Genomic DNA, 56196 nt, shown 5'->3' with positions numbered 1-56196 from the left:
GCGGACTCAGGTTGATATAGGGACATTCAATCAGTCTACGATGAGAAACTTAAGCCGAGAGGAAGAGGCTTATGGGAATTCCAGGGGGCAAGACGCGGTCGCACCTCAGAATGCAAATGCTGCGTCATACGAGATCAAGAGACCCGTCTTTGAATGGCTGCGTGATCGGAGTCAGTGCGTTGTTCTCGGTGAGCCGGGCTATGGGAAGAGTGCGCTGCTCAGGTACTTGGCCTTGTCCATCTTGAAGCCAGAAAAGCTCCGATTCGACGTTCTGAACTCTGGGTATTTTGCATGCCTACCGATATGGATATCGTTCTCCCGCCTTTCGGCCTCCATTGGGCGCGAATCGGGTATTAGTATTGACGCATTCTTTCGAGAGTGGCTTTGCCAGTACAGTTTCGGCGATGTATACCCAATCTTCAAGCGAGCAGTGAGGGCAGGGCAGGTTCTCCTGCTTGTTGATGGTCTGGATGAGTCCACGGAGGAGCACTCGGGGCGTGAGGCTCTTGATCGTGTTGTAACCTTCTTGGAGGCCAGTGGTGCGTCAATCATTTGTACTGGCCGACCCCAAAGCTACGGAACCCTCGGCATCCCGCCTTCTTGGGCAAAAGCTACGCTTGCATCCTTGAGCGAAAAGAAGATAGAGGAGTTGGCGGCTCGTTGGTTTGAGTTTCTGGAGTCAGAGCCCGAAGCGCCGTTGCAAGCGACCTATGAGATCGGTGATTTCGGGCGGCGTCGGGCGCAAGCATTCCTGCGCGAGGCAAGCAGTAGTCCTAGGACTCTGGAGTTAGCCCGAAATCCGCTGCTTTGCATGTCGTTGATTCAGCTATTTAGGTTCTCCCACCAGCTTCCTGAGGCTCGAGTAGAGGCGTACAGGCAGATTGTGGAGCTGTTGCTATCAAAGCATCCTGCCGCGCGCGCGCAAGCGAGTGGAACTGCCGCGCCCATCAGTTCTCTAGGGTTGAAGTCCGCAGATCTTAGAGAGATGCTTATTCGGCTGGCTAGGGAGATGCAATCACAACCGACGCGATCACTCTCGAAAGAGCGTTGCGAGGAAGTGTGCACAGCCTTTCTGATGGACGATATGCATGGGTTGGGCGAGCCTGCGGCGAAGGCGAGAAGAGTCGCAGCGGAGGCAGTCAATCAGTTGAATGGTCAGTATGGAGTACTTGTTGAACGATCTCCCGAAGAGTTTAGTCTCCTTCATTTGAGTATTCAGGAGTACTTGACCGCTGAGTCGGTCGCGCGACAGTCACACGATGATCAAATTGAATGGATGGCTGGCATCTGGGCCAGTCCTGCATGGCGAGAAACTCTAATTGCATGGTTCGGCATTCTGGGTGCGCGCGGAGAAATGGTGCTCTCTAGCCGTGCATCACAACGATTAGAAGATCTAGGTGCCAAGAATGAATGGCTTCGTACACAATCTATCGAGCTCCGCATGGAGATCGCCACTTCGGATTCGGGGCTACCGATAAGCGAAGCACGTCGAATCGTCGAGCTTGCCGTCAACGAAGTGGAGAGTTCTCCCATTGTCGAGCTGCGCGTGTCATTGGCGAGGAACATTGCAATCGGCGCGTTGGGAACGCGCGTGCGTTCGGAGTGTCGTTCTGCCATCAGGCGTTGGCTGCCTGGTCAGCTAAGTTATAAGCGGAGAGTGCTCATTGCGTCCTTTAAGGATTGGGCGCCATCCACCGATCTGTGGTCCACTCTAGTTCGTTCCCTTAGAGATGAAGATGTCATGTGTCGACGAGCCGCCGCCGAAACTATTGCGCACGTGTTCGTTGATAATGATGAGGCGTTGGCCAATTTGGAGCGAATGGCGATTTTTGATGTTCGGCCTGAGGTCAGGGCTGCTGCGATTTATGGATTGACCGCTAGAGCGGAATGGCAGGCGCTAGCTATTGCATGTGCAAGCGCCAACAGAAGTACAGCCAATGCTGAGCTTTTTCTAGGAACGGTGCGCACTCGTGTCAAGCAAGGGCTACAAACTGCTGAAGACATTGATCGAGTTTGGATGCTGCTGGATGGTGGCTTCCTGGAATATCAAGAGCAACGTGATGCGATTGGATTGCTGTGCGAAGGCTGGCCGAGCAATCAGAATCTTCGCGGACTTCTGTTGGACCGATTGCGTAAAGCTCAATCGGGATTTGACGTAGAGGTGCCACTTCAATATCTGGTCCGCTGTTGCCCGGGTGATGTTGAGGTGGCGGAGGTGGTTGCGTCATTGGTCAGGCAGTTTGGGCGAATGCTAACGCTTGGCGATCATCGCGTGTGGGAGGATCTGTCTGCTGGATTTCGTGGGAATGCTAATCTTGCCTCGGCAATTAGAGATTCATTGAATGCGGACCGGGCGAAGTACAAAGTGCCCCTATGGGACCCTCGGATAGCCCATGCAATGGTCACAATTGGTGATGAGGAAGCGAAGCTTGAGCTCTTGGAGTCATATGAATTGGCGGACATCCGTGGGCGATACTGGATTGCGTTTGCTCTTCAGCGCGGGTGGGGGGGCGATAGTGTGGTGCGAGAAAGACTTCAGCACTGGGCAGATGGAAGTATCGAGATGGCCGCGCCCTTGGGGTCATTGGGGCGAGTCCTTATTTCTGAATCTAGTAAACGAGTTCATTGGCTTCGTAAAATTGCGCGTGCTTCCGCTGTGACGAGAGAGGTTGGAGCCATCATGGCTCTCCTCGAGGAATGCCCAGATGAAAATACCAAGGAATTGGTGAGGGATCTGTTGGATAGTCCTGGAATATGGTATTACCACAGGATGGAGATCCAGGCGCGCTTTGCAGGCATATATCCGGATGATCCAAGGAGCCTAGAGATAGTTGAGGATGCACTATCCAACATCGACGGTCCAAATTTCGGAGCAATTGCTCGGGTTTTTGAACACGATGCGTGCCTTCGAACGCGATTTCTTGACGCGGCGATACCGGCGCCAGCTGACGTGAGGATGGCTGTTGCTACCATTTTCCGTGAGCGAGCCATCGAACTTGATGCCGTGGTTGAGTTGACCCCATTGCCGTTGGCGGAAGAGGATAGTGCGGTTAGAGCCAGCTGTTTGATGGCGCGCGCGCGCGCTGCAAAGGGGGATTCTGTACTCGCCGAGCAGTTGGAGCAGTTCCTTGGGCCCGAGTTCAACTCCGTGGGTACCTATATGGATATGCGACGGCGGACAGCGTTGGCGGCCCTTCTGGAGCTCGGGGCGTACTCGCGAGTTGTTGCCCGCTTTGCGGACGATGGCGGGCGCAATTGGACTCACGGGCTTATCGACTGGCTGTCGTATGATCTGGTTTCACCGGGTGCTCTGATCGAGCACTGGGAGGCACTGAAGCCGCTCCTCTTAGAGAGCAATGTCCAGGAGCAGGAGCTTCCTGTGTCAGAGTTCGTGCGGTCTGGTTACGATGCACTTTTCGAGAAAACTCCGGCTCTGGAGCTTCTACTTGGGAGCTATTTCGAAAACCAAGTGCCGGACGTAGCCGGAGCGACCTATTTTGAAGCTTTCGCGCGGCATCGCCCCAGGAGTGGGTCGTTGCGGCGGCTATTGATTAAATCTATTAGAAGGGGATATTTCGGTGACGCTGCGTGCGCAGCTGCGCGCATTCTTGCTGCGCAGTTTTATGGGCCTGAGGATATTTGGGGAGAGCTTTCTGCCATTGGGGAGCCGAGAGACGCGTTCGGTCAGTTGGCTGACGGTGTGCTTGGGCATTTGGCGCTGGCCTGGCCGCAAGGGGTCGCAGCAACTTGGGCGCGACTGTTGAGCTCAGCCGAAATTGCTGAGCTTGGGGTAAGGGATAGGCTCCTTTTTGCGATTGTGAGGGATAGTCCAATCGAAGCAGAAGATGTAGTTCATGAGATTATGTCGGATCCGATGGGATCGTGGAAATATAGAGCCGAAGATGTAAATGTGCTACATATTTGGGCTAAGTGGGATGGATCAAAGCAGTCGCTTGATCGCATGGTAAATTCGGAAAATACGTCATATTCACTTACGGCTATTTCGCTGATGTCGATTGCCCGGCGTGATATCGAGGCGCATATTGGAGCCTTGATTGATCGTTTTAATCTACAGTTTTCAGTGTCTTGTGTGCCCCCAGAGGATGGCCTCAATGCGGGGTTAGGGCGGCAGGGTCCTTGGGCAGCTTCGGTCTACTCAACACTTAAGGCGTGGGCGGGCGCCTCTGGAAGAGTGGCAGTGGCTGGGCCAGCCTTAAAGTGAGTATGGATAACGTGGCAAGAGCAGTCATTGCGGTTGGCTAACTACTCAGGCCGAACCTCCCGACAAGCCCACTCAACCAACCCCCGGCAAGCCAGAAATAGCCCGTCAACAACCCCTTCATCCAGATGCCGCTCCGGGTCCGCTGCCACCCGGCAGCGGTCTGCCGCGTGTAGCAGCTCCAGCACGGTCAGCGCGCCAACCATCGCGCGCTCGCTTCTGGCCAGACTCACGCGGCGGCCGGGTGATACATCGGTTTCTGGCCAAGGGTGCCCATCGGCTCCCTCGCAGCCGCGCATGCGCTTGAGAATGCCGAGCAGGTAGTTGAGGTCGGGCAGGGAAGCGTCGTCGTTGATGGATTCAACAACGGTGTAGACAGAGAGGATGTCGGATTCGTTCATGGCGTCGGTTTCCTTGCTGTGCTTAACAGCGCCACTGCGCGAGCGGGTGGCGGACGGTGCGGGTTGCAAACCGGGACGCAGAGAAGTGACCGGCGGGCCCGAAGGCCCCCACGCACCGCCCGCCATATAGGCCGACGGATTGCCAGCCGGCACCGCCTCAAGGACGGTGCCGACGGGCAAGCGTTTTCACTCTACGTCTCGGGTTTGCACGCCCGGCCACCCGTTGTCGGTGGCGCGCCATGGTGTTTACACCGCTGCTGCGAACGCCAATAGAAAATGGCGAACAGGAAGCAGAATTCGAGAGCGAGGAACTATTGTGGCACGCACCATTTGTGCAACACGCGACACCGCCAGACGTATTCGCGCAGCTGCTCTGCTGATTGCGATTCGGAGTGACGCAATCGCCTGCACCACAAGCGAATAGCGCGACGGCCTTCTTTGCAACAGTTCTTAGTTCGCCTCAGCAGGCAACGGCGCCCAATCAGCCGCACGCCCCGAAAAGCGGTTCAAACACGACACCGTTAACACCCCCGGCCTCAACCAACGCCAGCCTCAGCCGCATTCCCCACCAGCAACTCAATCATCGCCCGCGCCGCCGCCGACTGCCGCCGATGCGGCGCATAGATCACCGAGAACGGCCTCGACCGCCCGCGCAACTGCGGCAGCACTTCCACCAGCTGCCCACGCTGCAACCGCTCGCGCACGATGAACGCATAGCTCTGGCAGATGCCGATGCCCTGTTCGGCCAGCGACACCACGCCCAGCACATCGTCGGAGGTTTCGATGGACGAACGCGGCAGCCAGTCCACGTCGCGCCCACCGTCGCGGAAGATCCACGGCGCGAGCCGCCCGGTGCGCGGCATCACAAACGGCAGGCACAGGTGCTGCTGCAGGTCGTCCAGCGTCTGCGGCGTACCCCGGCGCTGCAGATAGTCCGGCGCGGCCACCAGCAACAGCGGCGCATCCTCCAGCTTCCGCCCCACCAGCCCGCTGTCCGGCAGCTGGCCCAGGCGGATGGCCAGGTCGAAGCCTTCAGCCACCAGGTCCACGTTGCGGTTGGTGATGTTCAGTTCCACCTGCACCTGCGGGTACTGCTGCGCAAAGCGCGCCAGCACGGGCGGCAGCCGGTAGTGGCCATAGGTGGTGGGCACGCTCAGGCGCACGCGGCCGGCCAGCGCACCGTTCTGGGCCAGTACGTCGCGCTCGGCGTCGTGCAGCAGGCCGAAGGCGGTGCGCACTTGTTCCAGATAGAGCCGTCCGGCGTCGGTCAGGCCCACGCGGCGGGTGGTCCGCTGCAGCAGCTGCCGGCCCAGCCGCGCTTCCAGGCGGGTGACCGCGCGGCTCAGCACCGAGGGCGTGGTGGACAGCGCCACCGCGCCGGCCGTGAACGAGCCGTGCTCGACCACTGCCAGCAACACCTCCACATCGCCCAGGTAGTCGAACTTGCGGCTCATTTGGCTCTCCGGGGAACAGATGTTTTGCGACGAGGCCAATTTATCGCCGCTGCGGCGATGAATAAAGTGGCGGCCATTCCCCGATAGGAGCTACCCCATGAACCTGATGACCCGGCTTGCCGCAGCGCTGGCCCTGACCCTGGCCGCCAGCGGCGCGCACGCCGCCAACGTGCTGGTGGTCCTGTCCGACGAGAACCACCTGGACCTGAAGGACGGCAAGGTGCTGTCCACCGGCTTCTATCTCAATGAGCTGATGCAGCCGGTCAAGCTGCTGCTGGATGAAGGCCACGAGGTGACCTTCGCCACGCCGCAGGGGCGGGCGCCGACGGTGGATGCGTCCTCGGTGACGCAGGCGTACTTCGGCAACGACGCCGCGCAGCTGGCGCTGCACAAGGGCCTGATGGAGAAGCTGGCGCTGACCTCGCCGACGGCCTCGCCCGTGGTCAGCCTGGCGCGCGTGGAGCAGCAGGGCTACGCGCGTTTCGATGCGGTCTACATTCCCGGTGGCCACGCGCCGATGCAGGACCTGCTGAAGAGCCCGGCGCTCGGCCGGCTGCTGGCCGACTTCCACCAGCGCAACAAGACCACCGCGCTGGTCTGCCACGGGCCGATCGCGCTGCTGTCCACGCTGCCGGATGCGGGTGGGTTCGTAGCGAAGCTGGAAGCGGGTGCGACGCCAGCCACGCCGAAGTGGATCTACAGCGGCTACCAGATGACGGTGATCAGCAACCAGGAAGAAGCGCAGGCCAAGCCGCTGCTGGGCGGCGGTGAGATGAAATTCTACCCGCAGACGGCGTTGCAGCGGGCGGGTGCGACGTTCAGCAGCAACACCACGCCGTGGACGGGGCATGTGGTGGTGGACCGCGAGCTGATTACCGGGCAGAACCCGGCTTCGGCGATGCAGGTGGGGCAGCGGTTGGTGGAGCGGTTGAAGTAGGGCGGCCACTTCAGGGCAATTACAGTTCCGGTGCTTCCGGCGCGTTGTACGAGAATCACCGCTGGGGTCGATCATCAGGTGGAGGCGCTCAGGCGTCCACCGCCTCGGCCTTTTCAACGGCCGCCAGACACTGCAGTCGAGTCCTGAAGTACGCGGCAACTTGCGGATCTGTCGCGTAGACGTAGCACCCCTTCATCCCGCGGCTCATCAAGGTGCGGTAAGTGTTCTTGATGATCGTGTCGGCCAGTTCGGCAGCATGGGCGGGGTGGGATCTGGATAGCTTTACATACCCCTTCATCGTCTTGTCGTGCCTGTCCCGCGCACGAGGGACGGTCCTCAGGGCACCGTCTTCCATGACCAGATCCGGCCCGATGATCACGCCGATGTAATCGACTTCCAGACCCTGGCAGGTATGGATGCAGCCCACCTGATCAATCGAGTTGGGGGAGACAATCCAAAGGCTTCCGTCCTGACCAAGGTTCCACTGCCGTCGGTAGCTGCCAATGACAATGTCCATGTCCTTGCTGTTTTTCTTGCTGTTCCATGGCCAGCAATAGCCAGCTACGACGCGCGCGCGGTTATCGGCGTTCTTGGCATCGATAGCCGCGTGCAATGCAACCGGATCATCGAATACCTGGAAGTCGTAGCTGTCTTCGTCCAGGGTTGTGTTTGCGGTCGGGCGGACCTGCAGCACGTCGTCCAACCATGCGAGATAGCCGTCCGACCCCGCACAGCGGAATTGCGAGGACAGGGCGTACTCCTCCACCGTCGCTCCGCGGGCGACTGCGAAATCCCGAATGGCCTCTTTGGTGCCGATATCTTTCAGCGTGACCCGTTGGTCTTCATCAATGAAAAACACGCTGCACAGGGCAGCGTTGATCAGCTCCATTATCTGGTTCTTACCCTCGTTCCCGTAGAACCCGCCTTGCTCGGTGAGCCGATGGGCCTCGTCGACGATCAGTAGATCGAATTCGTTCTCGGGGGTATTGATGTACGCTCCGGACCCACCGAAGAAATGGTGGAGGCGATCACTTTCGTTCGACTTGCTGAGGGCGCTTTTGTAGACCTCACGTGGCGCGGCATTCTTCGAGACGTACTTAACGTTCAAACCATCGCGCACCGCGGCCAGAAGATTCACCGCAACGACGGACTTGCCCGTACCCGGGCCACCCTCGATGATGACAACTCGAGGCTTTCGTTCCGCATGCGCCTGGGCGAACGCCGCCTTGGCGGCTTCGAACACGTGCTTCTGTTCGTCGAGCAAGGTGAACTTACTATTTCCCGAGAGCAATCGATGCAGTTCGTCTGCGAGTGCTTTGGACGGGCGGATAGTGGCGCCGTCCAGTTTGGCCAGCACCGGGATGCCATCGCCCTTGCTGGTGTGCTGGCTGATGAAGGCGCGCAGCCCCTCAAGGTCGCCCGCGCCCTTGAGGAAGAGCGGGGCGCGTTGGATGTAATGCCGGTAATGGGGTGAGTTGATCACACCGTCCGACTGATAATTGTGCAGATAGGTGCAGGGATGAACCTGGAGCGTTCCCACATGGACCGCTTCGTTGAAACCCTCAAGGAACGCAGCGTAGGACCACGCCTGATAGCTGGGATGGACTCGAAGGTCTCCGGGCCGCAGCTCGATCATTGCGTCGCGATTGGACTGCTTGATGACTGACCATTGTTTGAGCTCGACGATGATGACGTGCGCGGAGCCGTCTTCGGCGTGGCCAGTCAGGAGAACGTCGATACGCTTCCGCGACTGAGGCAGGACGAACTCAACCGCCACGCCGATGTCACCAGGAATGGATGGGTGGTTCAGCGCACGTGCGACGTATCTCAGTGATTCGCGCCAAGAGCGGATTTCGGACTCGCCCACATGGCCCTTGGTGGCCGCCTTGTAGCTGGCAAGGATGACTTCCTCGATTTCCTCATCGTTGCAGTGGCGAAGGAAGGCATCCTTGTCTGCCTGATAGACGATCATGGCTGAGACAGCTTGTTGTACTTGGTGCTGACGCCCCGCGAGAGATCGATCGGGTACTTGGCAGCGTTCGTGGCCAGCTTGCTGCTGACAGCTTCATTAAGGTCGATGCCAAGCACATCCGACAGCCGGATGAGGTACAGGGCTACGTCGGCGATCTCTTCACGAACCGCCTTGGCTGTGGCCTCCGAGGATGCGGCGTTGAAGGAATCGGCTTCAGTCATCCACTGGAAGACCTCGTTCAGCTCTCCAACTTCGCCCGAGAGCGCCATGACGAGGTTCTTTGGGGAATGGAACTGTGCCCAATCTCGGGCTTCGGCGAACTCCCTGAGCGCTTGGGCAGCGCCCCGAACCTCGACAAGAGGATGTTCCATGGCATGGCCTTATACGACAACATTTGGCCAATTCTACTCATTGGGGAGGGGCGTTAGCGACATCCTGTCCGTCGCAGGCGATGGGGGCGCTCCGGGGGAGCGCGGTGTCTGTGCGGTCCTTTTCGGGCGCCGCGCCCGGCCGGCCGAGTGCCCGTTAGTCGTTACACTGCGGCCAACGCCTCATGGAAGCTCGCCCATGTTCAGTGGAAAGGTCGCGGTAGTCACCGGCTCCACCAGCGGTATCGGTCTTGGCATCGCCACCGCGTTGGCGCGGCAGGGGGCCGACATCGTGCTCAATGGCTTCGGGGACGTGCAGGAAGTCGAACGCATCCGCTCCAGCCTGGCGGCTGAGTGCGGGGTGCGGGTGGCACATGACGGCGCAGATCTGTCACGCGGTGAGGCGGTGCGGGAGATGATCGGCCGTGCCGTCGCAACGATGGGCCGCATCGACATCCTGGTGAACAACGCTGGCATCCAGCACACGGCGTCGATCGAGGAATTCCCGGTCGAGAAGTGGGACGCGATCCTGGCGCTGAATCTATCCGCGGTGTTCCATGCAACGGCAGCCGCCTTGCCGTATATGCAGCAGCAGGGATCGGGCCGCATCATCAACATTGCGTCGGTACACGGGCTGGTGGGCTCGGTGAACAAGTCCGCCTATGTCGCGGCCAAGCACGGCGTAGTCGGGTTTACCAAGGTAACGGCGCTGGAGAACGCGGGCATCGGCATCACCGCCAACGCCATCTGCCCAGGCTGGGTGCGCACGGCGCTGGTGGAGCAGCAGATCACCGCGTTGGCGGAGCGGGAAGGGACCGATCAGGAGGCCGCCGCGCGTGAGCTGCTGGCCGAGAAGCAGCCATCGCTGCAGTTCGTGACGCCGGAGCTGCTGGGCGACATGGTGGTGTTCCTGGCCTCGGATGCCGCGGCTCAGATCACGGGCACGGCGCTTCCGATGGATGGCGGTTGGACCGCGCGCTAGGCAGTCCCTTCGTCATCATGACCCCTATCGGAACTGAGGGTAGTCCCTGACCAGCCGCGCTTCGACGGCCCGGGCAAGGGTGAAATCATCATCAGATTCCATCTCCCGAAGCACCTTCCACGGCTCATCGATCAGCGGATGATCAACCTGGAACTCTGGAAGCTGGTGTCTGCGCCTCAACGCCTGGACGGCAAGCAGTTCAGCAGGGAACACACGATCAATCGTTGCATCGAACTCGTAGCGGGTGTGATCCGTGTTTTCCTTGCTGCGTGAGACATGGAAGTCAGCGGCAACCTGCATGACCGCCTGGAACTTCAGCTCATCCTGCGTTGCCCAGGCATCGAGCACGGATCGGTACTCAGGAACGAGCGGACTAAGTGGCGCAAAGTCTGTCGGTACTTCAAACCCGGTCGAGAACAGGGCAAGCGCGAAGACGTCCGAAGTCGAGTTCTTGATCTTCCGCATTGCGGGTCGTGTATTGATTCGCTGATCCTTCTCCGCCATCTCGATATAGCGTTGGGCACAGATGGCAGCTTCATCCCACCACGACAGCATGCAAGGGCCAAGCGCTTTCATGCTGTCTGAAAACTCCCTGGGCCAGTTGCCAAGGTCCTGGCGCATGTCCGAGTACATGGCCATCCAGCGGAAGTGCAGAGCGCGCAGGCGAACGGCGCGTTGGATCGACTGTGCCAGTGTCTGGAAGTCGGATCGGAAGAACGCATCGCAGCTCCGGACATCGTAGAAGAGCGCGAGGTCTGCCAGCGGGTTAGCCGCTTTGGGGGCCAGTTCGCCCGGCGCGTCCAGGTAGGCCTGCAGCGCGGTCTCGGCATGCTGGGCTTTGCCCTTTGCTTGGGCATGCTCCAGCCATTCCTGGCATTCCTGGGCCAAGGCGTTGAGCGATGGATGGGCAATCAGCTTCATGTGTTCTTTGTCCACCATGAATGCATTGCGCAGGATCAGTCATCGCTGGGGGCAATGTCGAACGTTACGGTGCGGCCACAGGTCGGCGTGTCCAGGCGATCCACGGCAATGTACACATACAACGTCAGCTGCGATTCGACCGGTTTGTAGAACAAGATCCGGTCATCGTCACCGAAGGTGGGTACATACATCTTGAACCGATCGGCCAGCAGCGGTGCCTTCAGTTCATCAACGCTCAAACACAGGGTGGGCGGGTCGAGCGACAACCGCACAGTGTTCGCTTCGGGAACGAAGCTGGACCTCGATACTGTCCACGTGTAGGTGCCTGTGTCGAACGTGCCCGTCGTGCCGCGTCGCTGCCCTTCGGCGTCGTGCGGAAGCGCAATGCCGAGCACACGCTGCATCCGGTCGGGCTCGATATCGGCGTAGCGGCGCAAGGCGCGTGCCAGTGAATGCACCTGTTCGATAAGCCTGGTCGCACTGAGCGCAGGCCCGGGTTTCAGCGGGGGATCATCTTTTAACGTTAAAACGCGCCCGTGGGCATCGGGAATCAGGCTGTCAACGATCGCCGCCGCCTTGTCCTGCTCGCGCTGGACATCCGCGTTGGTGATGGGCGGGATGGGTTCCGGCCATGGGGGCTGTGGTGCCTGCGCACCTGCCGGGGCGGTCAGGGCCAGCATGCCTGCCAGTAGCCACGGAATGGGGGCCTGTATATCGCGATAGCTGTCCATGGCTCGCTCACGTAACGCCGAATGTCCGCAGTCTAGCCCGAGGCATGGCCGAGTGGGGTACGGGGCCTGGCGGAATGCACGCTGGCCACATGCTTGCGGCCGAACGGTGATATACCTGTCGCGCTCGATCTGGAATGACTGCAGGGAGATGACTGAAATGGATACTCGCGTTCCCTCGATGTACGACGCCGACCAGCGCGACCACCACGCCGAAGCCGTGGTGGAGGACTTTTTCGCCACGCACCGCGCCCCGGCCCTGGTGCTGCAGCGCTTCTACCCGCCGGCGGCCTTTCCCAAGGTGCGCAGCCGGCTGGGCGGTCTGCCGCAGTTGCCGGATGGGCTGCAGTGGCCCGTTGGCGGGAGCTACGGCACGCAGGCGCCCATGCACTTTCTGGCGCAGATCGATTGCGCCGAACTGCCCCGCGTGGACCCGGACATGCCTGCACAGGGCATGCTGTTCTTCTTCGCCATGAACGACGAAGAGCAGATCTGGGACACCGACGAACCGCAGCAGCGAGTGCGCGTGTTGTACGCGCCCGAGGTGGCGGCCGACCAGCCGGTGCGAGCGCTGCCGGAAGGCATGCGCCCGATTCTGGATGAGGGCCCGTCGGAGTACGCGCACCGCACTCCGGCGTGGCTGCTGCCTGAAGAGGAGGGCCCACGCGTACACGTGCAATGGCCCTTGGTGGCGCGGCGCATGGATACCTGGCCGGACTATCTTGAGCTTCCGCCCGGCGAGGAAGACAGGGCGTACTACGATGTTTACGCCTCGCGATTGAGTGAGGTGCGTCTGGGGGCTGCCGTGGCGGCCACCGGCCTGTTTCCGCGTGCGGATGCGGCCCTGCACTGGGAGCAGACGGGTTCGCCGTCCTGGAGCTTTCCGACGCAGTGGCTGCGCTACCAGACGGATTTCCCGCAGGTGGGCATCATCGTTGACCGCCTTGCGCGGGTGATCGGCAACGAACGGCGCGCAGGCAAGCGGGGGCAGGCCGACTACGCCGACGTGCGTGCGTGGGTGGAGAAGGCGGCTGCCATCGGCTGGGACGACGTGCCCGATGATGCGACGCGCGAGGCGTTCCGTGAGTGGATCATCGGCCAGATCAGTGACGACTTCGAGGGCCTGACCATGACCGACCTGCGCATGGGGCTGGCGTTTACCAAGGGATGGCTGGCTGCGGTCGCGTACGCGGCAGGCTCACCGGCAGCGGCTGCACGCATTCCGGCGCAGATGTACCGCGATCTGGCGGACGAGCATCTGCCGTTCGCTGAGAGCATGCGCACGCTGCCGGACGGGCGCAGGCGCTGCGCCGAGACCCGGGTGCACCAGATGCTGGGGCACGTGCCGCGCTTGCACGATGTGGTGCCAGACGTGGCAGGCGAGGGCGGCGAGGTCTGTCTGCTGCAGTTGGCATGCGACCCGGCGATTTATCTGGAGTTCGGCGACTGCGGGCAGGCGACGTTCTGGTTGAGCCGTGAGGATCTGCGCAACCGCCGGTTCGACCGTGTGGTGGGCGTGGTGGAGTCGCACTGACCCTCCTCTACACCACTGGCAGCAACCCCAGCTCGTACATCTGCAGTTCCAGGGTGTTCGCCGTTCGCACGTGTTTCCTGTCGGCCAGATTGAATGCCCCGTCCACCGACACCACGATCGATCCCCCCGGCGCGGGCAGGATCAGGGCCGCCCGCGGCAGCTCCGCCGCGCTGACGGCTTTGCGCACATAGGCCATCCAGCCCAGGCACTGGCGGCCTGGGTAGCTTGCGCAGGCATCGTGGTAGTTCTGGAATCGGCCGTTCAACGCGTCGTAGACGTCGGCAACCGCGTAGCGGGTGCCCAGCCCGCTGTGCAGCACGGCCAGCAGGATGTTGGCGATCCACTGCGTGGGGTTGGGCTGCACGTCGGCGGGCCGGTGTACGGCCACGGTGAGGTAGCCGAAGGCCGGGCTGTAGTCGATGGTGATCAATCCAGGACGGCGCTCGACGGTTTCCTGGTTCAACAGCGATACGCCGAAGGTGCGTGTACCGACCAGTTCGGCGCGCACCCGCAGCCGGTGCAGCACCGCGTGCGTGTGCTGCAGCCGCAGCGGCATCTGGCCGGGGGTATTCACCGCGCAGTACCAGGTATTGCGGCCGGGAAAACGTTGCAGCATCTGCAGCAGGTGCAGGTACGCAGTGTGGTAATCGGTGAGCTGGCGTGTGGCGATCTGGAAGCGAAGAACAACGCTGATCATCCGCGCGGCCGGATGTCCTGGCAGACCAGTTCGGCCAAGCTGCGGCATGCCAGCAGCAGGCCATCGACCACGCCTTCGCCCAGGTGGCGATCGGGCGTGGCCATGGCGCGGCAGCGCTCTGCAGCGTGCAGCAGTTCGGCCACGGTGACCAGAGCGGCGGCGGCGCGGTCAATACGGCCCAGGGCCATGCGGCGGCCAAGGGGCAGGTGGGTTTCGGGCCAGGGTTGGCCGTCGGCGCCTTCGCCCGTGCGGATGCGGTCGAGGCAACCGAGCAGGGTGCTGAGGTCGGGCGAGGGGTTTTCGTCGTCGTTGATGGAATCAGCGGGGGCGCTGAAGGGCAGGGCGTTCGGTGCGGTCATGGCGTCGGCTTCCGTGGCAGAGGCACAGCAGCGCCACCCGCGCTGGGCGGGGTGGCGGACGGTACGTGGCTGCAAACCGGGACAGACAGTTGCCATAGACCGGCGGGTCCGAAGACCCCCCACGCACCGCCCGCCATAGACGGCCGACGGATTGCCCGCCGGCACCGGTTAAGGACGGTGCCGACGGGCAAGCGTAAACAACTTCTGTCTCGGGTTTGCATGCCCGGCCACCCGTTGTCGGTGGCACGCCATGTTGTTTACGCGTGCTTATTCGATGCAATGAGAAAAATCCGAAGATCTTGAGCGCATCGGCTGCGCAGGCGCGAGTGTCGCACGCTCCATCATCGTCGGGCGCAACAGCGCAGGGCGGTGTCGAGAACTTCGAGTGGTTGTACGCGACATGGAGTGACGTACATGCCGCGAAACACATCAACGGCTGTGACGCTTCACGCTTGCTATGTGTTGTATGAAGCGGCCCTGCTGAGTGCGGTGACGGCGCGAGATAGGCGTTGACGTGACCTTTGGAGCTCTGTAAGCGCGCCAGATACGTCAGCTGCGCGGCAGGCATCACGCTCAGCCATTTCGCTCCCCGGGCATAGCCCGGCGCTACTTTGCCTGGTCGTACTCGGCCTGGGCGCGCTCCATCTGCGGCCCGTAGTGCAAGGCCCAGTCGTACAGCGCGGTAAACGGCTGCTGCAGCAAACGCCCCAACGGCTGATCGTGTATTCCACACCCACGGGCGTGGTTGGCAGCACATCCCGTTGAATCAAACGTTCCGTTCCAGGCGCTTCAGCGCATCGGCCAGCGCCTTGTGGGTGATGCCGTCCAGCCGGCGCATGATCTCGTTGAATCGTGACGGACGCGACCACAGCACGGTGAGGATGAGGATCGACCACGTGCTGGCGATCTGTTCCAGGATCGGCCGCGAACGGTGCACGTCGATCAGCGCTTCGCCGCCGAGGGCGCCACCGTGAACGCCACCCGCCGCTCGGCCGGGCAGGCCATGCCGCAGCCTTCGTCAGACACGGACACGGGGCCTGCCCACCCGGCGCGTGCCGATGCGGGGACGTCGGATGGCGCCGAGCTGGCGGTGGATGGTGGGATGGCGCACGTATGAGCCTGCGCGGCGCCTGGCTGTGCTAGGGCCCGTAGAGCGTTTCGGGGTCTATACCGGCCAGGGCCAGCACGCGGTCGCGCCGCACCTGCTGTACCCACGTGGCAGACAGCTGGGCCTTGGTGAGCGTGCCGCTGGTACCGCAGGCGGGGCAGGTCAACTCGATACCCGATTCAACGTGTCGAAGGCCGCCTGGTTCCGAATAGCGCGCTTCGTCTCCGCACTGCAGGCACTTGCAGTGCAGTGCCTCCAGGCGGTCAATCGTGCCACTGAGGCGCAGCAAGGGATGGATCCTGACGATCCGGAACGCGGAGGACGGGGTCATGTGTCGTGCCGGTAAGGGGCTAGACACGGGGGCGAAGAATTCGCGCCGCAGAGGAGCCAGATGCCTACAACCATACAGCATGAATCGTTAAGCATGCTCACGCGATCGTCTCTTCCCCGGGCCTTGCGGCTGGAGGCGCTGGAACACATCGTTTGTTAAACACTTGATTAAAGTTGGCTGCTGGCCCGCCGTTATTGGGTCTGTCCACCAAGCCGGGGACGCTGCGGGTGAGTAGGCACGTGAACCATCTCAGAAATCTCAAGGTCGGCGCCAAGCTCTCGCTTGGGTTCGGCATCCTGCTGGCGCTGATCCTGTGTTCGTCGGCACTGGCCATTTATCAGTCCACGCAGATCGGCAAGCAGATGGCGGTCATGCGCACCAACAACCAGAAGATGTCGCTGCTGTATGCGATGCGACTGGCCAACAGCACCAACCAGCTGAACATGCGCGATCTGCTACTGGCCAGTGGCGAAGACCTGGTCGCAGCCAATGCGCAGATCGAGCAGACGCGCAAGGCGTACCAAGCCTCCTGGGAGCAGCTTGATGCCATTCCCCACGATGCCGAAGGCACCCGGGCCAAGCAGGCGATCCTGGCCACCCAGGGCGCTGCCCGCCAGATGAATGACCAGATCCGGGCGCTGGCGGCTGCGGGCGACCGTGCCGCTGCGACGGCCTTGCTGTATGGCCCGGCCGAGCCGTTGCTGGACGCCCGCGCCAAAGCGATTGCTGCCGCTGTGGCGCTGCAGGTGCGTCGCAACGCCGCCGGTTCTGCGCAGGTGGAAGCGGCGGTAACCCATTCGCGGCGTGCGCTGACCGTCTTCATGCTGGTGGCGCTGGTGTCCGGCGCAGTGCTGGCCTGGCTGATCACGCGCAGTCTGGTCATGCCCATTCGCAGGGCAATGGGGGTGGCCAGTGCCATTGCGGCGGGCCGCTTCAATGAGCCGGTGGGGCCTGCTGGCAATGACGAGACGGGTGCGCTGCTGAAGAGCATGGACCAGATGGCATCGCGCCTGCGCAGCTACGCGGCCGCGCAGCAGGAAATGGCACAGCGCCATGAGCAGGGCGATCTGGACCACCGCATCGACGCCGCGCAGATGCCGGGCGATTTTGGCCGGATGGCAGAGGGCACCAATGCCTTGGTCAGCAGCAGCAATGCGGTGACCGAGCAGATCATCGACGTGGTGGGCCGCTATGCCGTGGGTGACCTGGCGCGCGACATGCAGCCACTGCCAGGGCAGAAGGCGCGCTTCACCCAGGCCGTGGCGCAGACCAAGCAGAACCTGGCCGCCATCAATCGTGAAATCCATGGGCTGGCGTCCGCGGCGGCACAGGGCGATTTCAGCCTGCGCGGTGATGAGAGCGCCTTCGACTTCGAGTTCAAGGTGATGATCCAGCGCCTGAACAGCATGATGCAGACCAGCGATGACAATCTTCGCCAGCTGTCGCAGCTGCTGCAGCATGTTGCGGCGGGGGATCTGACCCACCGGATGGACGGCCAGTTCGAAGGTGTCTTTGCGACGATGCGCGATGATGCCAATGCGACCGTGGCACAGCTGACGGCGATCATCGGCAGCATCCAGACCGCAGCGGCCAGCATCAATACCGCTGCGTCGGAGATTGCCAGTGGCAACAACGATCTGTCCCGGCGCACCGAGCAGCAGGCCGCGAATCTGGAGGAAACCGCTGCGTCCATGGAGGAACTGACCTCCACCGTGAGGCAGAACGCCGAGCATGCCGGCAAGGCCAATACGCTGTCCATGACTGCAGCCGGTGTGGCGTCCGATGGAGGCGAGGTGGTGCGCCAGGTGGTGGCCACCATGACCGACATCGAGTCGTCGTCCAAGCGCATCGCCGACATCATCACCGTCATCGACGGTATCGCGTTCCAGACCAACATTCTGGCGTTGAATGCTGCGGTTGAAGCGGCGCGGGCCGGTGAGCAGGGCAGGGGGTTTGCTGTGGTGGCCAGCGAGGTGCGCAGCCTGGCGCAGCGGGCTGCTGGTGCCGCCAAGGAAATCAAGGAGCTGATCGAGGCGTCCGTTGCCAAGGTGGAAACCGGTGCCGGGCTGGTTGCCAGGGCGGGCGTGACGATGGACGACATCGTCGCTTCGGTGGGCAGCGTGACCCACATCATGGCCGAGATATCCTCTGCGTCGGCCGAGCAGTCGGCAGGCATCGAGCAGGTCAGCCAGACCGTTGTGCAGCTTGATGAAGCCACCCAGCAGAATGCGGCATTGGTGGAGGAAGCCACAGCGGCGGCGCGTGCCATGGAGGACCAGGCGCTGGTGCTTTCCCAGGCTGTGGCGCGGTTCCGGATTGCTGCGGGGGCCGGCGCCCCGTCGGTGCCGGCCGACGCCCACCGCCGGCCCATCGATCGGCCGCGCCCGACTGCTGCGGTGGTGGCCTTGAAACCCGCGGGTGCCGACCGCCCGCGCAGCCTCTCGCAGCCGCCCGTCGAGGCCGGTTGGCGCGAGTTTTGAGGGGCTGAAACGGCACGTCGTACACACGCCATGACTGTATCCTGTCAGCGCTGGAGATCATCTCCAGCGCTACTGTCCGGATGCAGCAGAGATGAGACGAAGTGACCCCAGGAGCGAGCGTGCAGATACCGTGGAAACACGGGAGAAATTGTTGCGCTCAGCGGTGCGGGTGTTCGCACGACACGGCTTCGAAGGAACCGGTATCCGCGTGGTCAGCGCGGATGCCGGTGTCAACGTGGCGCTGGTCGGCTACCACTTTGGCAACAAGGAAGGTATCTACCGGGAGGTGGTGATGCAGGTATGCACGCTGGTGCAGGAGCGGCTGGGCGCGGCAATGGCCGTTGCGCGGAACGCGATGGGCGTGGTTGACGGCGAGGCTGCGGCGGAAGCGGCCTGCCGTTTGCTGGACCCGTTGATTGACATGGTGCTTGAGCCCGGCACCACCGATCTTGCCCGCATCATGCTGCACGAACAGCTTGACCCCGGTCCGGGTTTCGACACGTTCCATCAGGAATTGACCGTGCCATTCGTGGCGCTGCTTGGGGAGTTGGTTGCACGGGCGCGGCGGGTGCCGCCCAGTGACGAGCAGCGGATGTCCGCCCTGGCCATCATGGGCATGCTGCTGATCTTCAAATCCGCGCAGTCGAGCAGTGAGCTGATGTTCGGCAGCGACCCGTGGACGGGCGCATGTCGGCAGACTCTGCGCAGCACCATCACCAGCGCGATCGGCGCCGTGCCTTGAGCGCAGCCGCTGCTACGCAGGTTGATGTCTTCCGGGCAGGCCACAGGCCTTTGCTTCATCCGTTTTTCGCATCATCAACTGCCGTGGGAGGGGTTCTGGATGTCCGACAGGACGGCGCATGAACAGCATGGGTGGTTGGGGTTCCAAGGCGCGGCGCGGCGCGACAAGGTGGCCTCAATCCTGTCACTGGCGGGTGTGGCCTGCATCTGTCTGGGTGTGTTCTGGACGGCGTGCTACACCTATTTCAAGCGTGCCGAGCTGGCGGCAGTGTTCATTCCACTTGTGGCAGTTGGCATTCTGGCGCTGCGCCGCAGCCGACGCAGTGATGGAACGTCTCTTCTGATCGTAGCCCATGGTGTTTTCCTGGCCATCTGTGCCATTGCGTTGATCGATCCGCCTATCGCCAAGGTGCCCCGCTCGGTACATCTGTTCCTGCTTCCCTTGGCCGCGGGTGCCGCAGTCACGTTCGAGCAGCGCGAACGGTATGGCTCCCTGGTTTTTCCGATGATCTGCCTGGCGGTATTTGCAGCATTCGCCGTTGGGGTGCTTGATTCGCTGGCGCCTGGCCTGTCGCCCCCGCTGGAGGTGCGCAGTTGGGGCGCGTGGGCGAACACCCTGCTGGCCGTGTCATTGCTGGCGGCCATCTTTGGCATCTACCGCTTGGACGTTGGAAAGCGGCTGCGACGGGAACGGGAACTTGGGCGGGCGGTCCGCAACGGCGAGATTGCGGTGCACTACCAGCCACAGGTGCGTGGCCGCGGTGAACCTGTGGCCGTGGAGGCGCTGGTACGGTGGCACCATCCTTCCGGCAGAGTGCTTTCGCCGGTGGAGTTCATACCTATCGCCGAAGAAAGTGGCCTTATTCGTGATGTGGGGCTGGACGTGCTGCGACAGGCCTGCGAATTGCTGCAGCGCTGGTCCGGCGCGGCGTCCACCCGCACACTGCGCGTGGCCGTGAACATCAGCCCGGTGCAGCTGCAGGACCGCGGATTTGCTGAGGCTGCGGCAGCGCTTATCCAGACCGCACGCGTTGACCCTTCACTGCTTGAATTTGAGGTGACTGAGTCCGCGCTGTCGCATGATACAGGGGGGATGATCCACAACATGGAAGTGCTTGAAGCACTGGGCGTGACGTGGGCGCTGGACGATTTTGGAACGGGGTATTCCTCGCTTTCCACGCTGCGCACGCTGCCAGTGCGCAAGCTGAAGATCGATCGCCAGTTCGTTGAAGCGGCCACCCACCAGGAAAGCGCGCGGCACCTGCTGGGCAAGATCATCGAAATTTCCCAGGTGATGGGAATGAGCGCACTGGCAGAGGGCGTGGAGACACCCGCCCAACACGCGCTGCTGCTTGGGCTGGGCTGTGAACTGTTCCAAGGGTATCTGTTCGGGCGGCCGATGCCGGCAGAGGCGCTGTCGGGATGGATGGCGCGGCACACGCCCAACGAAATTGCAGCAAAGTGCTAACAATCGCCTAACAACCGGCTAATCAAGCCTTAATCGGCGGCCATCACGATCCTGTCCATGGACACGATCCCACTGCCGATTCCCTTGGCCCCGCATCCGGGCAGGTTTGCCGAAGCGGCCCTCATCACCCCCGACCATCCCCAGCGCGGTGAAGTGGAGGCCTTCATTGCCGCCACCTACCGCCAGCGCTTCGGTGCCGACGTGCGCAGCTTCATGCCGCAGCTGCTGGCCTATCGTGATACGCGCGGGCAGCTGGTGGCTGCGGTGGGCCTGCGCAACGCCGCCAGCGATGCCCTGTTCGTGGAGCACTATCTGGATGATCCGGTGGAGGAGGTGCTCGGGCAGCGGTTGCACAGTGCACCAGGCCGCGAGCAGATTGCGGAGGTCGGCCACTTTGCCGCCTCAACCCCCGGGGTGGCACGCGAGCTGATCGTGCAACTGGCCTGGGTGCTCAACGCCGCCCAGGTGGACTGGGTGCTGTTCGTGGCCACCCAGCAGTTGCGCAATGCCTTCGTGCGCCTGCACCTGGCGCCCATGGATCTGGTGGCCGCGCGCGCTGAGCGCATGGGCAGCGGTGCGGCAGACTGGGGGCGCTACTATGAGACGCAGCCGAGGCTGATGTGCGGCAACATCCGCGAAGGCATTGCCTTTCTTGGCGGCCAGGCCTGTGCGGTAGCCCCGACCGATGCCGCCTGCGCAGCGGGGGCGTCGGCATGAGCGCGGCCGCCCAGGCGTTTCTGCATCTGCTGCAGGGGCACCGGCAACCTGTGCTTGCCAGCCAGGAAACGGTAACTGCTTCGGCCCTGCAGTCGCGCGTGCTGGAGCTTGCACAGTGGCTGCAACGGTCCGGGGTGGGCTGTGTTGCCAGCCGGCTGGACAACGGGCCGGACTGGATGGTGCTGGACCTTGCACTGCGCGTCGCCGACGTAGCCCACGTTCCGTTGCCGACGTTCTTTTCCCAGGAGCAGGTGCAGCACGCCCTGCACAGCAGCGCGGCGCAGTTGCTGGTGACCGCCGGCGATGCGTCGCCGGCGCACGGCGAAGCGGACGCAGGCGACCTGCCCGGCCTGCGTGCACATGCGGCGTGGCTGCGTGCCCCCGCCAGCGTGGCTCTGCCGGCGGGCACGGCGTGCGTGACCTACACCTCCGGCAGCACCGGCCACCCGCGCGGCGTATGCCTTTCGGCGGAAACGTTGCTGACGGTGGCCGGCTCGCTGGCCGATGCCGCCGCGGAGATCGCGCCGAAGCGGCACCTGTGCCTGATGCCGTTGTCCACGCTGCTGGAAAACGTGGCTGGCCTGTATGCGGCGGTCTTGTCGGGTGCGGAGATCGCGCTGCCCTCGCTTCAGGAAATCGGCTATACCGGTGCTTCGGGGTTGGATGTGCCTACCTTGCTGCGCTGCCTGCACCGCTACCAGCCCGAGAGCATCATTCTGGTGCCGCAGCTGCTGCTGGCGCTGGTGATGGCCGCCGAGCAGGGGGCCGCGCTGCCCGCCTCGCTGCGATACCTCGCAGTTGGCGGGGGCCGTGTCGCGCCGCAACTGCTGGCGCGGGCGCGGCAGCTCAACCTGCCGGTGTTCGAGGGCTATGGGCTGACCGAATGCGGTTCGGTGGTGTGCCTGAACCGCCCCGGGGCACAGCGCGATGGCTCCGTTGGCCAGCCCCTGCCGCACGCACAGGTGCAGATTGTGGACGGCGAGATCGTTGTGGACGGCGTGCGGGCACTGGCTTACCTGGGCGGCGAACCGCTGCCCCCAGGCCCCATCCACACGGGCGATCTGGGCCACATCGATGCGGACGGCTACGTACACGTCACCGGCCGCCGCAAGAACGTGTTCATTACGGCCTTCGGCCGCAATGTCTCGCCCGAGTGGGTGGAAAGCGAGCTGCTTTCACATCCGGCCATCGCACAGGCGCTGGTATGGGGCGAGGCCCGTGCGGACAACGTGGCGGTGCTGGTGCCGCGGTTCCCGCAGCAGGGCACCCCGGCCCTGGAAGCGGCCTTGGCCGCCATCAACGCGGGGCTGCCCGATTACGCGCGGATTGCCCGCTACGTGCTGGCAACGCCCTTCACCGTGCAGGCGGGATTGCTGACGGCCAACGGCAGGCCGCGACGCGAGGCCATCCTCGCCCACTACCAGACCGGGATCGATGCCGCCTACGGCCATCCCGCTTTCAGTTCCACTGGAGACCACGCATGAGCTTCCACGACCATCTTCTGGCCGAAACCACACGCGAGCGGCAGACGCTGCTGCAGATTCCGATCATCGGCGATGCACTGGCCGGCCGGATCGATCGCGGCGATTACCTGGCGTTCCTGCAGCAGGCCTACCACCACGTGCGGCACACCGTGCCGCTGCTGATGGCCTGTGGGGCGCGCCTGCCGGCACGGCTGGAATGGCTGCGCACGGCCATTGGCGAGTACATCGAAGAGGAGATGGGCCACCAGGAATGGGTGCTGGACGATATTGCCGGGGCGGGCGGCGACCGCGCAGCAGCGGCGGCGTCCGAGCCGGCGCTGGCCACCGAGCTGATGGTCAGCTATGCCTATGACACCATCCAGCGCGGCAATCCGGTCGGCTTCTTCGGCATGGTGCTGGTGCTGGAGGGCACCAGCGTGGCGCTGGCCACCCAGGCCGCCAACAGCCTGCAGGCCACCCTGGATCTGCCTCGCAATGCCTTCAGCTATCTGCTTTCGCATGGCGATCTGGATATCGAGCATGTGGGCTTCTTCAAGTCGTTGATGGACAAGCTGGACGATCCGGCCGACCAGGCGGCGGTCATCCACGCGGCACGTCGCTTCTACGTTCTATATGGCGATATCTTCCGCACGCTGCGCAGCGGTGGCGCGCGACTGGCGGAGGCCGCGTGATGGAACTGCGCGGACGGACGGTGATATTGACCGGGGCGAGCGGTGGCATCGGTCGCCTGCTGTGCGCAGGGCTGGTGGGCGAGGGCGCGACGGTGGTGGCCGTCGGCCGCGATGGGCCGCGCCTGCAGGCGCTGGCCTCGACGCTGCCGCAAGGCAAGGTGGTGACCGTGGCCGCCGATATCGGTACGGCCGAGGGCCGCAGCACGGTGCTCGCCCGGGCCGAGGCCCTGCCGACAGCGCCTTCGATGCTGGTGGTGGGCCATGCGAGCGCTGCCTTCGGGCTGTTTGCTGGGCAATCGGCGCAGTTGCTTGAGCAGCTGATGCAGGCCAACCTGGTGGGATCGATGCTGCTGATCCATGCGCTGCTGCCGTTGCTGGAGCGCCAGCCCAAGGCCAGCGTGGCGGTGCTCGGCTCGACCTTCGGCAGCCTGGCCTTCCCGGGCTTCGCTGCCTACAGCGCCAGCAAGTTCGGTCTGCGTGGCCTGGTGGAGGCGCTGGGCCGCGAGTACGCCGGCAGCACGGTCACGTTCCAGTACCTCTCGCCGCGCGCGACGCGCACGGATTTCAACAGTGCGGCCGTGGACGCCATGAACGCCGAACTTGGCGTGACCCACGACCCGGCCGAGCGCGTGGCGGCAGCGCTGCTGGCGGCGCTGCGCTCGGGAAACCCGCGGCTGCAGCTGGGCTGGCCGGAGCGACTGTTTGCACGCTTGAACGGGCTGCTGCCGGAGCTGGTGGACCGCAGCCTGCGCAGGCAGCTGCCGATCGTCAGGCGCCATGCCAGTACCTCGTCCGCGATCACGCACCCCTCCCCACTTCATCCCGACAAGGACACTTCCCATGAAGCGCACGCAGGCTAAGACCATGTTCTATCTCATCCTCATCGCCGCCGCCGTGCTGGTCGGGGTGGCCGTGGCAGCAGAGCCGTCGGCAACGGTGGCGCAGGTACGCGACCGTTGGGCCCAGATCAACTACCAGACGCCCAAGGCACAGCGCGAGGCCGCGTTTGCTGCCTTGTCAAAACAGGCCGCGCAGGCACGCCAGGCTGCGCCCCGGGATGCAGGTGCATTGATCTGGGAAGGCATCGTGCTGTCCAGCCTGGCGGGCGAGAAGGGCGGGATGGGCGCGCTCAGCCTGGTGAAACAGGCACGTGCCGACTTCGAGGCGGCGCTGAAGCTGGATCCACAGGCACTGGATGGCGCGGCGTACACCAGCCTGGGCGCGCTGTACTACCAGGTGCCCGGTTGGCCGCTGGGCTTTGGTGATGACGACCAGGCACGAAGGATGCTGAAGAAGGGCCTGGATATCGACCCGAACGGCATTGATGCGAACTACTTCTACGGCGACTTCCTTCGCGACCAGAAGGAGTGGGTGCCGGCGCAGGCGGCGCTGCAGAAGGCGGTGACGGCACCGGCACGACCCGGGCGGGAAGTGGCCGACGCTGGCCGTCGCCGCGAGGCCGAGGCCAAGTTGAAGGATGTCATGGGCCATCTTGCAAAGTAGGACAGGCAACCTGACACTGCCGCCATGCGCATTCTCCTTGTTGAAGATGACCGCTCCTTGGGCGAGGGAATCCGGACGGCCCTGCGTCGCGGAGCCTTCGCGGTGGACTGGGTAGAGGACGGCACGGCGGCTCTGCTGGCGGCCGAGGATGGCGATTTCGACCTTGTCGTGCTGGACCTGGGGCTGCCGCGGGTGGATGGCATTGAAGTGATCCGCCGCCTGCGCGCGGCGGCCAACCCGGTGCCGATCCTGGTGCTGAGCGCCCGCGAGCGGGCCACCGACCGTACCCTGGGCCTGGATGTCGGCGCGGATGATTACCTGGGCAAACCGTTCGACACCGCCGAGCTTCTGGCGCGCGTGCGCGCCCTGGTCAGGCGCAGCAGCGGCAGGGCTCAACCTACGCTGGATGCCGGCAACCTGCATCTGGATCCGGCCACGCTGGAGGCGCGCTGGAAGGGCCGTATGCTGGACCTGACCCGGCGGGAATTTTCATTGCTGCGGCTGCTGATGGAACAGAACGGGCGACCGATGGCACGGGAAACCATCCAGAAACACCTGTACGGCTGGGATGAAGACGTGGCCAGCAACGCGGTGGATGTGCACGTGCACCAGCTGCGGCGCAAGGTCGACCCCGGCATCGTCCGTACGGTGCGCGGCATCGGCTACGCACTGGGCCAGGCACCGGATGCTGACGCATGACCTCCATGCGCCGGACACTGCTGATCACGCTGCTGGGCACGTTGTCCGTGCTGATGGCCGTGGCTGGGTTCTTCAGCTATCGCGCCGGCCTGCAGGAAGCCGGGGAGATGTTCGATGCCCGGCTGGTGCAGTCGACCCGGGTGCTGGTGGGGCTGGTGGATGAGCCGCTGGGTGACCTCAGCGCGTTTCCTGGCGACCCGATCGTGCTGCGTGGCTGGCACGGCCGCGCCGAAGGCGTGGGCGAAGCGCTGGCGTTCACCGATGGCCACGCTTATGAGAGCAAGCTGGCCTTCCAGGTATGGGATCGGCAATCAAGGTTGCTGCTGCGGTCGGACAGCGCCCCGGTCACGCCGATGGCTGCACTGGTGGCCGGCTACGCGAGCCCTGTGATCGATGGCGAGCAGTGGCGCACCTTTACGCTGCGCACCGCCGAGGGGCGCTGGTTCCAGTCGGGCGAGCGCTCGGACATCCGCGAAGAACTGGCCGAGGACATTGCCGGTGGCACGCTGTTGCCACTGCTGCTGGCGCTGCCACTGATGGCGCTGGTGATCTGGTGGGGCGTGAGCCACGTGACACGGTCGCTGCAACGGGTCTCGGACCAGATTGGCGAGCGCGATCCGGAGCGGATGTCGCCGCTGGAGCTGGGCAACGTGCCCCGTGAGGTGCACGGGCTGGTGCAGGCAGTGAATGGCCTGTTGCAGCGGCTGCACGCAGCGCTGGCGCGCGAGCGGCGCTTCGTGGCTGACGCCGCGCATGAACTGCGCACTCCCATCAGCGCGCTGAAAGTGCACGCGGACAACGCGCGGCTGGCCGCCGACGCGTCCGCCCGGTTCAAGGCGCAGGACCTGCTGCAGGATTCGGTGGGGCGCTTGGAGCGACTGGTGGCGCAGCTGCTGATGCTCAGCCGGACCGAGGCGACCACGCGGTCTCCTATCGCGCGGCTGAGTCTGGACGCGCTGGTGGCCACTGAAGTCGATGCCCTGCGCGCGCTGCTGGATCTGCATTCATTGCGACTGTCGCTCACCCTGTCGCCGGTGGAGGTGAGGGGGGATGAGGCCGGGCTGGGTGCGCTGGTGCGCAATCTGCTCGAGAATGCCATCCGCTATACGCCCAGCGGTGGCCAGATCCTGGTAGAGGTGGGCCAAGAAAATCGCGCCGCCTGGTTCAGCGTGGACGACAGTGGCCCGGGTATTGCCGAGGAAGAGCGCGACCGTGTATTCGATCGCTTCTACCGCATTCTTGGCAGCGGTGTGGAAGGCAGCGGCCTGGGCCTGGCCATTGTCCGTGGCGTGGCCGAGGCACATGGGGCGGTGGTCACGCTGCAGCGCTCTGCACGGTTGGGAGGACTGCGGGCTGTGGTGGCATGGCCGCCGCATGCGCCGGACGCAGCGGGCTCGCTGTAGAACTGGGCCCATGCTCGGCTGCCTTGCGAGCTGCCAGCCGTGGGCTGGCACTACCGGGGCGGGGCGCGCGGGCTGTAAGCTGGCCGCACCCCTTGCGGCGCTCCTGATCCCATGGACCTGATCCGTCTGCTTAGATCGCTTGAGGAATTTCTTTACGAGCTGGTGGGCTGGCTGGTGTTCTACCCGCGCACGCTGTGGCGGGTACTGGTGCGACCGGGCGAGGTGGCGCGTTACACGCGGGGCGAGTTTGCCAAGGACCCGGAGCACCGCTTTGCCGATGCCATCAGCCCGGTGCTGATGCTGATCCTGTCGGTGGTGCTGGCGCACGCGCTGGAGATGGCCATGCGTGAGACGCCGCTGTCGGTATCCGGGCCGTTGGGCAAGCTGCTGTTTTCCAGCGAACAGGGACTGCTGCTGTCGCGCTCGGCGGTGTTCTGCATTTTTGCGCTGGGCGCGGCGCTGAGTACGCTGTGGCGGCAACGCCTGCCGATCAACCGCGACACCTTGCGGGAGCCGTTTTCCATACAAGCGTTCATTGCCTGTCCGTTCGTACTGTTGCTGGCGGTTTCGCATGCGGTGGGCGGAGAGGCGATGGGCTGGGGCGCGGCAACCAGCCTGGCCGCGGTGGCCTGGTACCTGTGGGCGCGAACGCGCACGTTCGTGGCGTTGAATGGCGTGGGGTATCTGCCAGCGGTGGGGTTCGTGCTGGCATCGTTCCTGCTGACTTCAGCCCTGGTGGTTGCGCTGCTGTTTGCGGTTGTGTTGTAGCCAACGTCCGCCAGGCCCTGCCTGGCGGTGCGATCAGGCGGCAATCAACAACAGCGGGTCGATCAGCGGTATCTCGCCGCTGTCGGCCATGGCAATGCTCTGGCTGCAGAAGACATACCCCAGAGTATGGTGCGCCCGCACCCGCTCGCGCGGAGCACTTTCGATCTCGCCAACCTCGTCCACGGCCAGGGCCAGCACCTCTGTGTTTGCCTGCACCAGCAGCATTGCCGGGCAGGCGGACTGGAACGCACGCAGCCCGCTGAGCCGGCGCAGGTCGACCACCTTCAGTTCTTCTTCGCGCACGGTGAGCATGGGAAGGCCTTCACCACCCACGGTGTTGAACGTTTCCGGGCCACGGATTTCGACCGTCGCCTGCACGTCCACGGCAAACCAGTGCTCGCCGGCCCGTACGGTCAAGAATTCAAAAAAGGTAGGCGACAACGGGGCCGGTTGATCGGCCGAAGGGGAATGCGGCTGCAAGGGAATTCCAGTGGAAGGGGCGCTGCTGTTGCGCAGCAATGATGCCGCGCCGGGATGCTCGGATGTGTGCGCGGCAGATGAAGGCCGGTGCGTCCATTCAGCCTCTGCTGGGCGTCTGCTCCGTAGATCAGGAGGGGTTTTCGCGCCGTTGGCTGCGGCGGCGGTACAGCACGGTGCGGTTGCGGCCGCCGTGCTTGGCCCGGTACAGCGCCTTGTCGGCCTGGCGGATGACCAGGTCTGCATCGGCTTGGGTTTCCGGGTAATGGCTGACGCCGGCCGAAATGGTGATGTGCCCGACCGTGGGGAAGGCGTGTGTTTCGATCACGCTGCGCAGGCGTTCGGCCACCTGCAATGCGGTTTCTGCACTGACCTCGGGCAGCAGGGCAAGGAACTCCTCACCGCCCAGGCGGCACAGCACGTCTTGCGGGCGTGCGTTGGCCCGCATGCACTGGGCGATGCCGGCCAGCACCTGGTCGCCCGTTTCGTGGCCGTGCTGGTCGTTGACGCCCTTGAAGTGGTCCACGTCCAGGGTGATGACCCCGAACGGCACGCCCGAGGCATTCAGTGCGCTGAGCGCGCGTTCGAGCCCACGCCGGTTGAACAGCTGGGTGAGGGGATCGGTGAGGGCCGCCTTGTCCAGCAGCCCGATACGCTCGTTGAGGTTGCGGAAGCTGACCAGCACGGCCTGCTTGAGCTGGGCGGCTTCGTGGTACCAGGAATTGATCGCCTTGACCTGGGTGATGGCGGCGCCGACATCGCGCTCCTGGGCGTGCCGGGCCAGTTCCTGCAACGGCGAGGCGATGCGCCGTGAGCACAGCCAGATCAGCAGCAGGGTGAGCAGGCCCAGCGGCGCGGCATTGCGCAGCACCGTGGTGGTCAAGCTGCCCATGGGGGCCACGGCAGCTTCGGCAGGGCGCTGGGCGACGATGCCCCAGCCGGCCGCGGGCACGGGCGCGAAGCCGGCCAGCATCTGCACGCCGTGGCGGTTGCGCGAGTGCAAGGCGCCGGCGCGGCCCTGGCCGAGTGCATCCACGGCGGCATTGCGGGTGGCGGGCTGGCCGACGCGGTCGGGTTCGGGGTGGTAGAGCACGGTGCCATCGCGACTGACCACATACAGGTACGAACCATCGTCGTAGGGATGGGTGCCGAGCAGGCTGTGCAGCACGTTGGGGTCGCGCAGGTGGATGGAGGCGGTGATGTAGCCGGCGTAGTCGCCGTCGGCATTGAACACGGGGTGGGACAGGGTGACGACCAGGTTACCGGTGTGGGCAACAAACGGATCGCTGACCATCGGCACCCGCTGCTGCAGCGCCTGCCGGTTGGCGGCGCTGGTGAGGGCCTTGCCCTGCAGCTCTGGCAGCGCCGGTGATGCGCCCACCACTACGCCCTGGGCATTGACCGAGATGACGCTGTTGAAGGCATCGGTCTGCAGCTTGACCCGTTCCACTTCGTCGTCGTGCGCGGCGGGCTGGGCGGCGTTGCGGCTGAGGCGTTCGGCGCCCAGCGCCAGCTGCTGCTGCGCGTTCAGCACGAAGTGCTGGGTGGACTGCGCCAGCGAGTGCGCGTACACCCGGTTGGCTTCCAGGCTCTTTTCAAGCAGCTGCTGGCGCTGCACCTGGTAGCTGGCCCAGACCGCATTGCCCAGCATCACCAGCGCCGAGAGCGCGGCAAGCGCGAGGATCAGCCGTTGCAGGTTCACCCGCTGGATCGATGCGTTCACCCTGCGCCCCAGGCAGTTGGTAGATGCGCAGGGTACTGCCGGGGGCGCATGCTGGCTGTGCAGACGGTTTTGATCTGTATCACACCCGACTGTGCGGGTGGGCGTGCAGAAATCTATGTCGTCGTAGATGGGATACCAAGCCGCTGCGCAGCTCGGGATTGGGGTGCGTCGTCATCCAGCAGTTGAGGGACCAAGCACTGGATCAAGGCCCACTTACAGAGATCTTGGGCCCCTGCTCATGCTGCTGGGCATGTTGTTGTGTCGGCTCAAGCGCCTTTTCACGTGACTGGGTCTGTTGGGCAGCCTCCGCCAGTTGAAGGTTCTGCTGCGCTGGCTCCTGAGCCGCCTGGCGGCCGTCCACGTGGGCATGGAAGAATGGCCCCTTCTCTCCAAACGGGGCATAGACCGCAAACACGTTGTGGGCTCCGTCCTTTCCAAGACCGCCGGTAACTTGGTCTACCCGCTGTACCAGTGGATGTTCGGTCTGCTGTCTGTAGAGCGCAGCACTTACATTGCGACTCTCCTCATTGGTCCAGTTCCCAGTTCCCGTCACCCAGTCCTGGATACGTGCATAGGTTGAATGGTCGTGGTGACTGGGGTTGTCAGCAAGCAACTCAGGCATCGACTCAATGGAGGCTGTCTTTTGGTCAGGTCTGTGTTGCAGCGGCCCCAACTGACGGACCTCCACCTCCCGTTGCTGCCCGTTGGAAGTATCAACAAATCCGAATGCCTTGCCCTCGCCGCCCAGGTTCACTCCGGCCGTCTCCAGACTTGCAACGTCGGTGCCCATTTCCGCCAAGTCGTACCCCAATCTTGGCAACACTTGGGTCGTGGCGGCAGAGCGTTCCTTCAACAGGGATGCGCCAGCACCGATCGCATAGGCCGCGTAGTAGTCGGCATAGTTGGATTTACCTTGAACCCCCAAGCTGCTGTCGCTGTTATCAAAGTGGCAGACTGCGACGGCTTCCACCGCTGGACTGGCAATGCTGTTCCCCGTGCGCTGCATGCCTCGAGCGTCGATATGGATACCTGGCTCAAGCCTCCCATCCTTCACGCAGGCCGTCGTTGGCTCGAGGCGGCCTAGCAACTCCGGCTCGCTCCACTTGCCTGTGACGGTCACCACGCGGCTGGCTACCGCGTTCATGCTCACCAGCTCCGCCAGCGCCTCGTTCCGACGTGAATCGACCATGTATTGCTTGGCATGCGCAGTGACATCGACCATCGGCTCGCCGTATCGAATGCCCTCTTTGAGGGCGCTTTCCATGTTGTAGACGAATTTGTTCAGCGACTGCTTTGCCGAAACAGACATCAGCGCGTGCCCTGTCTCGTGGCCCAACGTACCCGCCAGCATGTCCAAGCGATCCGACGCGCTGCGTGGTGCAAACAACGTTGAGCTGATACTGAGGGTGCCGGTGTTGTCGTCGTAGTGCCCGCTTTCATTCGGCTGGTTGGATACCTCAATGCGTCGCAACGATTTCCATTCGATGGCTTGGATCATGACCGAAGCCAGAAAGGGCGATGTATCGATCGCTTGACCTATGTCCTGCACTGCGCCCTTCGGTAGACCGGGTTGCTGCGCCAAGTCTTGGAGTAGGCGTTCAATATCGCGCCGGTCAGCCATCGCTCGGCTCCATCTCCATCCTGACACGTGAAACGCACTGTGGATCAGTATGGCTTTCAGTGTTCAGGATGATGTGCAGATCAAGTCCCTCGCTGACTGATCGAGAAAAGTACACCATAGGCTTAAAACCAACTGCATTGGTGGAGATAGCGAACCCTGCTGCGACCAACGGGTCATGCAATGACTTGAACAAAATCTCACAAGCGTCTGAAGGCCGAACCGTCAGCTCGACGCTGTGGCCAGGATGACGCTCGTAGCGCTTCCAAGCGGCTAACTCGTAGCGGGCATGACCGATCGGACCCTGGACGCCTGTACGCTCAGTTCGACTGTCGGGCGCCATTCCGAGCGAAGTCAACTGAGCCACACGAAGTGGAACCATGTCCTCTCGAGACTCGAACGTCTTCGCCATACGGACAATGGCTTCTACCAACGTCTCCGCCTTCACCTCAGGACCTTGCGGCAACGGCGCATAACCGTCCGAGTCCACGGTAGGCAGAGGACCCTGCGAACCGGCTTCGTCAACCGCCGCGTCGACCGCTGCGGCGGCTCGGTCCTGCGAGGAGCGCACCTCCGCCGCGTTGGGCGTTTGTCCATTCATGGTTTCCTCCTGAGTTGCTGCGTCCGTTGTCGGGCCCCGGGCACACGCCTGAGCAGCCAGCAAGACCGTAATCAGCACAATGCTGCGAGTAAGCGAATGCAACCTAAGCCTCCATGTCCATTCAATGTCCCGGCCGTACTAGTCGATCATAGGCCAGCATTGGGCTAGAGGTGTCAATGCAGCGGACATGGCACGAACGCGGCGGCTGGACCGTTGCTGCCGTCCTCGCTGATGGCGCTGTTGGTCCTCATAGGACTCTTTCTATACAGGAAAAGCAGCTTCATGCCGCTTCCGAGCCCGGCCGGCAAATCCGCGCATGGTCAGGAGGCGTAGGGCTAGGGGACCAGGGATTGCTAGATGCTCGGGCCGTTTCGAGCCAAAAGCGTCATCGCCAGCCCCTGCAGCCCCCCCCTGATTTCCGTTTAGCACGCTCCCAGCGGCCGCACCTCCCACGTTCCGCCCCTGCTCTCCAACTAGCGAAAGATCACGGGCGTTGACCTGTTGTTGAAGTTGTTCTCGGCCACGCCCTATATCGCCTTGGCGGTGGCATTGCTGATACTGGTGGGCATGTTCGTCTACGTGATTCAACGCTGAAGCAGACAGTGCGACACAGGAGATCGCCATGAAGGATGAGCAGCACAGCACAGGGTTGCATGCCTGGATGACCGCGAAGCCAGGGCGCCGCCCGTTGGTCGCGGCCGTGCTGTTCGTGGTCGGCATGACCGTGTTCTTCGCCGCCTGGTTCGGCCTGGCCCTGCTGTTCGGCGACCGGCAGGACGGTGGCGCGCCGGCACTGAACACGGTGCTGGTGGGGTTCTGCGCGGTGGTGCTGCTACCGGTGCTGCATCGGGGCATGCTGCGGGGCTTCTGGCATCACGCGCGCGAGGGTGAGCCGGGCGCACGCCCGGTTCATTTCAACTGGGCGCCAACGTGGCATCGCCGTACGCCGATGTGCGTTGGCCATGGTCGCTACGGCTGCGCCATGCCGCGCTTTACGTGCTGGGCATGGCACTTGTCTTGTTTGTGTTCCTGCCGTTGGACAACCAGCGCGCCTTCGGTAGCCGGGTCAGCCGCTTCAGCGTGAGCCCCGCGTTTGCCGGCCAACTGAACGTGCTGCTGTTCGCGTGGTTGCCGCTGCTGGTATTGATGGCGTTGTGCATGCTGCTGCTCTACCGTCAGGTTCGCCGGCGCGATGCCGGTCGGTTGGATGAAGCGGGTGAGCGACTGCTCAACGCCGAGATGAGCTGGCTGTTCGCCTTTGCCGGGGCGCTGGCCGCCACGATGCTGGTGTGCCGCGTGGCGGGGGCCGTGGTGGGCCTGGCCGACAAGGCCGATGCGTTCCCACGGCAGTTGTCCGGCGGGCAGCAGCAGCGCATTGCGATTGCGCGCGCGCTGGCGCTGCAGCCGAAGGTGCTGCTGTTCGATGAACCGACATCGGCACTGGACCCCGAACTGGTATCGGAAGTGCTGAGCGTGATCGAGGAACTGGCGCGCTCGGGCACGACCCTGGTGATCGTGACCCATGAACTGGCCTTCGCCCGCCGCGTGGCCGACCACGTGGTGATGATGGACCAGGGCCGGGTGATCGAGCAGGGCACGCCCGAGGCGCTGTTCGAGCGCCCGCGCCAGCAACGCACCGCCGATTTCCTGGCCAAGACCCTGTAACTCTTTCGAGCGACCCTATGAGCCCTGCATCACACCGTCGTCCTTCGCGCAGCACGCTGCTGGTTGTGGGTGTGCTGGTGATCGGCATTGCCGGCATTGTCTATTCGCGCGTGCGGCAGGCACCGGCGCCCGTGGCGGCTGCCAGCGTTACCTTGGCCGGTGCCGACGCACCGGTGCTGCGTGGCACGCCTGATCCGAAGGCACAGGCACTGCTGCCGCCCGGCGGCTGGCCGGATTCGGCGGCGATTTCCGCGACCACGCGCAAAGGCAGCGGGTTGGCCGATGCGATTACGCAGGCGTTGAACACGCAGATTGAAAGCGGGACCTATGCGCAGGCACTGCAGCGCTGGAACCTGGCGGAGGAAGCCGTGCCGCAGTCGCAGACCAACCCGCCGGGCTTGCCGGGGTTCTGATGCAGGCGTGCCAACCAACGGTTGGCACCTACCGGAAAGCGAGCGGTTTGTGCTCCGGTAGCGTCGAGCTTGCTCGACGAAGCGTGCCAACCAAGGTTGGCACCTACCAGCGCGAGAGTGCCAACCAAGGTTGGCACCTACCGGGGTGGGGTTATCGGGGGGATTCCCACCAGCGGGTGCCGGGCGTGGGGGCCTGCATGTCCAGGGCTTCGCCCATGATCGGGGTGGCGACCGGCACGTTGTGGGCGGCGGCCAGGGCGGTGATGCGTTCGAACGGTTGCTGCCAGTCGTGCAGGGCCAGGTCGAAGGTGCCGTTGTGGATCGGCAGCAGCCACTTGCCACGCAGGTCCAGGTGCGCCTGCAGGGTCTGTTCGGGCTGCATGTGCACGAAGGCCCAGCGCTCGTCGTAGGCGCCGGTCTCGATCATGGTCAGATCGAACGGGCCGTACTTTTCACCAATGGCCTTGAATCCATCGAAATAGCCGGTATCGCCGCTGAAGAAAATGCGGAAGTCTTCATCCTGGATGACCCACGACGCCCACAGGCTGCGGTCGCTGTCGCCCAGACCGCGACCGGAAAAGTGCTGGCCCGGCGTGGCGGTCAGGCGCAGGCCGCCGGCGGTGGTGCTCTGCCACCAGTCCAGTTGTTCGACCTTGTCGGCAGCGATGCCCCAGGCAATCAACTGGTCGCCCACGCCCAGCGGCGCAATGAAACGCGTGGTCTTGCCGGCCAGCGCCAGCACGGCGGCATGGTCCAGGTGGTCGTAGTGGTTGTGCGACAGGATGACGCCGGCGATGGGCGGCAGTTCGTTGATGCTGATCGGCGGTGCGTGGAAGCGGGCCGGGCCCATCCACTGCACCGGCGAGGCACGTTCGGAGAACACCGGATCGGTCAGCCAGTACTGCCCGCGCAGCTTCAGCAGCAGGGTGGAATGGCCCAGCCGGAACAGGCTGCGATCGGGCGCGGCGTCCAGCGTGGCGCGGTCCAGCGGCCGCACCGGAATGGGCTGCGTGGGCACGGTGCCCCTGGGCTTGTTGAACAGGAAGGTCCACCAGATCTCCAGGCCATCGCGCAGGCCCATGGCCGGCTTCGGCAGGACATTGCGGAACCTGCCGTCGCGGTACTGCGGCGAGTCGGGGAAGTCGGGCAGGGACCAGGATTTGCAGAACGTGTAGGCGGTCACGGCAAGGGTTCCAAGCAGGAGGACAAGGAGCAGGCGCTTCATCGGGGACGTCCGCTGGGTACACTGCACAGTGTAGTTTCCGATTTCAGGAAAGTACACTGACCGGTGTAAAATGTCGGCATCCGTTCAGAAATCTGGTAATGCCATGTCCCGCGCCCCGCAACGCCTGACCGAGCGCAAACGCGAAGCCATCGTGCGCGCGGCGGTGGAAGAGTTCCGCGCGGCCGGCTACGAGGCCACCAGCATGGACCGCATCGCGGCGGCGGCCGGCGTTTCCAAGCGCACGGTCTACAACCATTTCCCCAGCAAGGAAGAACTGTTCGCGCTGATCCTGGAAGAGCTGTGGCAAAGCAGCGTGGCCAGCGTGGACGTGCCGTACCAGGCCGATGCCCCGTTGCAGGCACAGTTGCTGCAGTTGCTGGCGAAGAAGCTGGAGCTGCTGGGCGATCCCAACTTCATTGATCTGGCGCGAGTGGCGATGGCCGAAATCATCCATTCGCCCGAACGTGCGCAAGCCATCGTCTGCCGCATGGGCGAAAAAGAGGGCGGGGTAAGTGCGTGGATCCGCGCGGCCGTAGCCGATGGGCGCCTGCGCGAGGTCGATCCGGAATTCGCCGACCAGCAGTTGCAGGGCCTGGTGAAGGGTTTTGCGTTCTGGCCGCAGGTGACGTTGGGGCAGCCGCCGCTGGCGCCGGCCGAGCGTGCGCGGGTGGCCGAATCGGCGGTGGCGATGTTCCTGGGGCACTACGCGAAGTGACATGGCGCTGCGCTGCTTTGTCGCAGCTGGCCGAAGGTGTGACCGGTTTGCCTGCGCGCTGTAAAGCGTGTCTGCGATAGTGGACGTGCCCTCCACGCACTCTGGTTTTCATGTCACTTGCAACGGCGCCGCAGATCGGGGAAGTCCTGCAGCAGTCCTATGGCATCACGCCCACGGCGGTGGTGTCGCGCGCGGTGGGCGCCGATGCCCATGCGGCGGTGTACCGCATTGATGCGCGCAACGGACAGTGGTGGCTCAAATGCCGCCGCTACCAGGTAAACCCCGCGGTGTGGGACAGCCTGCACTGGTTGCGTGGCACGCTGGGCATCGGGGAGATCGTGGCGCCGTGGCCAACCTTGGCCGGTGCCGCGTCGGCGCAACGCTGGGGCCTGCAGTTCACGCTGTTCCCCTACATTGAAGGGCAATCGGGTTTCGAGGCGCCGCTGAGTGCGACGCAGTGGCAGCAGCTGGGCCACGTGTTGCGGCGTCTGCACGAGGCGCGACTGCCCGAGGCGATGGCGCGCGCGCTGCCGCAGGCGGCATTCGATAGCGAAGCGCTGCTGACAGTGGGGCAGTGGCTGCAGCAGCCCGGTGCGCTTGCGACCGCCAGCGACCGTTGGGGTGAGGCCTTCCGTGCGGTGTGGCAGCAGCAGCACGGGCGTATCGCGCAGCTGCATGCACGTGCCGAGGAACTGCAGCAGGGCCTGCAGGACCAGGTTGCGGAGCTGCGGGTCTGCCATACCGATCTGCATGCCGGCAACCTGCTGATGGATACCGCAGGCGAGCTGCATCTGATCGACTGGGATGGACTGGCACTGGCCCCGCGCGAGCGCGACCTGATGTTCGTGGGTGGGGCGGTGGGCGGGCGCTGGGGGCGTGAGCGCCCGCCGGGTTTCGTCGAAGGCTATGGGGAAGACCTGGGCGATGCGCGATGGATTGCCTGGTACCGGCACGTGCGCGTGTTGCAGGATCTGATTGAGTTCCAGCAGATGCTGCTGGGCGCGGAAGCGCAGCAACGTGCGGTGCAGCAGCGGCGACAGGCGCTGCATTTCCTGGGGGAACAGTTTGCGCCGGGAAATGTGGTGGATGCGGCCGAAAGGGCGTACCGGGTGGCGTGCACGGCGGCGTAGCGTCGAGCTTGCTCGACTGCCGTGTTTTGTAGAGTCGAGCCATGCTCGACTGCTTTTGGAAATGCAGTCGAGCAAGCTCGACTCTACGAAGAGCAAGGGCAGTCGAGCAAGCTCGACTCTACAAGGGCGTTTCGGGCGTGCGGGCGCGACGGGCCAGTACGGCTTCGCGGTGGGCGATGTAGGCGTTGGCGGCCAGGATGATGCCGGCGCCGATCAGGGTCCAGCGGTCGATGGTTTCGCCAAACAACAGCCAGCCACACGCGGTCACCAGGGGCAGCTGCAGGAAACTGATCGGGGTGAGTGCGGAGACTTCGCCCAGGCGTAGTGCGCGGGTCCACAGCAGCTGGCCCACGGTGCCCATCACGCCGGTGGCCGCCAGCCACACCCAGGCCATGCCGCTGGGCGCCACCCACACAAACAGCGCCGGGACCAGCGACAGTGGCACCCAGAACACATAGGTGTACAGCACCACCGTATCGGCACTGTCCACGCGGGTGAGCTGCTTGATCTGGATCGCCACCAGCGAGCTGAGCAGGGCGGCGGCCACGGCCACCAGGCTGCCTGCAGAAAAACCGGCGGTGCCGGGGCGCACGATCACCAGCACGCCGATGAAGCCGATCACCACCGCTGCCCAACGGCGCACGCGCACGATCTCGCCCAGCCACAGCACCGCAGCGATGGTGACGAACAGCGGCGTGGAATAGGACAGCGACACCGCCTGCGCCAGCGGCAGATGGCCCAGCGCCCAGAACGCGCACAGCATCGAGGCTAGGCCGATGGCACTGCGCAGGAGGTAGCGCGGCAGCTGTTGGGTCTTCAGCGGCGCACGGCCCGGGCGCAGCAGCATCGGCAGCAGCGCCAGCAGGCCGAAGGCATTACGGAAGAACGCCACTTCCTGGGTGGGCACGTAGCGGGTGGCGTAGCGGATGGCTACGGCCATCAGCCCGAACGCCAGGGTGCTGCCCAGCATCAGCAGCGCCGCCCGCAACGGGGCGGCGCCCGGACCCTGCACGGCGGGGTTCACCACTGTGCGCCGAGCAGGCGCGGTTCCGGTTCAATGGGCACGCCGAACTTTTCCAGCACCGAGGCGGAAATGCGCCGGGCCAAGGCCAGCAGATCGGCGCCGCTGGCGTTGCCATGGTTCACCAGCACCAGCGCGTGGCTGGCGGCCACGCCGGCATCGCCTTCGCGGAAGCCCTTCCAGCCGCAGGCGTCGATCATCCACGCCGCCGACACCTTGCGCTGTTCCTCGCGCTCGGCCGGGAACACCGGAAGGTCGGGGAAGTGCTGCAGCAGCACCTCGGTCTGTTCCAGCGGCAGCACCGGGTTTTTGAAGAAGCTGCCGGCATTGCCCAGCACGTCGGGGTCGGGCAGCTTGCGGCGGCGGATCGCGATGACGGCGTTGGCCACGTCCACCGCGCTGGGCAGTTCCACGCCTTGGGCCTGCAGTTCCTCGCGGATACCGGCGTAATCCATGCGCAGGTCGTGCAGCAGCGGCAGCTTCAGTTCGATGGCGGTGATCAGGTAGCGATCGGCCTGCTGCTTGAACACGCTGTCGCGGTAGCCGAAGCCACACTGTTCGTTGTCCAGCCGCACCCAGGCCTGTTCCTGGCAGTCCCAGGCTTCGACGGCCTGGATGAACTCGCCCACCTGCGCGCCGTAGGCACCAATGTTCTGGATAGGCGCGGCACCGGCGGTGCCGGGAATCAGCGCCAGGTTTTCCAGCCCGGACAGGCCATTCTGCAGCGACCACATCACCAGACCGTGCCAGGGCACACCCGCACCGGCGCGGATGACCGCGTGGTCGGCGCGGTGTTCCAGGAAGCTGATATCGCGGTTGCCGAACACCAGTACGGTGCCGGGCAGATCGTCGGCGATCAGCACGTTGCTGCCACTGCCCAGCACCAGCAGCGGGCCGGCGGCAACGCTGGGCAGGGCCAGCACGTCGGGCAGCAGGGCCGGGTCATGCAGTTCCAGCAGCTGCGCTGCGGTGGCCTGCACGTGGAAGGTGTTCAGCGCCTGCAGCGGCGCGTTCTCGGTCAGGGTCCAGCGCAAGGGGGCGGTACTCACAGCGGGGCCACCGCGCCACGGCTGGGCGCCTCGCGGCGGCGACGGATCGCCTCCACGCAGTCGGCCACCAGCGCCGGGCCCTTGTAGATCAGGCCGCTGTAGCACTGCACCAGCGAGGCGCCGGCGGCCATCTTGGCCACCGCATCGGCGCCGGACAGGATGCCGCCTACACCGACCAGCGGAATGGATTCGGGCAGGCGCGCGCGCAGGCGGCGCAGCACCAGGGTGGACTGGTCCAGCACCGGCGCACCGGACAGGCCACCGGCCTCGCTGGCCAGTGGATCGCCGGCCACGCGGCTGCGGTCGATGGTGGTGTTGGTGGCGATCACACCGTCCACCTGCAGTTCGCCCAGCACACGGGCGGCGGCATCGATATCGCGCTCGCTCAGGTCCGGTGCCACCTTCACCAGCATCGGCACGCGGCGGCCATGCTGCGCGGCCAGCGTTTCCTGGCGGTCGCGCAGCTGTGCCACCAGCTGGCGCAGCGCGGTTTCTTCCTGCAGCTCGCGCAACCCGGCGGTGTTGGGCGAAGAGATGTTCACCGTGATGTAGTCGGCCAGCGCGTACACCTTGTCCAGGCAGGTGATGTAATCCGCGGCCGCCTGTTCGTTGGGGGTGTCCTTGTTCTTGCCGATGTTGATGCCCAGCAGGCCGCGGCGGTCGCGCGCGCGTTCCACGTTGCGCACCAGCGCATCCACGCCGGCGTTGTTGAAGCCCATGCGGTTGATGATGGCCTGGTGGGCCGGCAAGCGGAACAGGCGCGGCTTGGGATTGCCGTCCTGCGGGCGCGGGGTGATGGTGCCGATTTCCACGAAGCCAAAACCCAGCGCGAACAGCGCATCGATGTGCTCGCCATTCTTGTCCAGCCCGGCGGCCAGGCCGACCGGATTGGGGAAGGTCAGCCCGAACACCGTGCTGGGCATCGGCGCGATGCGTGCGGCCAGCAGCGGCGTGGTGCCGGTGCGGTAGGCCAGGTCCAGGGCGGACAGGCCGAGGCCGTGGGCGCGCTCGGCGTCGAGCGAGAACAGGAAGGGGCGGGCAAGCGAATACATGCGGTGGTTTCAGTCCAGCGTGCCGAGGAAGGCTCGGGTTTGATATTCAAAGGCGACCTGGCCGTTCACTGCGTGGGCGGCGAACAGGTCCTGCAGGGCGGCCAGCATGGCGTCGTGGCGAGGGTGCCCGGCCTGCGGCGCATACGAGGACGACAGCAGCCGACCGCGCAGGGCGTCCAGATCCAGGTGCTGCACGTTGGGCAGCTGCACCCAGCCGCGCAGGCCGGGGCCGAACCAGGCCTGCATGGTGGCATCGTCCTGGTAGCGCTCGGCCACGGCGGTGTAGTCGGTGCCGAAGTCCAACAGCAGTTGCTCGTAGCCGACCAGGAACGGGCTGGCGTCGAGCAGGCGCGAGTTCCAGTACACCAGGGCCAGGCCGCCGGGACGGAGGATGCGCTGCCACTCGGCGCGCACGGCCACGGTGTCGAACCAGTGGAAGGCCTGTGCGGCCGACACCAGGTCCACGCTGGCATCGGCCAGGCCCGTGACCTCGGCGCGGCCATCTACGGCGCGGAACTGCGGATACTGCGGCGCCAGCCACTGCTGCGCGGCGGCGCGCATGGCGGCATTCGGTTCCACGGCCACCAGCGGATGGCCCGCGGCCAGGAACTGGCGGCTGGAGATGCCGGTGCCGGCGCCGATGTCGGCCACCAGGGCGGCGGTGGGCACGGCCATCGGGCCATGCAGCCAGTCCACCAGGGCGGCGGGGTAATCGGGCCGGTAGCGCACGTAGTCGGCCACGCGGCTGCTGAAGCGTTCGGTGCTGTCGGACGCGGTCATGGCGGTCAGTTCGCCATGGTGGCCAGCCAGGCCAGGCCGCCGAAGAAGGCAACGAAGGCAAGGATGCCCAGCAGCACCATGCCCACGTTCACCCACCCCAGGATGAGCCCGGTCAGGGCCAGACCATCGCCTTCAAGATCGGTGGGGCGGCGGCGGATTTCGGCGCGGGCCATGTGCCCGGTAATGATGGCCAGGATGCTGGCCACGAACGGCAGCACGGTCCAGCCTGCAATGCCCAGCACCAGGCTGAACACGGCCACAGTGCTGGTCTGTCGGGGTGCCACGCTCATCGGGGTCCTCCTTGGCAGTGCGCACATGATAGTGCCTGCGGGCGGCCAAGCCCAAGGGCGCGGCAGGTTGGCGCTTTGAACGGGCGCTACAGGTAAGGGCAGTTGGAGGAGTACAGCATGGCCGCACAGACCAGCGTCATCAGCAGGTTGCGCAGGAATGCGAGCACCTGCCAGAGCACCCACGCATGCAGCAGGGGCACGACCGTGCTGAGGAGCAGGCTGGGCAGGACCAGGTTGTCCTTCCGCAGCGCATAGCCGCGACGGTACCGCTGGATCAGCGCCAGCACGCCCAGCACCAGGCCGACCAGGCTGCCGAGGAAGGGCAGGGGAAACACGCCCAGGATGGTCGCCGTCATGCTGGCGACGGCCAGTTCGCTGCGCGGGGGAAGGGGAATGGGCGGGGGGGGCATGGCAGTCCGTTGCTCGTGGTGGATGGCACCACCCTAGCGCATTGCGGGCGGTCCGGCCCGGGTCAGCCCATCAACACCTGGCCGCCATCGACATTGAGGACGTGGCCGGTGATCCAGCGCGCCAGTGGCGAGCACAGGAACAGCGCGGCGTTGGCGATCTCCTGCGGCTGGCCGAAGCGCCCGAACGGTATCTTCGCCAGGGTGCCGTGGTACAGCGCTGGGTCTTCGACGCGGCGGCGATCCCACAGGCCGTCGGCAAACTCGATCGACCCCGGGGCGATGGCATTCACGCGAATGCGGTGCGGTGCCAGCGCCAGGGCCTGCGAGGTGGTGTAGTGCGAAAGCGCGGCCTTGGCCGCCGCATACGGTGCGCCACCCGGGCGCGGCTGCTGCGCGGCAATGGAAGACAGGTTCAGGATGCAGGCATCGTCGGAGGCACGCAGCCACGGCTGCGCCAGCCGCGACGCACGCACCGCAGCCATCAGGTCGATCTGCAGGCTGGCGGCCCAGCCGTCTTCGTCGTCGGCCATGCCGTATCCGGTGGCGTTGTTCACCAGCACGTCGATGCCGCCCAGTGCGTCGGCGGCCGTGTGCAGCCAGGCGTCGATCTGCGCCAGGTCGGCCAGATCCACCGACGCGGTATGCAGTGGCGTGCCCTGGGCGTGGGCATCGGCCTGCAGCGCATCCAGGCCGGCCTGGCCACGCGCGCAGACCGCCACCTGTGCACCGGCGCCGGCAAAGGCCAGCGCCAGTTCACGGCCGATGCCCTTGCTGCCGCCGGCAATCAGTACCCGGCGGCCGCTGAAGTCGAGGGTCGGAGCCCCTGCGGGGATCCGACCCTGGGCCATGGCCGAATCGTCTGCCATCACAGATCGAACTTGATGCCCTGGGCCAGCGGCAGCGAGTCCGAGTAGTTGATGGTGTTGGTCTGGCGGCGCATGTAGACCTTCCACGCATCCGAACCGGATTCGCGACCACCGCCGGTGTCCTTCTCGCCACCGAAGGCGCCGCCGATTTCCGCACCGGACGTGCCGATGTTGATGTTGGCGATGCCGCAGTCGCTGCCGGCGGCCGACAGGAACTTCTCGGCGGTCTTCAGGTTCTGGGTGAAGATGGAGGACGACAGGCCCTGCGGCACGCCGTTCTGCATGTCGATGGCTTCATCGATGCTGTCGTACGGCATGACATAGAGGATGGGCGCGAAGGTTTCGTGCTGCACCACCGCGTCGCTGTTCTTCAGGCCCGACACGATGGCCGGCAGCACGAAGTTGCCGGCACGGTCGATGCGGGTGCCACCGGTTTCGATGGTGCCGCCGGCGGCCTTGGCCTGGGCAATGGCATCCAGGAACTGCTGCACGGCGCCTTCGCTGTTCAGCGGGCCCATCAGGTTGGCGGCATCGGTCGGGTCGCCGATCTTGCCTTCCACCTGCTTGTAGGCCTTCACCAGCGTGGCCAGCACATCGGCGTAGATCGAGCGGTGCACGATCAGGCGGCGGGTGGTGGTGCAGCGCTGGCCGGCGGTACCGACGGCACCGAACACGATGCCCGGCACGGCCAGCTTCAGATCGGCGGTTTCGTCGAGGATGATGGCGTTGTTGCCGCCCAGTTCCAGCAGGCAGCGGCCGAGGCGGCGGGCCACCTTTTCATTCACGGTGCGGCCGACCTGGGTGGAGCCGGTGAAGCTGATCAGCGGCACGCGGCGGTCGTCCACCAGGGTTTCGGACAGGGCGGTGCCGGCGTCGTTGACCAGGAAGAAGATGTCCGGGAAACCGGCTTCGCGCAGCGCTTCGTTGCAGATGCGCATGGAGGCGATGGCGGTCAGCGGGGTCTTGTTGGACGGCTTCCAGATGCAGATATCGCCGCAGATCGCGGCCAGGAAGGCATTCCAGCTCCACACCGCCACCGGGAAGTTGAAGGCCGAGATGATGCCGACCAGGCCCAGCGGGTGGTACTGCTCGTACATGCGGTGGCCGGGGCGCTCGGAATGCATGGTGTAGCCGTACAGCATGCGGCTCTGGCCCACGGCGAAATCGGCGATGTCGATCATCTCCTGCACTTCGCCGTCGCCTTCGGGCTTGCTCTTGCCCATTTCCAGCGCAACCAGCGAACCCAGGGCGTCCTTGTGCTTGCGCAGCGCTTCGCCGCACAGGCGCACGGCCTCGCCACGGCGCGGGGCCGGGGTGGTGCGCCAGACCTTGAAGGCTTCCTGCGCACGGGCGATGACGATTTCGTACTCGGATTCGGTGGTGGCGCGTACCTGCGCGATGGCCTCGCCGGTGGTCGGGTTCACCGGGGTGATCAGCTCACCGCCATTGGCGTTGGACCATTCCCCGTTGCCCAGGTAGGTGCCGGCGTTGATCGCGTCCAGGCCAAGGGATTTGAGCAGCTCGGAAGACATGCAGACTCCTGTATTTCGTTACGTTGTTGGCGCCGCCGCGGGCAGGTGGGGGATGCAGCGGACTGAACCGCCGATGGTAGCAGAGGCGCCCGGATGCCCATGGTGCGGCGCGCCAGCGGGCTGGGGGCGGGGCAGGGGAAACATGAATGCTTGGAGGGCAGGGGCCTTGCCTGTAAACTTGGCGGCTGCATGGCCCCGTAGCTCAGCTGGATAGAGCGTCCCCCTCCTAAGGGGAAGGTCGCCCGTTCGAATCGGGCCGGGGTCACCAGATTCGAAGCACCTTGAGCTGGCATATGTACATTCTGCGTTCCTCGCGCGCCGACGATGGCGCAGCCTTGGTGGATCTGTGGCGTCGCTCGGTTGACGCTACCCACAGCTTCCTTCGAACTGAGGACCGGCAGGCGATTGATGACGAGGTCGCCGCTTTCCTGCCCCGAGCGCCGATGACGGTGGCGGTTGATCAGACTGATCGTCCGCAGGGTTTCATGCTGATTGACGGCTCCCATATGGATGCGTTGTTCATCGATCCTGATGTCCGTGGGACCGGCATTGGACGACAGCTGTTGCTGCATGGATTGTCTGCGCACAAGCACCTGACGACCGATGTGAACGAGCAGAACACCCAGGCAGTCGGGTTCTACCTGCGGATGGGGTTCGTCGAGACCGGCCGTTCAGCGTGTGACTCGCAAGGTCGTCCGTATCCCTTGATCCACCTGCGTCACAACGGTTAGTCGAGCTGTCTGCAGTAACCAGAAGGCCTGGTGATCCTGAAGCACCCAACCCGTCTCCACGCCCACTGCACACGGCGTCCAGCACGCTGCGGTCATCCCTTCCACGCAAGGATTTCCGCCATGAATACCCCCGGTACGCCCAAGCCCACCTGGAGACAGCGCCACGGCCTGTGGCTGGTGCTGGTCGTGGTGCTGATCATCTTCGGTGTCACCCTGTTCCTGCGCTGGTAACTGCCCAGCCCCACGGAGACGCCCGTGCAGTTGCCCACCCTGCTTGTCACCCTGGCCGGTGAACTGATCCTGGTGCCGGTTACCCTGCTGCCGATCATCAATCCGCTCAGCACGGCGTCGATCTTCGTTTCCACGGTGGGCAACCGCCGCATGATGGCCAAGAAGCTGGCGCGGCAGATCGCGGTGAACAGCTTCGTGGTGATCGTGCTGGCGATGCTGGTGGGTACTTATGTGCTGTCGTTGTTTGGCATTTCCCTGCCGGTGGTGCGCATCGGTGGCGGCCTGCTGGTGGCTGCGGCGGGCTGGCGGATGCTGGGCGCGCGTACCGACGACCCGCCCAGCCCAGCGCAGGAGCAGGCCGAGGCGATTGCCGATGCGCAACTGGAAGGCAAGAGTTTCTTTCCGCTGACGTTTCCGTTGACCACTGGGCCTGGAACCATTGCCGCGTGCATCACCCTGGGCACGCATGTGGAATCGGTGACGCCGCTGCACCTGCTGTCAGGGGTGATCGTGGCGGTGGGCGGGGCGCTGCTGGTGGTGGGCGTGATCTATCTGATCCTGCGCAATTCGATCTTTCTGGTTACGCGGCTGGGCCCGACTGGCGCGGTGGTGATGCAGCAGCTGGTGGCGTTTGTGTTGCTGTGCATTGGCATCCAGCTGATGTGGACGGGGTGGGTGGACCTCAATCACGAGACGTTTGCCGGCGCCGCGTAGCGTCGAGCTTGCTCGACGGAAGGGGCCGAAGCCAGGAGCAGTCGAGCGAGCTCGACTCTACGAACGGCAGGAGCCAGGAGCAGTCGAGCGAGCTCGACTCTACGAACGGCAGGAGCCAGGAGCAGTCGAGCAAGCTCGACTCTACCGAAGCGGGGTCAGTGCTGCTGCAGCAGATCCACCAGCTGGCGCAGGCGGTAGGGCTTGGGCAGGAATTCGACCTGGTCGGGCAGCGGCGGCAGCTGCGAGCGGGCGTAGCCGGAGGACAGGATCATGCGCGCGTGCGGCTGGTCGCGGGCCACGTGCTCGCTCAGTTCAATGCCCGACATGCCGTTGGGCATGCTGATATCGCTGAACACCACGTCGAAACGGGTGCCGCTCTGCAGCAGGGCCACGGCCTCGTGGCCGTCGGCGGTGGTTTCCACGTCGATGCCGAAATCGCGCAGCGCCAGGCCGATCATCTCGCGCAGATCGGTCTGGTCCTCCACCATCAATACGCGGATCGGATCATCGTTCATGGGTGGAGTCCTCTAATGCAGGAAGCAGCAGGCTGACCGTCGTGCCAACACCGGGGGTGGTGGCCACGTCGACGAAACCGCCGCTCTGGGTGGTGAAACCGAACACCTGGCTCAGGCCCAGGCCGCTGCCTTTGCCAATGTCCTTGGTGGTGAAGAAAGGCTCGCTGGCGCGCTCGGCAATTTCCGGCGCCATGCCACGGCCCTCGTCGTGGACACGCAGGGTAACGTATGCGCGCTCGCTGTGCCCGTCGGCGTCAGGGTCCAGCCGTCGCTCCAGCGCTGTGGCAATCCGCACGCGGCCGCCCGGCGGGGTTGCTTCGGCCGCGTTGGCCACCAGGTTGGTCAGCGCGGTTTCCAGCTGCGCACGGTCCAGGCAGACTGCAGGCAGGCCCAGCGTCATCGAGGTGTCCAGGCCGATGCCGGTTGGGCAGGACCGCTGCAGCGCCTCCAGCTGGGCGCCGATCAAGGCATTGATGTCCACCCGGTCGCGCACCAGGGTCTGCCCGGAACTGAACGCCAGCAACTGCCGGGTCAGCAGGGCGCCACGGTCGGTCGCCGCCTGGGCGCTGGCCAGCAGCTCCTGCGCCCGCGCGTCCTGGCCAACGCGCAGCGACACCAGGTCGATCGCATTGCCGATGGTGGTCAGCAGGTTGTTGAACTCGTGCGACAGCCCCCGGCTGAGCCGGCCTACGGTCTCGAACTGCTGGGTCTGGCGCAGCGCCCGCTGGGCGTCGCGCAGCAGCCGCTGGGCCTGCCAGCTTTCGGTGATGTCGCGGGTGATCTTGACGAAGCCCAGCAGCGTGCCCTGTTCGACCACGGGCTCGATCACGATGCTGGCGCGGAACGAAGAACCGTCCTTGCGCAGCCGCCAGCCTTCGCTGGCATGGTGCCCATCGCGCGCAGCCAGCTGCAGCAGGCGCTGCGGTTCACCGGCGTCGCGATCCTTGGCCAGATAGAAGCGACCGAAATGAGTGCCGACCACTTCCTCGGCAGAGAAGCCCTTGATGCGCTGCGCGCCCGGGTTCCAGCTGCGGATGATGCCATCGGGATCGAGCAGGTACAGCGCATGGTCATGCACGCTGTCAATCAGCAATCGCAGTTGTCGTGAGGGATCCGTCAGTGCGGAATCCGTGAATGCGGCAGCGACCACGTGAATAGAAAAAGCCCCTGTAAGGGCGCAGACCCTAGGCAGCGCAGCGTGAAGGATATGTGCAGGCGCGGCGTGTGCCATTCGTCGTATGCGGCTGAATGCGACACGGGGTATCCTCATCCCCCTTTTGCCGACTGGAAACTACCTGCATGCGTCCTGGTGCAACCACGCGTGACCGCTGGGTCTGGACGGCTTCAGCCGTGCTGCTTGCGGCAACTGCCGCCATGGAACTGGTGGTGCCGCTGGGCTACGCGGTCTGGCTGGCCTACTTCATGGCCGTGGGCGTGACCGTGTTCCAGCGCAGTGCGCGGGTGCCGTTCATGGTGGCGGTGCTTGCCTGCGGCCTGCTGGCCATCGGCTACAACGTGGCGCCGGCCAGCAGCAACTCGGCGTTCTCGTTCGTGAACCGCAGCATTGGCGGCGTGGCGTTCCTGATGATCGCGCTGATCGTGTCGCGCGCCATCGAAGCGCGGCGCCAGGCCATGCGTGCGCTGTGGCTGCAGGAAGCCGAGAATGCAGTGGCCATGAGCCTGCGTGGCGACCTGGGCCCGGAACAGATTGCCGAGGCGGCCATGTCCAGCCTGGCGGCACAGTTGCAGGCGCAGGTGGGCGTGCTCTACCGCCTTGAAGGCGGCCGCCTGCAGTTGACCGGCGGGGTTGCACTGCCCACCGGCATTGCCAGCGCCGTGGGGCTGCAGGAAGGCCTGCTCGGCCAGGTGGCCCGCGATGGCCGGGTGCTGCACCTCAGTGGTGGCGATGCACAGGCGCTGGAGCTGCAGTCCAGCTTGGGCCGCATTGCCGTGCGCGAGCGCATCCTGGCGCCGATCAGCAGCGATGGCAGCCTGGTGGGCGTGATCGAACTGGGCCGCGCCAGCCCGGGTCAGCAGGCCGCGCTGGACGCCGAACTGCTGCAGCGCTGTGGCGAAACCATCGGCATGGCACTGCGCGCCTCAATGCTGCGTGCACAGCTGGTGGTGCTGCTGGAGGAATCGCAGCGCCAGGGCGAGGAACTGCAGGCGCAGCAGGAAGAACTGCGCGTGGCCAACGAAGAGCTGGAAGAGCAGAGCCGCAGCCTGATGCAGTCGCAGGGGCACCTGGAGCAGCAGCAGGCCGAGCTGGAACAGAGCAACGTGCAGCTGGAAGAGCGCACTCACGAACTGGAAGCGCAGAAGCAGGCGCTGCTGGTGGCGCAGGGGCAGCTGGTGCGCAACAGCAACGAGCTGGCCGCCACTTCGCGCTACAAGTCCGAATTCCTGGCCAACATGTCGCACGAGCTGCGCACGCCGCTGAACAGCTCGCTGATCCTGGCCAAGCTGCTGGCCGACAACAAGGACGGCACGTTGACCGACGAGCAGGTGAAGTACGCCCGCGCGATCCTGTCGTCGAACAACGATCTGCTGGCACTGATCAACGATATTCTGGATCTGTCGCGCATCGAAGCCGGCCATGTCGAACTGGCCGACGAAGTGGTGGTGGTGGACAGCGTGCTGCAGCGCCTGCGAGAAACCTTCGAGCCGATGGCGCGGCAGAAGGGCCTGGCCCTGCAGATCGAAGCCGATGCACTGGCGCCGACCCAGCTGGTGGCCGACAGCCAGCGCCTGCAGCAGATCCTGAAGAACCTGCTGGCCAATGCGCTGAAGTTCACCGAGCACGGCAAGGTCAGCCTGCACGTGCGCGCCGGTGGCAATGGCCGCGTGCGTTTCGAAGTGGCCGACAGTGGCATCGGCATCGCCCGCGACCAGCTGCAGACGATCTTCGAGGCCTTCCGCCAGGCCGATGGCAGCACCCGCCGCCGTTACGGTGGCACCGGCCTGGGCCTGTCGATCTCGCGCGACCTGGCTGAGCGCATGGGCGGCGATATCCAGGTGGACAGCGAACCGGGACGGGGCAGCTGCTTCATCCTGGAGCTGCCGCTGCAGGGCGCACCGGCAACGGCTGAAGCGGTGCCGCATGCGCCGGCTGATGTTGCGCCCATTGCTGCAGCGCCGGCTGCGGTGCCTGCGCCCGCGCCGCAGCTGGGGGTTGCCCATGGCGCTGCCGCGCCGGTGCGCACCGTGGCCGATGATCGTGGGCAGCGCCGCCACGGCGGCCGTCTGATCCTGGCGGTGGAAGACGATGCGACCTTCGCCGAAGCGCTGGTGGTGCTGGCCCACGAACTGGACTTCGACTGCGTGGTGGCGACCACGGCCGAGGAAGCACTGGCGTTGGCCGTCGAACTGCGCCCGAACGGCATCCTGCTGGATATCGGCCTGCCCGATGTGTCCGGGCTGAGCGTGCTGGAGCGATTGAAGCGCAACCCCGATACGCGTCACATCCCGGTGCATGTGGTCTCGGCGATGGATCGCAGCCAGGTGGCGCGCGAGCTGGGTGCGATCGGGTTTGCGATCAAGCCGACCACCCGCGAACGCCTGGTGGCGGCCATCGAGCAGCTGGAACAGACCAGCCAGCGCGACGTGCGCCGCCTGTTGATCGTGGAGGACGACAGCGACCTGCGCCACAACCTGGAACTGCTGCTGGGCCGCGACCAGTTGCAGATCGTGGCCGTGGGCACCCAGGCCGAGGCGCTGCAGCAGCTGAGCACGGTGACCTTCGATTGCATGGTGATGGACCTGGCCCTGCCTGACGGCAGTGGCTATGACCTGCTGGAACACATGGCCGGCAACGATGATGTCGGCTTCCCGCCGGTGATCGTCTACACCGGCCGCGCACTCAGCCGCGAAGACGAGCAGCGCCTGCGCCGTTATTCCAAGAGCATCATCATCAAGGGCGCGCGTTCGCCCGAGCGCCTGCTGGATGAAGTGACCCTGTTCCTGCACAGCGTGGAGGCGAGCCTGCCCAGCGACCAGCAGCGCCTGCTGCGCGAGGCGCGCCGCCGCGACACCGTGCTGGACGGGCGCACCGTGCTGCTGGCCGAAGACGATGTACGTAACATCTTCGCGCTTTCCAGCGTGCTGGAACCGCTGGGCGTGAGCCTGGAGATCGCGCGCAATGGCCAGGAAGCCGTGGATCGCCTGGCCCAGCGCGAGGTGGACCTGGTGCTGATGGACATCATGATGCCGGAGAAGGATGGCCTGACCGCCATGCGCGAGATTCGTGCGCAGCGGCACCTGCAGGACCTGCCGATCATCGCGCTGACCGCCAAGGCCATGCCCGATGACCGCGAGCGCTGCCTGCAGGCCGGCGCCAACGATTACATCGCCAAGCCCATCGACGTGGACAAGCTGGTGTCGCTGTGCCGCGTGTGGTGCTCGCGGCAATGAACGAACAGGCGCTGTTCGACCTGGAACTGAAGGTGCTGCTGGAGGCGCTTTACCAGCGCTACCACTATGATTTCCGCAGCTACGCCATTTCCTCGCTGCGCCGCCGGGTGCGCCAGGCCATGCAACGCTACGAGTGCGAGCGCCTGGTGGACCTGCAGTACCGGCTGCTGCATGAGCCGGAGTTGTTTGCCCAGGCCATGCAGTTCTTCACCGTGCAGGTGTCGGAGATGTTCCGCGACCCGGCCTACTTCCGCGAACTGCGCGAGCAGGTGGTGCCGGTGCTGCGCACCTGGCCGTCGGTGAAGCTGTGGGTGGCCGGCTGCAGCACGGGCGAAGAAGTCTGGTCGCTGGCGATCCTGCTGCACGAGGAAGGCCTGCTCGAGCGCAGCATCGTCTACGCGACGGATATCAATCCGGAGGCCCTGGCCACCGCCGAGGCCGGCGCCTATGGCATCGACCGCCTTGCGCAGTTCAGTCGCAACTATCTGGCTGCCGGCGGCACCGGTTCACTGTCTGACTACTACGCCACGGCTTACGATGGCGCGGTGTTCGATCGCCAACTGCGCCGCAACGTGGTGTTCGCCGACCACAGCCTGGCCACCGATACGGTGTTTTCCGAAGTGCATCTGGTGTCGTGCCGCAACGTGCTGATCTATTTCAACCGCGATCTGCAGGACCGTGCGGTCGGGCTGTTCCGCGAAGCGCTGGTGCACCGCGGCTTCCTGGGCCTTGGCAGCAAGGAATCGCTGCAGTTCGGCATCCATCACGGCGCGTTCGAAGTCTGTTCGCGCGAACACCGCTTGTACCGGAAGGTGGCCTGATGCCCGGGCCGCGTCCGGCACTGGTGGTGGTCGGGGCTTCGGCAGGGGGCGTGGCCGCGTTGCAGCAGGTGCTGGGCGCGCTGCCCGCCGATCTGCCGGTGCCGGTGCTGGTGGTGCTGCACCTGCCGCGCGATCGCAGCAGCCGCATTGCTGAAGTGCTGGCGCCGTACTGCGCGGTCGCCCTGCGCGAGGCCGAGGACAAGCAGCCGCTGCAGGCCGGTACGGTGACCTTCGCGCCGCCGGACTACCACCTGCTGGTGGAAGACACCCGTAGCGTGGCCCTGTCGATGGATGCGCCGGTGCTGTTTTCGCGGCCGGCCATCGATCCCCTTTTTGAATCGGCGGCGGCGGTATTCGGCCCCGATGTGCTGGCGGTGCTGCTGACCGGGGCCAGCAGCGATGGCAGCGAAGGTGTGGCCGCGGTGCGCAACGCCGGCGGCCGCGCCTGGCTGCAATGCCCCGAGGAGGCCGAAGCATCGATGATGCCGGCTTCCGCCCTGCAGCACGCCGGCGCTGACGCCGTGCTGTCCCTTGATTCGTTGTGCCGCCACCTGAAGGAAGTTTTCGCATGAACCTGCTGCCGCCCGAGCCTGCCCCGACGCAGTCGCCGGTCAACCTGCTGATCGTCGATGACGTGCCGCAGAACCTGGTAGCCATGCAGGCGCTGCTGCGCCGCGACGGTGTGAACCTGCTGCTGGCCGGTTCCGGCGCCCAGGCGCTGGAGCTGCTGCTGGAGCACGAGGTGGCGCTGGCGCTGCTGGACGTGCACATGCCCGAGATCGATGGGTTCACCCTGGCCGAACTGATGCGCGGCTCGCAGCGCAGCCGCGATGTGCCGATCATCTTCCTGACCGCTTCGCCGGACGATCCGGTGCGTGCGTTCAAGGGTTATGAAAGCGGTGCGGTGGATTTCCTGCACAAGCCGGTGGCGCCGCAGGTGATCCTGAGCAAGGTGAGCGTGTTCATCGAGCTCTACCAGCAACGCCAGTTGCTGAAGGCCCGCAACGAGGCGCTGGAGCGGGCGCTGAAACTCAACGAAACCATGGCGGCCGTGTTGACCCACGACCTGCGCACGCCTTTGTCGGCCATCCTGCTGTGCGCGGACAAGCTGAGCCTGGAGCTGCCGGCGGACAATGTGTCGGCGCAGCAGACCCTGAAGCACCTGGAGGCCAGTACGGTGCGCATGGCGCGCATGGTCGAACAGCTGCTTGACTTCTCGCGCATCCGCACGGGTGGGCTGCGTATGGACGCGGCCGCCTGTGACCTTGCCGAAGTGACCCGCGCGGTACTGGCCGAGGCGGGTAGCGCGCACGGCAATGCGCGCCTGCAGTTCGAACAGAACGGCGATGGCGGCCTGCAGGGCGATCTTGACCGGCTGGGCCAGATCGCGGCGAACCTGGTGGGCAACGCCTTGACGCACGGCGGGGATTCGGCCGTGCAGGTGGAGGTGGATGGCCGTGATGCACACACGGTCACCCTGCGCGTGCGCAACGACGGGCAGATCGATGCGGCGCTGCTGCCGCGTCTGTTCGAACCGTTCAAGGCCAGCTTCCATCCCAGCAAGGGCCTGGGGCTGGGCTTGTACATCGCCGATCAGTTCGTGCGCGCGCATCACGGGCGGTTGACCGCACGCAACGAGGCGGGACAGGTGGTGTTCGAAGCGATCCTGCCGCGTCGCGTGGATGGGCGTGCAATAGCCGTTTCCTGAATTCTTCAGCAACTTCCGGCGGCGATTGAGACGCATCCGTCCGCGACTGCTACGGTGGGTGTCTCTCTGGTCAAGGACGCCCCATGCCACTGTGCGCCATCGCCTATGTCAGCCAGGCAAAGGCAGATCTTCCGGTTGAACGCATGCACGCGCTGGTGGACGACGCGGCACGCTTCAACAAGATGGCGGGGGTCACCGGCGTGCTGCTCCACGATGGCCAGCGCTTCGTTCAGTACATAGAAGGACCGCCCGATGGCATCGATTCGGTGTACGAACGGATCGTGCGCGCGGGCAGCCACCATGACCTGATGGAGCTGGCGCGCGGGCACCTGGGCCAGCGCCAGTTTCCCTATTGGTCGATGCGGGTGCTGCCGGTAGAGGTGTCTCTGCTGCGCCAGTTGGCCGCCGGTGACTGGGCCGGTTTCGCGCGCACGCTGGACGGTGATGCCGGCGGACCGACCGCCATTGATCTGCTGGCGCAGATCGTGCAGCCGTCACTGTAACCGCCCTTCCGGGCACGCCGCTTCACCCGCAGGTCACAAGCGCCGCGCTTTCATCGGTCGGTCCCCGGGGAATGGAGCACGACATGGCGCGCATGAAGTGGCAGGGCAGGGCGATGCTGGCAATGGCAATGGCGCTGGCAGCGGCGGTATCACCGGCACTGGCGTGTACGCGCGCGGTGTATCTGGGGGACAACGGCGATGTGATCACCGCCCGTTCCATGGACTGGAAGGTGGATGTAGCCACCAACCTGTATGTGCTGCCGCGTGGCATCGAGCGCAACGGCCAGGCCGGCCCGAAGTCGATTGCCTGGAAGGCGCGCTACGGCAGCGTGGTGGCCACCGGCTACGACGTGTCCACCACCGACGGCATGAACGAAAAGGGTCTGGTCGCCAACCTGCTGTGGCTGGTGGAATCGGAGTACCCGAAGCGCCGCAGCAACAAGCCGGGCCTGGCCATATCGCTGTGGGCGCAGTACGTGCTGGACAACTTCGCGACGGTACAGGAAGCGGTGGCTGCGCTTGAGCGCGAGCCGTACTCGATCGTGACCGACAAGGTGCCCGGCGAAGACCGCCAGGCCACGCTGCATTTGTCTCTGTCCGATGCCACTGGGGACAGCGCCATCGTCGAGTACATCGGCGGGCGCCAGGTGATCCACCATGATCGCCGCTACCAGGTGATGACCAATTCGCCGATCTTCGATGAGCAGTTGGCCCTGAACGCCTACTGGAAGCAGATCGGCGGCACCGTGATGCTGCCCGGTACCAACCGCTCGGCCGACCGCTTCGCCCGTGCCTCGTTCTACATCAATGCCATTCCCAAGGCCGAAGACCCGGTGGTGGCGCTGGCCAGTGTGTTCAGCGTGATCCGCAATGCATCGGTGCCCTACGGCATCACCACGCCGGGCGAGCCGAACATCTCGTCCACCCGCTGGCGCACGGTGGCCGACCACAAGCGCCGCCTGTATTTCTTCGAATCGGCGCTCACGCCCAATACGTTCTGGGTGGATCTGAACAAGATCGACTTCGCTGGGCCGGTGCTGAAGCTGGACCTGGGCCAGGACCAGCGCAACACCTTTGCCGGTGATGCGCTGTCCCATTTCCAGCCCAGCAAGCCCTTCGCCTTCCTGGGGACCGACGGCTAGGGCGCGGCGCGATTCGGCATTGCAGGGGCCTGGCGTCGCGCGCACACTGCCCGGATGGGCGCGATCTTCCACCTGCGGCACTACGGCCAGGCCACCGGCCTGGACCGGCACGACTACGCGCAGTGGGTGCTGCCGCTGCAGGGTGAACTGCAGTTCGAGATGGAAGGCCGCGGCGGGCGGTTGGATCTGCTGCAGGGCGCCTTCGTGGCTGCTGGCGAGGCCCACGACCAGATGGCGCACGGCCCGAACAGTTTCGTGATCGTTGACTGCGGCCCGGGCGTGCTTGACGACGCCACCCAGGAACATCTGTGCCGGCAGCGCTGGCTGCACCTGCCGCAGCAGCTGCGCCAGCGCCTGGCCCATGTGCGCGCCGACAATGCCGTGCCGGAGCTGTTGCCGGAACTGCTGCAGACCTTTGCCCCGGCCGGCAGTGGCGCGCGGCTGCAGGGGCTGTGCGCGGCGGTGCAGCGCGAACCTGGCCAGCCCTGGCCGGTGGCGCGCATGGCGGGATTTGTGGGGGTGAGTGAAAGTCGCCTGCATGCGCTGTTCCTGCGCGAATTCGGGGTCAGCCCACAGGCGTGGCTGAGTGCCAACCGGTTGCGGTGGGCCAAGCACCAGTTGTTGACCAGCGCCGCGCCGATCAGCCAGATCGCGCTGGCGGCGGGTTATTCGGAGCAGAGTGCGCTGACCCGCGCACTGCGTCGGGAGACGGGGATGACCCCGGCCGCCTGGCGGCGCGGCGAGGCGCTCTGATCTGGGCGGTGTGGGGCTGCGGCGGAATGCCCTGATTCGGACGGTGAATGGCTTTGCGGCGAAACGCCATGACACGGGTGGCGAACGGCTTTTGTAGCTTCGAGCTTTCTCGACGGCTCTTGCGTGTTCTTCGTCGAGCAAGCTCTACTCTACGAA

General features: G+C 64.9%; 54 protein-coding genes and 1 tRNA gene (1 of these 55 only partly in view). 30 read left to right on the top strand and 25 right to left on the bottom strand.

Annotated features, from left to right (window positions below; translation table 11 throughout):
- Positions 1 to 4222, top strand: partial view of an NACHT domain-containing protein gene (locus RTY46_RS14980; RefSeq protein ID WP_312709351.1) — the 3' portion only. It extends 758 nt beyond the left edge of the window; the window shows 4222 of its 4980 coding nt (coding positions 759-4980); the start codon falls outside the window, past its left edge; the stop codon is at positions 4220 to 4222.
- A gap of 41 nt (positions 4223 to 4263) precedes the next feature.
- Here the strand turns inward: RTY46_RS14980 and RTY46_RS14975 are convergent, their stop codons facing one another.
- Both RTY46_RS14975 and RTY46_RS14970 read right to left on the bottom strand, forming a co-directional pair.
- On the bottom strand, positions 4264 to 4620 hold the full coding sequence (locus tag RTY46_RS14975) for a hypothetical protein (RefSeq protein ID WP_312709350.1): 357 nt from the start codon (positions 4618 to 4620) through the stop codon (positions 4264 to 4266).
- Between the two features lie 536 nt (positions 4621 to 5156).
- Positions 5157 to 6074, bottom strand: coding sequence for a LysR family transcriptional regulator (locus tag RTY46_RS14970; RefSeq protein WP_312709349.1), 918 nt, complete (start codon positions 6072 to 6074; stop codon positions 5157 to 5159).
- 97 nt (positions 6075 to 6171) lie between these two features.
- On the opposite strand from RTY46_RS14970, the gene RTY46_RS14965 reads away from it, so the two are divergent.
- Positions 6172 to 7011, top strand: a complete 840-nt coding sequence (locus tag RTY46_RS14965) for a type 1 glutamine amidotransferase domain-containing protein (protein ID WP_312709348.1) — start codon at positions 6172 to 6174, stop codon at positions 7009 to 7011.
- 88 nt (positions 7012 to 7099) lie between these two features.
- Here RTY46_RS14965 and RTY46_RS14960 read toward each other — a convergent pair whose 3' ends face one another.
- Entirely contained in the window at positions 7100 to 8983 is a 1884-nt protein-coding gene (locus RTY46_RS14960; RefSeq protein ID WP_312709347.1) for a DUF2075 domain-containing protein, read from the bottom strand.
- Positions 8980 to 9354, bottom strand: coding sequence for a nucleotide pyrophosphohydrolase (locus tag RTY46_RS14955; RefSeq protein WP_312709346.1), 375 nt, complete (start codon positions 9352 to 9354; stop codon positions 8980 to 8982). The genes RTY46_RS14960 and RTY46_RS14955 overlap by 4 nt, the downstream gene beginning before the upstream one ends.
- 196 nt (positions 9355 to 9550) lie before the next feature.
- Between RTY46_RS14955 and RTY46_RS14950 the strand changes: the two genes are divergently transcribed.
- Positions 9551 to 10333, top strand: a complete 783-nt coding sequence (locus RTY46_RS14950) for a 3-hydroxybutyrate dehydrogenase (RefSeq protein ID WP_312709344.1) — start codon at positions 9551 to 9553, stop codon at positions 10331 to 10333.
- Between the two features lie 24 nt (positions 10334 to 10357).
- Here RTY46_RS14950 and RTY46_RS14945 read toward each other — a convergent pair whose 3' ends face one another.
- Positions 10358 to 11254 carry a hypothetical protein gene (locus RTY46_RS14945; protein ID WP_312709342.1) on the bottom strand — a complete coding sequence of 299 codons (897 nt, stop codon included), beginning with the start codon at positions 11252 to 11254 and terminating at the stop codon, positions 10358 to 10360.
- Between the two features lie 35 nt (positions 11255 to 11289).
- Complete coding sequence (locus tag RTY46_RS14940) at positions 11290 to 11985, bottom strand: hypothetical protein (protein WP_312709340.1); 696 nt, start codon at positions 11983 to 11985, stop codon at positions 11290 to 11292.
- Positions 11986 to 12163: 178 nt separating this feature from the next.
- Here RTY46_RS14940 and RTY46_RS14935 point away from each other — a divergent pair, with 178 nt between their 5' ends.
- Complete coding sequence (locus tag RTY46_RS14935; RefSeq protein ID WP_312709338.1) at positions 12164 to 13516, top strand: DUF1963 domain-containing protein; 1353 nt, start codon at positions 12164 to 12166, stop codon at positions 13514 to 13516.
- A 7-nt stretch (positions 13517 to 13523) separates the two neighbouring features.
- Here RTY46_RS14935 and RTY46_RS14930 read toward each other — a convergent pair whose 3' ends face one another.
- The 4 genes from RTY46_RS14930 to RTY46_RS14915 all read right to left on the bottom strand — a co-directional run bounded on the left by RTY46_RS14930 (position 13524) and on the right by RTY46_RS14915 (position 16011).
- Positions 13524 to 14213, bottom strand: a complete 690-nt coding sequence (locus tag RTY46_RS14930; protein WP_312709337.1) for an Imm52 family immunity protein — start codon at positions 14211 to 14213, stop codon at positions 13524 to 13526.
- Positions 14210 to 14572, bottom strand: coding sequence for a hypothetical protein (locus RTY46_RS14925; protein ID WP_312709336.1), 363 nt, complete (start codon positions 14570 to 14572; stop codon positions 14210 to 14212). Before RTY46_RS14925 ends, RTY46_RS14930 begins: the two co-directional genes overlap by 4 nt.
- A gap of 766 nt (positions 14573 to 15338) precedes the next feature.
- A complete protein-coding gene (locus RTY46_RS14920) occupies positions 15339 to 15509 on the bottom strand; it encodes a winged helix-turn-helix transcriptional regulator (protein ID WP_312709335.1) in 171 nt (56 codons plus the stop codon).
- Positions 15510 to 15711: 202 nt separating this feature from the next.
- Positions 15712 to 16011 carry a hypothetical protein gene (locus RTY46_RS14915; protein WP_312709334.1) on the bottom strand — a complete coding sequence of 100 codons (300 nt, stop codon included), beginning with the start codon at positions 16009 to 16011 and terminating at the stop codon, positions 15712 to 15714.
- Between the two features lie 239 nt (positions 16012 to 16250).
- Between RTY46_RS14915 and RTY46_RS14910 the strand changes: the two genes are divergently transcribed.
- The 11 genes from RTY46_RS14910 (at position 16251) to RTY46_RS14860 (ending at position 27945) form a co-directional block, all read left to right on the top strand.
- Positions 16251 to 18491, top strand: coding sequence for a methyl-accepting chemotaxis protein (locus tag RTY46_RS14910; RefSeq protein ID WP_312709332.1), 2241 nt, complete (start codon positions 16251 to 16253; stop codon positions 18489 to 18491).
- Positions 18492 to 18621: 130 nt separating this feature from the next.
- Positions 18622 to 19233, top strand: coding sequence for a CerR family C-terminal domain-containing protein (locus RTY46_RS14905; RefSeq protein ID WP_312709330.1), 612 nt, complete (start codon positions 18622 to 18624; stop codon positions 19231 to 19233).
- 24 nt (positions 19234 to 19257) lie between these two features.
- Positions 19258 to 20700, top strand: coding sequence for an EAL domain-containing protein (locus RTY46_RS14900; RefSeq protein WP_312709329.1), 1443 nt, complete (start codon positions 19258 to 19260; stop codon positions 20698 to 20700).
- Between the two features lie 57 nt (positions 20701 to 20757).
- The gene (locus tag RTY46_RS14895; RefSeq protein ID WP_312709327.1) at positions 20758 to 21417 is read left to right on the top strand and encodes a thermostable hemolysin; all 660 of its coding nucleotides are present in this window, start codon (positions 20758 to 20760) and stop codon (positions 21415 to 21417) included.
- On the top strand, positions 21414 to 22901 hold the full coding sequence (locus RTY46_RS14890; protein WP_312709325.1) for an AMP-binding protein: 1488 nt from the start codon (positions 21414 to 21416) through the stop codon (positions 22899 to 22901). The genes RTY46_RS14895 and RTY46_RS14890 overlap by 4 nt, the downstream gene beginning before the upstream one ends.
- Entirely contained in the window at positions 22898 to 23572 is a 675-nt protein-coding gene (locus RTY46_RS14885) for an iron-containing redox enzyme family protein (protein WP_312709324.1), read from the top strand. Before RTY46_RS14890 ends, RTY46_RS14885 begins: the two co-directional genes overlap by 4 nt.
- Positions 23572 to 24432, top strand: coding sequence for an SDR family oxidoreductase (locus RTY46_RS14880; RefSeq protein ID WP_312709322.1), 861 nt, complete (start codon positions 23572 to 23574; stop codon positions 24430 to 24432). Before RTY46_RS14885 ends, RTY46_RS14880 begins: the two co-directional genes overlap by 1 nt.
- Positions 24413 to 25075 (top strand): hypothetical protein, encoded by a 663-nt coding sequence (locus tag RTY46_RS14875; protein ID WP_312709321.1) that lies wholly within the window; start codon positions 24413 to 24415, stop codon positions 25073 to 25075. Before RTY46_RS14880 ends, RTY46_RS14875 begins: the two co-directional genes overlap by 20 nt.
- Positions 25076 to 25099: 24 nt before the next feature.
- Positions 25100 to 25774 (top strand): response regulator transcription factor, encoded by a 675-nt coding sequence (locus RTY46_RS14870; RefSeq protein WP_312709320.1) that lies wholly within the window; start codon positions 25100 to 25102, stop codon positions 25772 to 25774.
- A gap of 17 nt (positions 25775 to 25791) precedes the next feature.
- Positions 25792 to 27177, top strand: coding sequence for an ATP-binding protein (locus RTY46_RS14865; RefSeq protein WP_312709365.1), 1386 nt, complete (start codon positions 25792 to 25794; stop codon positions 27175 to 27177).
- 111 nt (positions 27178 to 27288) lie between these two features.
- A complete protein-coding gene (locus RTY46_RS14860; RefSeq protein WP_312709318.1) occupies positions 27289 to 27945 on the top strand; it encodes a hypothetical protein in 657 nt (218 codons plus the stop codon).
- 33 nt (positions 27946 to 27978) lie between these two features.
- Here the strand turns inward: RTY46_RS14860 and RTY46_RS14855 are convergent, their stop codons facing one another.
- From RTY46_RS14855 to RTY46_RS14840, 4 genes are all read right to left on the bottom strand, one after another.
- Positions 27979 to 28464, bottom strand: coding sequence for a chemotaxis protein CheW (locus RTY46_RS14855; protein WP_312709316.1), 486 nt, complete (start codon positions 28462 to 28464; stop codon positions 27979 to 27981).
- Between the two features lie 88 nt (positions 28465 to 28552).
- A complete protein-coding gene (locus tag RTY46_RS14850; protein ID WP_312709314.1) occupies positions 28553 to 30145 on the bottom strand; it encodes a sensor domain-containing diguanylate cyclase in 1593 nt (530 codons plus the stop codon).
- 202 nt (positions 30146 to 30347) lie between these two features.
- Entirely contained in the window at positions 30348 to 31766 is a 1419-nt protein-coding gene (locus RTY46_RS14845; RefSeq protein ID WP_312709312.1) for an XVIPCD domain-containing protein, read from the bottom strand.
- Positions 31759 to 32364, bottom strand: a complete 606-nt coding sequence (locus RTY46_RS14840; protein ID WP_312709311.1) for a hypothetical protein — start codon at positions 32362 to 32364, stop codon at positions 31759 to 31761. The genes RTY46_RS14845 and RTY46_RS14840 overlap by 8 nt, the downstream gene beginning before the upstream one ends.
- Positions 32365 to 32986: 622 nt before the next feature.
- Between RTY46_RS14840 and RTY46_RS14835 the strand changes: the two genes are divergently transcribed.
- Genes RTY46_RS14835 through RTY46_RS14825 form a run of 3 tightly spaced genes read left to right on the top strand, consistent with a single transcriptional unit; the run spans position 32987 to position 34442 of the window.
- Entirely contained in the window at positions 32987 to 33448 is a 462-nt protein-coding gene (locus tag RTY46_RS14835; protein ID WP_312709310.1) for a hypothetical protein, read from the top strand.
- A complete protein-coding gene (locus RTY46_RS19400) occupies positions 33370 to 34029 on the top strand; it encodes an ATP-binding cassette domain-containing protein (protein WP_345785127.1) in 660 nt (219 codons plus the stop codon). The genes RTY46_RS14835 and RTY46_RS19400 overlap by 79 nt, the downstream gene beginning before the upstream one ends.
- Before the next feature lie 17 nt (positions 34030 to 34046).
- Positions 34047 to 34442: a hypothetical protein gene (locus tag RTY46_RS14825; RefSeq protein WP_312709307.1), complete on the top strand. Its 396-nt coding sequence runs from the start codon at positions 34047 to 34049 to the stop codon at positions 34440 to 34442.
- A gap of 151 nt (positions 34443 to 34593) precedes the next feature.
- Here the strand turns inward: RTY46_RS14825 and RTY46_RS14820 are convergent, their stop codons facing one another.
- Positions 34594 to 35667 (bottom strand): MBL fold metallo-hydrolase, encoded by a 1074-nt coding sequence (locus RTY46_RS14820; protein ID WP_312709306.1) that lies wholly within the window; start codon positions 35665 to 35667, stop codon positions 34594 to 34596.
- A gap of 103 nt (positions 35668 to 35770) precedes the next feature.
- On the opposite strand from RTY46_RS14820, the gene RTY46_RS14815 reads away from it, so the two are divergent.
- Together RTY46_RS14815 and RTY46_RS14810 are read left to right on the top strand one after the other, a co-directional pair.
- Positions 35771 to 36382 carry a TetR/AcrR family transcriptional regulator gene (locus RTY46_RS14815; protein WP_312709305.1) on the top strand — a complete coding sequence of 204 codons (612 nt, stop codon included), beginning with the start codon at positions 35771 to 35773 and terminating at the stop codon, positions 36380 to 36382.
- 110 nt (positions 36383 to 36492) lie between these two features.
- Complete coding sequence (locus tag RTY46_RS14810) at positions 36493 to 37512, top strand: aminoglycoside phosphotransferase family protein (protein WP_312709304.1); 1020 nt, start codon at positions 36493 to 36495, stop codon at positions 37510 to 37512.
- A 118-nt stretch (positions 37513 to 37630) separates the two neighbouring features.
- On the opposite strand, the gene RTY46_RS14805 is transcribed toward RTY46_RS14810, so the two are convergent.
- The 8 genes from RTY46_RS14805 to RTY46_RS14770 all read right to left on the bottom strand — a co-directional run bounded on the left by RTY46_RS14805 (position 37631) and on the right by RTY46_RS14770 (position 44512).
- A complete protein-coding gene (locus tag RTY46_RS14805; RefSeq protein ID WP_312709364.1) occupies positions 37631 to 38500 on the bottom strand; it encodes a DMT family transporter in 870 nt (289 codons plus the stop codon).
- A 32-nt stretch (positions 38501 to 38532) separates the two neighbouring features.
- Complete coding sequence (gene murB / locus RTY46_RS14800) at positions 38533 to 39582, bottom strand: UDP-N-acetylmuramate dehydrogenase (RefSeq protein ID WP_312709303.1); 1050 nt, start codon at positions 39580 to 39582, stop codon at positions 38533 to 38535.
- Entirely contained in the window at positions 39579 to 40634 is a 1056-nt protein-coding gene (locus RTY46_RS14795; RefSeq protein ID WP_312709301.1) for a quinone-dependent dihydroorotate dehydrogenase, read from the bottom strand. The genes murB and RTY46_RS14795 overlap by 4 nt, the downstream gene beginning before the upstream one ends.
- Positions 40635 to 40643: 9 nt before the next feature.
- Positions 40644 to 41414 (bottom strand): class I SAM-dependent methyltransferase, encoded by a 771-nt coding sequence (locus tag RTY46_RS14790; protein WP_312709299.1) that lies wholly within the window; start codon positions 41412 to 41414, stop codon positions 40644 to 40646.
- 5 nt (positions 41415 to 41419) lie between these two features.
- The gene (locus RTY46_RS14785) at positions 41420 to 41704 is read right to left on the bottom strand and encodes a DUF4190 domain-containing protein (protein WP_312709298.1); all 285 of its coding nucleotides are present in this window, start codon (positions 41702 to 41704) and stop codon (positions 41420 to 41422) included.
- An 86-nt stretch (positions 41705 to 41790) separates the two neighbouring features.
- Positions 41791 to 42114, bottom strand: a complete 324-nt coding sequence (locus RTY46_RS14780; protein ID WP_312709297.1) for a hypothetical protein — start codon at positions 42112 to 42114, stop codon at positions 41791 to 41793.
- A 62-nt stretch (positions 42115 to 42176) separates the two neighbouring features.
- Entirely contained in the window at positions 42177 to 42962 is a 786-nt protein-coding gene (locus RTY46_RS14775; protein ID WP_312709296.1) for an SDR family oxidoreductase, read from the bottom strand.
- A gap of 17 nt (positions 42963 to 42979) precedes the next feature.
- On the bottom strand, positions 42980 to 44512 hold the full coding sequence (locus RTY46_RS14770) for an aldehyde dehydrogenase family protein (protein ID WP_312709295.1): 1533 nt from the start codon (positions 44510 to 44512) through the stop codon (positions 42980 to 42982).
- A 191-nt stretch (positions 44513 to 44703) separates the two neighbouring features.
- Here RTY46_RS14770 and RTY46_RS14765 point away from each other — a divergent pair.
- From RTY46_RS14765 to RTY46_RS14755, 3 genes are all read left to right on the top strand, one after another.
- Positions 44704 to 44780, top strand: a tRNA-Arg gene (locus RTY46_RS14765).
- A 25-nt stretch (positions 44781 to 44805) separates the two neighbouring features.
- Positions 44806 to 45243: an acetyltransferase gene (locus RTY46_RS14760; protein WP_312709293.1), complete on the top strand. Its 438-nt coding sequence runs from the start codon at positions 44806 to 44808 to the stop codon at positions 45241 to 45243.
- A 255-nt stretch (positions 45244 to 45498) separates the two neighbouring features.
- Positions 45499 to 46188, top strand: coding sequence for a MarC family protein (locus RTY46_RS14755; RefSeq protein WP_312709292.1), 690 nt, complete (start codon positions 45499 to 45501; stop codon positions 46186 to 46188).
- A gap of 155 nt (positions 46189 to 46343) precedes the next feature.
- Here RTY46_RS14755 and RTY46_RS14750 read toward each other — a convergent pair whose 3' ends face one another.
- Positions 46344 to 46703 carry a response regulator gene (locus RTY46_RS14750; RefSeq protein ID WP_312709291.1) on the bottom strand — a complete coding sequence of 120 codons (360 nt, stop codon included), beginning with the start codon at positions 46701 to 46703 and terminating at the stop codon, positions 46344 to 46346.
- A complete protein-coding gene (locus RTY46_RS14745) occupies positions 46693 to 47853 on the bottom strand; it encodes an ATP-binding protein (protein WP_312709289.1) in 1161 nt (386 codons plus the stop codon). The genes RTY46_RS14750 and RTY46_RS14745 overlap by 11 nt, the downstream gene beginning before the upstream one ends.
- Positions 47854 to 48002: 149 nt before the next feature.
- Between RTY46_RS14745 and RTY46_RS14740 the strand changes: the two genes are divergently transcribed.
- The 7 genes from RTY46_RS14740 to RTY46_RS14710 all read left to right on the top strand — a co-directional run bounded on the left by RTY46_RS14740 (position 48003) and on the right by RTY46_RS14710 (position 56040).
- Positions 48003 to 51113, top strand: coding sequence for a response regulator (locus tag RTY46_RS14740; RefSeq protein ID WP_312709287.1), 3111 nt, complete (start codon positions 48003 to 48005; stop codon positions 51111 to 51113).
- Complete coding sequence (locus tag RTY46_RS14735; protein WP_312709286.1) at positions 51110 to 51934, top strand: CheR family methyltransferase; 825 nt, start codon at positions 51110 to 51112, stop codon at positions 51932 to 51934. The genes RTY46_RS14740 and RTY46_RS14735 overlap by 4 nt, the downstream gene beginning before the upstream one ends.
- Positions 51934 to 52506, top strand: a complete 573-nt coding sequence (locus RTY46_RS14730) for a chemotaxis protein CheB (protein WP_312709284.1) — start codon at positions 51934 to 51936, stop codon at positions 52504 to 52506. Before RTY46_RS14735 ends, RTY46_RS14730 begins: the two co-directional genes overlap by 1 nt.
- Positions 52503 to 53642, top strand: a complete 1140-nt coding sequence (locus tag RTY46_RS14725) for a response regulator (RefSeq protein ID WP_312709282.1) — start codon at positions 52503 to 52505, stop codon at positions 53640 to 53642. The genes RTY46_RS14730 and RTY46_RS14725 overlap by 4 nt, the downstream gene beginning before the upstream one ends.
- A gap of 83 nt (positions 53643 to 53725) precedes the next feature.
- On the top strand, positions 53726 to 54145 hold the full coding sequence (locus RTY46_RS14720) for a BLUF domain-containing protein (RefSeq protein WP_312709281.1): 420 nt from the start codon (positions 53726 to 53728) through the stop codon (positions 54143 to 54145).
- Positions 54146 to 54228: 83 nt separating this feature from the next.
- On the top strand, positions 54229 to 55287 hold the full coding sequence (locus tag RTY46_RS14715) for a linear amide C-N hydrolase (protein WP_312709279.1): 1059 nt from the start codon (positions 54229 to 54231) through the stop codon (positions 55285 to 55287).
- Between the two features lie 54 nt (positions 55288 to 55341).
- Positions 55342 to 56040 carry an AraC family transcriptional regulator gene (locus RTY46_RS14710; protein WP_312709278.1) on the top strand — a complete coding sequence of 233 codons (699 nt, stop codon included), beginning with the start codon at positions 55342 to 55344 and terminating at the stop codon, positions 56038 to 56040.
- Positions 56041 to 56196 lie beyond the last annotated feature (156 nt).

It is taken from the genome of Stenotrophomonas sp., assembly GCF_032056425.1.
Taxonomy (GTDB): domain Bacteria; phylum Pseudomonadota; class Gammaproteobacteria; order Xanthomonadales; family Xanthomonadaceae; genus Stenotrophomonas.
This window is presented reverse-complemented; position numbering and strand designations above follow the sequence as displayed.

Bases quoted from the DNA above. Each gene is read 5' to 3' on its own strand.
- RTY46_RS14710 (WP_312709278.1), top strand. From the start codon at position 55,342: ATGGGCGCGATCTTCCACCTGCGGCACTACGGCCAGGCCACCGGCCTG.
- RTY46_RS14960 (WP_312709347.1), bottom strand. From the start codon at position 8,983: ATGATCGTCTATCAGGCAGACAAGGATGCCTTCCTTCGCCACTGCAAC.
- RTY46_RS14870 (WP_312709320.1), top strand. From the start codon at position 25,100: ATGCGCATTCTCCTTGTTGAAGATGACCGCTCCTTGGGCGAGGGAATC.
- RTY46_RS14950 (WP_312709344.1), top strand. From the start codon at position 9,551: ATGTTCAGTGGAAAGGTCGCGGTAGTCACCGGCTCCACCAGCGGTATC.
- RTY46_RS14735 (WP_312709286.1), top strand. From the start codon at position 51,110: ATGAACGAACAGGCGCTGTTCGACCTGGAACTGAAGGTGCTGCTGGAG.
- RTY46_RS14720 (WP_312709281.1), top strand. From the start codon at position 53,726: ATGCCACTGTGCGCCATCGCCTATGTCAGCCAGGCAAAGGCAGATCTT.
- RTY46_RS14740 (WP_312709287.1), top strand. From the start codon at position 48,003: ATGCGTCCTGGTGCAACCACGCGTGACCGCTGGGTCTGGACGGCTTCA.
- RTY46_RS14780 (WP_312709297.1), bottom strand. From the start codon at position 42,114: ATGCCCCCCCCGCCCATTCCCCTTCCCCCGCGCAGCGAACTGGCCGTC.
- RTY46_RS14725 (WP_312709282.1), top strand. From the start codon at position 52,503: ATGAACCTGCTGCCGCCCGAGCCTGCCCCGACGCAGTCGCCGGTCAAC.
- RTY46_RS14715 (WP_312709279.1), top strand. From the start codon at position 54,229: ATGGCGCGCATGAAGTGGCAGGGCAGGGCGATGCTGGCAATGGCAATG.
- RTY46_RS14835 (WP_312709310.1), top strand. From the start codon at position 32,987: ATGAAGGATGAGCAGCACAGCACAGGGTTGCATGCCTGGATGACCGCG.
- RTY46_RS14945 (WP_312709342.1), bottom strand. From the start codon at position 11,254: ATGAAGCTGATTGCCCATCCATCGCTCAACGCCTTGGCCCAGGAATGC.
- RTY46_RS14955 (WP_312709346.1), bottom strand. From the start codon at position 9,354: ATGGAACATCCTCTTGTCGAGGTTCGGGGCGCTGCCCAAGCGCTCAGG.
- RTY46_RS14925 (WP_312709336.1), bottom strand. From the start codon at position 14,572: ATGACCGCACCGAACGCCCTGCCCTTCAGCGCCCCCGCTGATTCCATC.
- RTY46_RS14750 (WP_312709291.1), bottom strand. From the start codon at position 46,703: ATGAACGATGATCCGATCCGCGTATTGATGGTGGAGGACCAGACCGAT.
- RTY46_RS14965 (WP_312709348.1), top strand. From the start codon at position 6,172: ATGAACCTGATGACCCGGCTTGCCGCAGCGCTGGCCCTGACCCTGGCC.
- RTY46_RS14760 (WP_312709293.1), top strand. From the start codon at position 44,806: ATGTACATTCTGCGTTCCTCGCGCGCCGACGATGGCGCAGCCTTGGTG.
- RTY46_RS14820 (WP_312709306.1), bottom strand. From the start codon at position 35,667: ATGAAGCGCCTGCTCCTTGTCCTCCTGCTTGGAACCCTTGCCGTGACC.
- RTY46_RS19400 (WP_345785127.1), top strand. From the start codon at position 33,370: ATGGCACTTGTCTTGTTTGTGTTCCTGCCGTTGGACAACCAGCGCGCC.
- RTY46_RS14915 (WP_312709334.1), bottom strand. From the start codon at position 16,011: ATGACCCCGTCCTCCGCGTTCCGGATCGTCAGGATCCATCCCTTGCTG.
- RTY46_RS14815 (WP_312709305.1), top strand. From the start codon at position 35,771: ATGTCCCGCGCCCCGCAACGCCTGACCGAGCGCAAACGCGAAGCCATC.
- RTY46_RS14730 (WP_312709284.1), top strand. From the start codon at position 51,934: ATGCCCGGGCCGCGTCCGGCACTGGTGGTGGTCGGGGCTTCGGCAGGG.
- RTY46_RS14785 (WP_312709298.1), bottom strand. From the start codon at position 41,704: ATGAGCGTGGCACCCCGACAGACCAGCACTGTGGCCGTGTTCAGCCTG.
- RTY46_RS14795 (WP_312709301.1), bottom strand. From the start codon at position 40,634: ATGTATTCGCTTGCCCGCCCCTTCCTGTTCTCGCTCGACGCCGAGCGC.
- RTY46_RS14975 (WP_312709350.1), bottom strand. From the start codon at position 4,620: ATGAACGAATCCGACATCCTCTCTGTCTACACCGTTGTTGAATCCATC.
- RTY46_RS14845 (WP_312709312.1), bottom strand. From the start codon at position 31,766: ATGGCTGACCGGCGCGATATTGAACGCCTACTCCAAGACTTGGCGCAG.
- RTY46_RS14825 (WP_312709307.1), top strand. From the start codon at position 34,047: ATGAGCCCTGCATCACACCGTCGTCCTTCGCGCAGCACGCTGCTGGTT.
- RTY46_RS14885 (WP_312709324.1), top strand. From the start codon at position 22,898: ATGAGCTTCCACGACCATCTTCTGGCCGAAACCACACGCGAGCGGCAG.
- RTY46_RS14775 (WP_312709296.1), bottom strand. From the start codon at position 42,962: ATGGCCCAGGGTCGGATCCCCGCAGGGGCTCCGACCCTCGACTTCAGC.
- RTY46_RS14895 (WP_312709327.1), top strand. From the start codon at position 20,758: ATGGACACGATCCCACTGCCGATTCCCTTGGCCCCGCATCCGGGCAGG.
- RTY46_RS14970 (WP_312709349.1), bottom strand. From the start codon at position 6,074: ATGAGCCGCAAGTTCGACTACCTGGGCGATGTGGAGGTGTTGCTGGCA.
- RTY46_RS14900 (WP_312709329.1), top strand. From the start codon at position 19,258: ATGTCTTCCGGGCAGGCCACAGGCCTTTGCTTCATCCGTTTTTCGCAT.
- RTY46_RS14890 (WP_312709325.1), top strand. From the start codon at position 21,414: ATGAGCGCGGCCGCCCAGGCGTTTCTGCATCTGCTGCAGGGGCACCGG.
- RTY46_RS14940 (WP_312709340.1), bottom strand. From the start codon at position 11,985: ATGGACAGCTATCGCGATATACAGGCCCCCATTCCGTGGCTACTGGCA.
- RTY46_RS14840 (WP_312709311.1), bottom strand. From the start codon at position 32,364: ATGAATGGACAAACGCCCAACGCGGCGGAGGTGCGCTCCTCGCAGGAC.
- RTY46_RS14935 (WP_312709338.1), top strand. From the start codon at position 12,164: ATGTACGACGCCGACCAGCGCGACCACCACGCCGAAGCCGTGGTGGAG.
- RTY46_RS14875 (WP_312709321.1), top strand. From the start codon at position 24,413: ATGAAGCGCACGCAGGCTAAGACCATGTTCTATCTCATCCTCATCGCC.
- RTY46_RS14930 (WP_312709337.1), bottom strand. From the start codon at position 14,213: ATGATCAGCGTTGTTCTTCGCTTCCAGATCGCCACACGCCAGCTCACC.
- RTY46_RS14790 (WP_312709299.1), bottom strand. From the start codon at position 41,414: ATGACCGCGTCCGACAGCACCGAACGCTTCAGCAGCCGCGTGGCCGAC.
- RTY46_RS14770 (WP_312709295.1), bottom strand. From the start codon at position 44,512: ATGTCTTCCGAGCTGCTCAAATCCCTTGGCCTGGACGCGATCAACGCC.
- RTY46_RS14810 (WP_312709304.1), top strand. From the start codon at position 36,493: ATGTCACTTGCAACGGCGCCGCAGATCGGGGAAGTCCTGCAGCAGTCC.
- RTY46_RS14860 (WP_312709318.1), top strand. From the start codon at position 27,289: ATGGACCTGATCCGTCTGCTTAGATCGCTTGAGGAATTTCTTTACGAG.
- RTY46_RS14880 (WP_312709322.1), top strand. From the start codon at position 23,572: ATGGAACTGCGCGGACGGACGGTGATATTGACCGGGGCGAGCGGTGGC.